Origin of the sequence: Mycobacterium basiliense (assembly GCF_900292015.1) — a bacterium.
Lineage (GTDB): Bacteria > Actinomycetota > Actinomycetes > Mycobacteriales > Mycobacteriaceae > Mycobacterium > Mycobacterium basiliense.
Genome location: NZ_LR130759.1, coordinates 5,350,328 through 5,407,139, shown reverse-complemented (window position 1 = coordinate 5,407,139; position 56,812 = coordinate 5,350,328). Strand labels below are relative to the sequence as shown.

At 65.1% G+C, this 56,812-nt stretch carries 56 protein-coding genes, 1 tRNA gene and 4 pseudogenes (1 of these 61 only partly in view); 40 read left to right on the top strand and 21 right to left on the bottom strand.

Translation table 11 applies throughout. The features are described from left to right. Positions 1-80 precede the first annotated feature (80 nt). Positions 81-2,258 carry a PE family protein gene (locus MB901379_RS23035; RefSeq protein ID WP_158018706.1) on the top strand — a complete coding sequence of 726 codons (2,178 nt, stop codon included), beginning with the start codon at positions 81-83 and terminating at the stop codon, positions 2,256-2,258. Between the two features lie 100 nt (positions 2,259-2,358). On the opposite strand, the pseudogene MB901379_RS23030 reads toward MB901379_RS23035, so the two are convergent. Beyond that, positions 2,359-3,189, bottom strand: a pseudogene (locus MB901379_RS23030) (hypothetical protein). A gap of 86 nt (positions 3,190-3,275) precedes the next feature. Here MB901379_RS23030 and MB901379_RS23025 point away from each other — a divergent pair. The 5 genes from MB901379_RS23025 (at position 3,276) to MB901379_RS23010 (ending at position 6,548) form a co-directional block, all read left to right on the top strand. Beyond that, the gene (locus MB901379_RS23025) at positions 3,276-3,689 is read left to right on the top strand and encodes an MmcQ/YjbR family DNA-binding protein (RefSeq protein ID WP_158018705.1); all 414 of its coding nucleotides are present in this window, start codon (positions 3,276-3,278) and stop codon (positions 3,687-3,689) included. Between the two features lie 115 nt (positions 3,690-3,804). Beyond that, on the top strand, positions 3,805-4,056 hold the full coding sequence (locus tag MB901379_RS24910) for a hypothetical protein (protein ID WP_158019395.1): 252 nt from the start codon (positions 3,805-3,807) through the stop codon (positions 4,054-4,056). A gap of 12 nt (positions 4,057-4,068) precedes the next feature. Continuing rightward, complete coding sequence (locus tag MB901379_RS24120) at positions 4,069-4,224, top strand: DUF6131 family protein (RefSeq protein WP_174237061.1); 156 nt, start codon at positions 4,069-4,071, stop codon at positions 4,222-4,224. A gap of 127 nt (positions 4,225-4,351) precedes the next feature. Next, complete coding sequence (gene tcrX / locus MB901379_RS23015) at positions 4,352-5,056, top strand: two-component system response regulator TcrX (protein WP_158019394.1); 705 nt, start codon at positions 4,352-4,354, stop codon at positions 5,054-5,056. After that, complete coding sequence (locus MB901379_RS23010) at positions 5,034-6,548, top strand: sensor histidine kinase (protein ID WP_158018704.1); 1,515 nt, start codon at positions 5,034-5,036, stop codon at positions 6,546-6,548. Before tcrX ends, MB901379_RS23010 begins: the two co-directional genes overlap by 23 nt. Before the next feature lie 23 nt (positions 6,549-6,571). On the opposite strand, the gene MB901379_RS23005 is transcribed toward MB901379_RS23010, so the two are convergent. Further along, positions 6,572-7,060, bottom strand: a complete 489-nt coding sequence (locus MB901379_RS23005) for a lipoprotein LpqH (protein ID WP_158018703.1) — start codon at positions 7,058-7,060, stop codon at positions 6,572-6,574. A 171-nt stretch (positions 7,061-7,231) separates the two neighbouring features. Here MB901379_RS23005 and MB901379_RS23000 point away from each other — a divergent pair, with 171 nt between their 5' ends. Further along, a complete protein-coding gene (locus tag MB901379_RS23000) occupies positions 7,232-9,112 on the top strand; it encodes an alkyl/aryl-sulfatase (RefSeq protein WP_158018702.1) in 1,881 nt (626 codons plus the stop codon). A 27-nt stretch (positions 9,113-9,139) separates the two neighbouring features. Here the strand turns inward: MB901379_RS23000 and MB901379_RS22995 are convergent, their stop codons facing one another. From MB901379_RS22995 to MB901379_RS22975, 5 genes are read right to left on the bottom strand one after another with little or no spacing between them, the layout of a single operon-like run. Beyond that, complete coding sequence (locus MB901379_RS22995) at positions 9,140-10,111, bottom strand: NADPH:quinone oxidoreductase family protein (RefSeq protein ID WP_158018701.1); 972 nt, start codon at positions 10,109-10,111, stop codon at positions 9,140-9,142. Next, entirely contained in the window at positions 10,111-10,722 is a 612-nt protein-coding gene (locus tag MB901379_RS22990; protein WP_158018700.1) for a TetR/AcrR family transcriptional regulator, read from the bottom strand. The genes MB901379_RS22995 and MB901379_RS22990 overlap by 1 nt, the downstream gene beginning before the upstream one ends. Then, a complete protein-coding gene (locus MB901379_RS22985; RefSeq protein WP_158018699.1) occupies positions 10,719-12,035 on the bottom strand; it encodes an acyl-CoA dehydrogenase family protein in 1,317 nt (438 codons plus the stop codon). The genes MB901379_RS22990 and MB901379_RS22985 overlap by 4 nt, the downstream gene beginning before the upstream one ends. A gap of 18 nt (positions 12,036-12,053) precedes the next feature. After that, complete coding sequence (locus MB901379_RS22980) at positions 12,054-12,818, bottom strand: SDR family NAD(P)-dependent oxidoreductase (RefSeq protein WP_158018698.1); 765 nt, start codon at positions 12,816-12,818, stop codon at positions 12,054-12,056. 1 nt (position 12,819) lies between these two features. Beyond that, on the bottom strand, positions 12,820-13,878 hold the full coding sequence (locus tag MB901379_RS22975) for a phosphotransferase family protein (RefSeq protein WP_158018697.1): 1,059 nt from the start codon (positions 13,876-13,878) through the stop codon (positions 12,820-12,822). Between the two features lie 131 nt (positions 13,879-14,009). On the opposite strand from MB901379_RS22975, the gene MB901379_RS22970 reads away from it, so the two are divergent. Beyond that, the gene (locus MB901379_RS22970; RefSeq protein ID WP_158018696.1) at positions 14,010-14,618 is read left to right on the top strand and encodes a histidine phosphatase family protein; all 609 of its coding nucleotides are present in this window, start codon (positions 14,010-14,012) and stop codon (positions 14,616-14,618) included. 107 nt (positions 14,619-14,725) lie between these two features. Next, positions 14,726-15,778 (top strand): phosphotransferase family protein, encoded by a 1,053-nt coding sequence (locus MB901379_RS22965; protein WP_158018695.1) that lies wholly within the window; start codon positions 14,726-14,728, stop codon positions 15,776-15,778. 7 nt (positions 15,779-15,785) lie between these two features. On the opposite strand, the gene MB901379_RS22960 is transcribed toward MB901379_RS22965, so the two are convergent. Then, positions 15,786-16,172: a LapA family protein gene (locus MB901379_RS22960; protein WP_158018694.1), complete on the bottom strand. Its 387-nt coding sequence runs from the start codon at positions 16,170-16,172 to the stop codon at positions 15,786-15,788. A 114-nt stretch (positions 16,173-16,286) separates the two neighbouring features. Between MB901379_RS22960 and MB901379_RS22955 the strand changes: the two genes are divergently transcribed. The 5 genes and pseudogenes from MB901379_RS22955 (at position 16,287) to MB901379_RS22935 (ending at position 20,371) form a co-directional block, all read left to right on the top strand. Continuing rightward, a complete protein-coding gene (locus MB901379_RS22955) occupies positions 16,287-17,234 on the top strand; it encodes an ABC transporter substrate-binding protein (RefSeq protein ID WP_158018693.1) in 948 nt (315 codons plus the stop codon). 14 nt (positions 17,235-17,248) lie between these two features. Then, positions 17,249-18,362, top strand: a pseudogene (locus MB901379_RS22950) (ABC transporter ATP-binding protein). Beyond that, positions 18,347-19,024, top strand: coding sequence for an ABC transporter permease (locus tag MB901379_RS22945; RefSeq protein ID WP_158018691.1), 678 nt, complete (start codon positions 18,347-18,349; stop codon positions 19,022-19,024). Before MB901379_RS22950 ends, MB901379_RS22945 begins: the two are co-directional and overlap by 16 nt. After that, positions 19,021-19,767, top strand: coding sequence for an ABC transporter permease (locus MB901379_RS22940; protein WP_158018690.1), 747 nt, complete (start codon positions 19,021-19,023; stop codon positions 19,765-19,767). The genes MB901379_RS22945 and MB901379_RS22940 overlap by 4 nt, the downstream gene beginning before the upstream one ends. 49 nt (positions 19,768-19,816) lie before the next feature. Further along, a complete protein-coding gene (locus MB901379_RS22935; protein ID WP_158019393.1) occupies positions 19,817-20,371 on the top strand; it encodes a putative glycolipid-binding domain-containing protein in 555 nt (184 codons plus the stop codon). On the opposite strand, the gene MB901379_RS22930 is transcribed toward MB901379_RS22935, so the two are convergent. Continuing rightward, positions 20,334-21,278 (bottom strand): prephenate dehydrogenase, encoded by a 945-nt coding sequence (locus tag MB901379_RS22930; RefSeq protein ID WP_232022169.1) that lies wholly within the window; start codon positions 21,276-21,278, stop codon positions 20,334-20,336. The two genes, MB901379_RS22935 and MB901379_RS22930, sit on opposite strands and share 38 nt — an antisense overlap. A gap of 131 nt (positions 21,279-21,409) precedes the next feature. Between MB901379_RS22930 and MB901379_RS22925 the strand changes: the two genes are divergently transcribed. The 5 genes from MB901379_RS22925 to MB901379_RS24285 all read left to right on the top strand — a co-directional run bounded on the left by MB901379_RS22925 (position 21,410) and on the right by MB901379_RS24285 (position 23,326). After that, positions 21,410-21,931, top strand: a complete 522-nt coding sequence (locus MB901379_RS22925) for a tRNA adenosine deaminase-associated protein (RefSeq protein ID WP_158018688.1) — start codon at positions 21,410-21,412, stop codon at positions 21,929-21,931. Next, positions 21,928-22,386 carry a nucleoside deaminase gene (locus MB901379_RS22920; protein ID WP_158018687.1) on the top strand — a complete coding sequence of 153 codons (459 nt, stop codon included), beginning with the start codon at positions 21,928-21,930 and terminating at the stop codon, positions 22,384-22,386. Before MB901379_RS22925 ends, MB901379_RS22920 begins: the two co-directional genes overlap by 4 nt. 29 nt (positions 22,387-22,415) lie before the next feature. Further along, positions 22,416-22,505: transfer RNA gene (locus MB901379_RS22915), tRNA-Ser, on the top strand. A 228-nt stretch (positions 22,506-22,733) separates the two neighbouring features. Continuing rightward, positions 22,734-23,060, top strand: coding sequence for a hypothetical protein (locus tag MB901379_RS24290; RefSeq protein WP_197717845.1), 327 nt, complete (start codon positions 22,734-22,736; stop codon positions 23,058-23,060). A gap of 56 nt (positions 23,061-23,116) precedes the next feature. Beyond that, complete coding sequence (locus tag MB901379_RS24285) at positions 23,117-23,326, top strand: hypothetical protein (RefSeq protein WP_197717844.1); 210 nt, start codon at positions 23,117-23,119, stop codon at positions 23,324-23,326. A gap of 12 nt (positions 23,327-23,338) precedes the next feature. Here MB901379_RS24285 and MB901379_RS22905 read toward each other — a convergent pair whose 3' ends face one another. From MB901379_RS22905 to MB901379_RS22890, 4 genes are all read right to left on the bottom strand, one after another. Next, the gene (locus MB901379_RS22905; protein WP_158018686.1) at positions 23,339-23,608 is read right to left on the bottom strand and encodes a hypothetical protein; all 270 of its coding nucleotides are present in this window, start codon (positions 23,606-23,608) and stop codon (positions 23,339-23,341) included. A gap of 191 nt (positions 23,609-23,799) precedes the next feature. After that, positions 23,800-24,159, bottom strand: a complete 360-nt coding sequence (locus tag MB901379_RS22900) for a hypothetical protein (protein WP_158018685.1) — start codon at positions 24,157-24,159, stop codon at positions 23,800-23,802. Between the two features lie 76 nt (positions 24,160-24,235). Next, positions 24,236-24,619 carry a YbjQ family protein gene (locus MB901379_RS22895; RefSeq protein ID WP_158018684.1) on the bottom strand — a complete coding sequence of 128 codons (384 nt, stop codon included), beginning with the start codon at positions 24,617-24,619 and terminating at the stop codon, positions 24,236-24,238. A 51-nt stretch (positions 24,620-24,670) separates the two neighbouring features. Continuing rightward, positions 24,671-25,144: a TM2 domain-containing protein gene (locus MB901379_RS22890; protein ID WP_158018683.1), complete on the bottom strand. Its 474-nt coding sequence runs from the start codon at positions 25,142-25,144 to the stop codon at positions 24,671-24,673. Positions 25,145-25,296: 152 nt separating this feature from the next. On the opposite strand from MB901379_RS22890, the gene MB901379_RS22885 reads away from it, so the two are divergent. The 5 genes from MB901379_RS22885 to MB901379_RS22865 are packed head-to-tail and all read left to right on the top strand — an operon-like array spanning position 25,297 to position 30,042. After that, the gene (locus tag MB901379_RS22885) at positions 25,297-26,577 is read left to right on the top strand and encodes a sulfotransferase family protein (protein ID WP_232021943.1); all 1,281 of its coding nucleotides are present in this window, start codon (positions 25,297-25,299) and stop codon (positions 26,575-26,577) included. 14 nt (positions 26,578-26,591) lie between these two features. Beyond that, a complete protein-coding gene (locus MB901379_RS22880; protein WP_158018681.1) occupies positions 26,592-27,827 on the top strand; it encodes an MBL fold metallo-hydrolase in 1,236 nt (411 codons plus the stop codon). Next, the gene (locus MB901379_RS22875; RefSeq protein WP_158019392.1) at positions 27,824-28,573 is read left to right on the top strand and encodes an SDR family NAD(P)-dependent oxidoreductase; all 750 of its coding nucleotides are present in this window, start codon (positions 27,824-27,826) and stop codon (positions 28,571-28,573) included. Before MB901379_RS22880 ends, MB901379_RS22875 begins: the two co-directional genes overlap by 4 nt. Before the next feature lie 17 nt (positions 28,574-28,590). Beyond that, positions 28,591-29,064: a VOC family protein gene (locus tag MB901379_RS22870; protein WP_158018680.1), complete on the top strand. Its 474-nt coding sequence runs from the start codon at positions 28,591-28,593 to the stop codon at positions 29,062-29,064. A gap of 6 nt (positions 29,065-29,070) precedes the next feature. Then, positions 29,071-30,042, top strand: coding sequence for an LLM class flavin-dependent oxidoreductase (locus MB901379_RS22865; RefSeq protein WP_158018679.1), 972 nt, complete (start codon positions 29,071-29,073; stop codon positions 30,040-30,042). Positions 30,043-30,070: 28 nt separating this feature from the next. Here the strand turns inward: MB901379_RS22865 and MB901379_RS22860 are convergent, their stop codons facing one another. Next, complete coding sequence (locus MB901379_RS22860) at positions 30,071-30,454, bottom strand: hypothetical protein (RefSeq protein ID WP_158019391.1); 384 nt, start codon at positions 30,452-30,454, stop codon at positions 30,071-30,073. A 265-nt stretch (positions 30,455-30,719) separates the two neighbouring features. Here MB901379_RS22860 and MB901379_RS22855 point away from each other — a divergent pair, with 265 nt between their 5' ends. Further along, the gene (locus MB901379_RS22855) at positions 30,720-31,028 is read left to right on the top strand and encodes a PE family protein (RefSeq protein ID WP_158018678.1); all 309 of its coding nucleotides are present in this window, start codon (positions 30,720-30,722) and stop codon (positions 31,026-31,028) included. 40 nt (positions 31,029-31,068) lie between these two features. Next, the gene (locus MB901379_RS22850) at positions 31,069-31,467 is read left to right on the top strand and encodes a DUF2237 family protein (protein WP_158018677.1); all 399 of its coding nucleotides are present in this window, start codon (positions 31,069-31,071) and stop codon (positions 31,465-31,467) included. Positions 31,468-31,479: 12 nt separating this feature from the next. On the opposite strand, the gene MB901379_RS22845 is transcribed toward MB901379_RS22850, so the two are convergent. Then, positions 31,480-32,805, bottom strand: coding sequence for a M1 family metallopeptidase (locus tag MB901379_RS22845; protein WP_158018676.1), 1,326 nt, complete (start codon positions 32,803-32,805; stop codon positions 31,480-31,482). Further along, on the bottom strand, positions 32,802-36,716 hold the full coding sequence (locus MB901379_RS22840) for a Pls/PosA family non-ribosomal peptide synthetase (RefSeq protein ID WP_174237060.1): 3,915 nt from the start codon (positions 36,714-36,716) through the stop codon (positions 32,802-32,804). The genes MB901379_RS22845 and MB901379_RS22840 overlap by 4 nt, the downstream gene beginning before the upstream one ends. A gap of 122 nt (positions 36,717-36,838) precedes the next feature. Between MB901379_RS22840 and MB901379_RS22835 the strand changes: the two genes are divergently transcribed. Next, complete coding sequence (locus MB901379_RS22835; protein ID WP_158018674.1) at positions 36,839-37,858, top strand: D-2-hydroxyacid dehydrogenase family protein; 1,020 nt, start codon at positions 36,839-36,841, stop codon at positions 37,856-37,858. Positions 37,859-38,078: 220 nt separating this feature from the next. Here MB901379_RS22835 and MB901379_RS22830 read toward each other — a convergent pair whose 3' ends face one another. The 4 genes and pseudogenes from MB901379_RS22830 to MB901379_RS22815 form a co-directional block, all read right to left on the bottom strand. Further along, the gene (locus MB901379_RS22830; RefSeq protein ID WP_174237127.1) at positions 38,079-38,699 is read right to left on the bottom strand and encodes a TetR/AcrR family transcriptional regulator; all 621 of its coding nucleotides are present in this window, start codon (positions 38,697-38,699) and stop codon (positions 38,079-38,081) included. A 2-nt stretch (positions 38,700-38,701) separates the two neighbouring features. Beyond that, the gene (locus MB901379_RS22825) at positions 38,702-39,475 is read right to left on the bottom strand and encodes an SDR family NAD(P)-dependent oxidoreductase (RefSeq protein ID WP_158018672.1); all 774 of its coding nucleotides are present in this window, start codon (positions 39,473-39,475) and stop codon (positions 38,702-38,704) included. Next, a pseudogene (locus MB901379_RS22820) lies at positions 39,472-39,939 on the bottom strand (VOC family protein); the annotation flags it as partial. The gene MB901379_RS22825 and the pseudogene MB901379_RS22820, both read right to left, overlap by 4 nt. A gap of 81 nt (positions 39,940-40,020) precedes the next feature. Beyond that, positions 40,021-41,088: pseudogene (locus tag MB901379_RS22815) on the bottom strand (NAD(P)H-dependent amine dehydrogenase family protein); the annotation flags it as partial. A gap of 583 nt (positions 41,089-41,671) precedes the next feature. Between MB901379_RS22815 and MB901379_RS22810 the strand changes: the two are divergent. From MB901379_RS22810 to MB901379_RS22755, 12 genes are all read left to right on the top strand, one after another. After that, positions 41,672-42,541: an MlaE family ABC transporter permease gene (locus MB901379_RS22810; protein WP_158018671.1), complete on the top strand. Its 870-nt coding sequence runs from the start codon at positions 41,672-41,674 to the stop codon at positions 42,539-42,541. A gap of 1 nt (position 42,542) precedes the next feature. After that, complete coding sequence (locus MB901379_RS22805) at positions 42,543-43,397, top strand: ABC transporter permease (RefSeq protein ID WP_158018670.1); 855 nt, start codon at positions 42,543-42,545, stop codon at positions 43,395-43,397. Positions 43,398-43,400: 3 nt separating this feature from the next. Then, positions 43,401-44,945, top strand: a complete 1,545-nt coding sequence (locus tag MB901379_RS22800; protein ID WP_158018669.1) for an MlaD family protein — start codon at positions 43,401-43,403, stop codon at positions 44,943-44,945. Continuing rightward, positions 44,942-45,997 carry an MlaD family protein gene (locus MB901379_RS22795; RefSeq protein ID WP_158018668.1) on the top strand — a complete coding sequence of 352 codons (1,056 nt, stop codon included), beginning with the start codon at positions 44,942-44,944 and terminating at the stop codon, positions 45,995-45,997. The genes MB901379_RS22800 and MB901379_RS22795 overlap by 4 nt, the downstream gene beginning before the upstream one ends. Continuing rightward, positions 45,990-47,036, top strand: coding sequence for an MlaD family protein (locus MB901379_RS22790; protein ID WP_158018667.1), 1,047 nt, complete (start codon positions 45,990-45,992; stop codon positions 47,034-47,036). Before MB901379_RS22795 ends, MB901379_RS22790 begins: the two co-directional genes overlap by 8 nt. Next, on the top strand, positions 47,033-48,148 hold the full coding sequence (locus MB901379_RS22785; RefSeq protein WP_158018666.1) for an MCE family protein: 1,116 nt from the start codon (positions 47,033-47,035) through the stop codon (positions 48,146-48,148). Before MB901379_RS22790 ends, MB901379_RS22785 begins: the two co-directional genes overlap by 4 nt. Then, positions 48,148-49,371: an MlaD family protein gene (locus MB901379_RS22780; RefSeq protein ID WP_158019389.1), complete on the top strand. Its 1,224-nt coding sequence runs from the start codon at positions 48,148-48,150 to the stop codon at positions 49,369-49,371. The genes MB901379_RS22785 and MB901379_RS22780 overlap by 1 nt, the downstream gene beginning before the upstream one ends. Next, positions 49,368-50,618 (top strand): MlaD family protein, encoded by a 1,251-nt coding sequence (locus tag MB901379_RS22775; protein ID WP_158018665.1) that lies wholly within the window; start codon positions 49,368-49,370, stop codon positions 50,616-50,618. The genes MB901379_RS22780 and MB901379_RS22775 overlap by 4 nt, the downstream gene beginning before the upstream one ends. A 34-nt stretch (positions 50,619-50,652) precedes the next feature. Then, the gene (locus MB901379_RS22770; RefSeq protein ID WP_232021942.1) at positions 50,653-51,390 is read left to right on the top strand and encodes a tetratricopeptide repeat protein; all 738 of its coding nucleotides are present in this window, start codon (positions 50,653-50,655) and stop codon (positions 51,388-51,390) included. Between the two features lie 25 nt (positions 51,391-51,415). Continuing rightward, positions 51,416-52,207 carry a mannan-binding lectin gene (locus tag MB901379_RS22765; RefSeq protein WP_174237126.1) on the top strand — a complete coding sequence of 264 codons (792 nt, stop codon included), beginning with the start codon at positions 51,416-51,418 and terminating at the stop codon, positions 52,205-52,207. A 171-nt stretch (positions 52,208-52,378) separates the two neighbouring features. Then, positions 52,379-53,875 (top strand): flavin-containing monooxygenase, encoded by a 1,497-nt coding sequence (locus MB901379_RS22760; RefSeq protein WP_158018663.1) that lies wholly within the window; start codon positions 52,379-52,381, stop codon positions 53,873-53,875. Between the two features lie 47 nt (positions 53,876-53,922). Next, a complete protein-coding gene (locus tag MB901379_RS22755) occupies positions 53,923-55,272 on the top strand; it encodes a WS/DGAT/MGAT family O-acyltransferase (protein WP_158019388.1) in 1,350 nt (449 codons plus the stop codon). Here MB901379_RS22755 and MB901379_RS22750 read toward each other — a convergent pair. Next, positions 55,267-56,292, bottom strand: a complete 1,026-nt coding sequence (locus MB901379_RS22750) for an AraC family transcriptional regulator (RefSeq protein WP_158018662.1) — start codon at positions 56,290-56,292, stop codon at positions 55,267-55,269. The genes MB901379_RS22755 and MB901379_RS22750 overlap by 6 nt on opposite strands. A gap of 183 nt (positions 56,293-56,475) precedes the next feature. Between MB901379_RS22750 and MB901379_RS22745 the strand changes: the two genes are divergently transcribed. Then, positions 56,476-56,812 carry the start of a WS/DGAT/MGAT family O-acyltransferase gene (locus MB901379_RS22745; protein ID WP_158018661.1) on the top strand. It continues 1,022 nt past the right edge of the window, so the window shows 337 of its 1,359 coding nt (coding positions 1-337); it begins with the start codon at positions 56,476-56,478; its stop codon lies beyond the right edge, outside the window.

Below are 56,812 nucleotides of genomic sequence, written 5' to 3'. Positions count from 1 at the left end.
TTGCCAAATTCCTGAAATTTCTTATCCCGACGGGATTACGCTGCCGCTAATTATTCACCCAAAAGTGGCGGAGGACGGCGATGTCGTACCTGTTGGTGGTCCCAGAGATATTGACCTCGGCGGCGACGGATTTGGAAGGAATCGCGTCAGCGTTGGGCGCGGCCAACCTGGCCGCTGCGGTCCCGACCACCGGGCTGCTGGCCGCCGGCGCTGATGAGGTCTCCCAAGCCGTGGCGTCGTTGTTTGCCGGCTACGGGCAGGCCTACCAATCGATGAGCACACAGGCGGCCGCGTTCCATGCCCAATTTGTCCAGGCAATCAGTGGCGCGAGCGGCGCATATGCCACCGCCGAGGCGGCCAGCGCCTCGCCATTGCAAGCCCTGGAAGACGCGGTGTTCGGTGTGGTCAACGCGCCGACCCAGGCCCTACTCGGACGCCCACTGGTCGGCAACGGCGCCGATGGGACGGCGGCCAACCCAAACGGCGGTGCCGGTGGGTTGTTGTACGGCAACGGCGGCAACGGCTATTCGCAGACGACCGCCGGGGTCGCCGGGGGAGCCGGTGGCTCTGCGGGTCTGATCGGCAACGGCGGGATGGGCGGTGCCGGCGGGGCCGGTGCGGCGGGCGGGGCCGGCGGAATGGGCGGCTGGTGGTTAGGCAACGGCGGCGCCGGGGGAGCCGGGGGCGCGGGCACCGCGGGCGCGGTGGGTTTCAACGGGGTTAGCGGTGGCGCCGGTGGCGCCGGCGGCGCGGCCGGCTGGTGGGGCGCCGGGGGCGTCGGCGGGCAGGGTGGAACCGGCGGGATGGCCGGCGGCTACGACAACGTGAACAACATCTACGGCACCACCGCGGGCGACGGCGGCGTCGGCGGCATGGGCGGTCGTGGCGGGTGGCTGTTCGGCGACGCCGGAGCCGGCGGGCAGGGCGGGGCCGGCGGGGACGGCAACTATGCGGGCAATGGTTCCTACGGCGGTGCTGGCGGCGCGGGCGGCGCCGGTGGTGCCGCCGGCATGTTCGGATCTGGTGGGGCCGGAGCGGCCGGTGGAGCCGGCGGGACGTTCGGTAGCGGCGGAAACGCCGCGCTAGCGGGAAGTGGCGGTCAGGGTGGCCACGGCGGTCAAGGTGGGTGGCTCTACGGCAACGGCGGTGCCGGCGGCCAAGGTGGCCTGGGTGCGGACAGCGCGCAGACCGACGGTATGGGCAACTTCATCGACTCTCAGCGAGCGGGTGACGGCGGGGCCGGCGGCAATGGCGGTGGCGCCGGGCTGATTGGAGTCGGTGGCGCCGGCGGGGCCGGCGGCGGCGGTGGGCTCGACGCCTGGCTCAGTGCTGGTAGCGGTGGCCGGGGAGGCGATGGTGGCCACGGCGGGTGGCTTTTTGGCAGTGCCGGCGACGGCGGGCAGGGCGGCGTTGGTGGCAACGGCTTTGCCTTGAATACTTCGTTCCCGCCGGATACGTATTCGTACCGGTCTGATATGGGTGGCACCGGTGGCGCTGGCGGGCACGGCGGAGCTGCGGGGCTGTTCGGCGCGGGCGGCGCCGGTGGCGCGGGCGGGGCCGCCGGGGTCGGCGGTTATGGCGCCGGCGCTGGGGGCGACGGCGGTAATGGCGGCGCCGGCGGAACGCTGTTGGGCGATGCTGGCGTCGGCGGGCGGGGTGGCGCCGGCGGGGACGCCTACTGGACGTACACCTCCAACGGCAACCCCGCGTTCGACGGGGGCCGTGGTGGCGGCGCCGGCGGTAATGGCGGCGTCGGCGGTGCTGCCGGTCTGTTCGGTGCCGGCGCCGTCGGCGGCGCCGGTGGTGCTGGCGGCCTCAGCGGCTATGGCGTCGGCGGCAGCGGCGGAAACGGCGGTGGCGGCGGTGCTGGTGGGTGGCTGGCTGGCGACGGCGGGGCCGGCGGTCACGGTGGCGCCGCCGGCAACGGGGTGAGCGACCCGGTGAACGGCGTGACCGACGGTGATGGCGGCACCGGCGGCAACGGCGGTGCCGGTGGCGGCGCGCGCGGATGGTTCGCTAACGGAGGCGTCGGCGGCGGTGGCGGTGCCGGCGGTGCCAGCTACGGATTTGCTGCCTCCGGCGGCAATGGCGGCAATGGCGGTGGCGGCGGGGCCGCTGGTGCGCTGATCGGCGCAGGCGGCGTTGGCGGGTCCGGCGGAGCCGGTGGAGCCGGTGTGGTCGGTCCTCCCGCAGCCAATCCGGGTAATGATGGGCTGGACGGCGTCACCGGTGCCGGCGGACTGCTGCTTGGCGGCTAGCGCGGCGCACCACAGCGGCCGGTGAAAATGTGCTTCGTTTCCGGCTCGTTGGGCGATAAATACATCCTGCCAACGGTTTTCGGGTTGGCGGGCCGAGCCCTCAGGTGTCTCCGGCGACCATGTTCTCCACGTCGTCCTTGATCGCCGCGATCGCGTCGACGGGGGTGAGGTTCTGTCCGGCCGCGTTCTGACCGAGCTGAGGCCACCCGGCACCGTTGGGCCCACGCAGCTGATCCCAGATCTCGCGCACCTTGGTCAACAGCTCGGCTTGCTCTTCGTCGGAAAGTGCCATCAGGGGTCCTCTGTTCGTGCTGATGCCGCATTCGGCGGCAAACTGGTGCGGTGTCAGTCCGTCGGCGGAGTTCATGTCTTAGCGACCGAACGGTGGGCACCCCTGTGGCAGGTTGGGGCTGTAGCCGTTGCCGTCGGTGTATTGGTGGGCGACCTGGCCGGGAAGATTCGGATTGGACCCATACCCCGCGGCGATCACCCGCAGGCCCGGCGGGCGCACGCGCCACATATTGAAAAAGTCATAGGCATTGGCATAACCAATGATTCGCGCGGGTGAGCCGGCAAATGCGGCCAGGTTCCAGTACAGCTGATTGATCCAAGCCGACCCATCGCCCGGCGGGTTTCCGCCCGACTCGACGTCGAGCATCAATGCGATCCGTTGGTGCAAGCCGCCCTCGGCATCGATCATCGAACGCACGGTATTCGCATTGGCCAGCCAATTGGGCCGTACATAGGTGTAGACGATGCCGAAAGTCAAGCGCCCGCTGTCCAATGCGGCACGCATCCAGGCATAGTTGCGCGCAAAGTTGTGGTCCCGATAGGTGCCGTCGCAGACACGAATCGACAGAACCCGGTAGGGATACGAGTTATCCACCGGCACTTGATATTCTGATACGTCGGCGAACAATGTATCAGGCATGTTTCCCCAATCCTCGTTCACCGCAATACTTGTCGTGCAGGGTAGCGGCCCGCCCTGGTGCCAATCTAGTCGGTATTGTTGCCGCTATGGCTGACAGACCCGCCCGGGTCGCCGATGTGCATCGGATTGCTGCGTCGATGCCGCACGTCAAGCGATTGGAAGGACCGAAGGGGAATCCCGTCTACCAGGTGGGTGGCAAGTCGTTCGTGTTCTTTCGTACGCCGCAGCCCGATGCCGCCGATCCGGTCACCGGCCAACGATACGCCGACGTGATCATGTTGTGGGTGGAGTCAGAGAGCGACAAACTGGCGCTGACCCAAGACCCTGCCTCGCCATTTTTCACCACGGCCCACTTCGATGGCCATCCGTCGGTTCTGGTGCGGGCCAGTCGATTGGCTGAGATCGGTACGACGGAATTGGCTGAGCTGATTCAGGATGCCTGGCTGTCCCGCGCTTCCAAGAAGCGGGGAGCGGCATGGCTTGACACCCAGAAACCGTAGCCGCGGGCGCTCGCACATTGTGCGCGTCTATTCGGGCGCTCCGTATCGGCCCGAAGATGTTTGGACACGAGTACAACGGGTATGTACGGATTTGCGAGATTTTTTCTCGGACACATTGGAGGTCGCCATGCGTGGTCGCGGAGTTGTCGGGGCTATTGTGCTCGTGTGGTTGCTTATTGGAGTCTTCGCAACGTGGCAGCGAGGCTACTTCAAAGGCCAGCAAACAAGTTGTGCCTCAGTGGGAACCGTTGCGGTGACGGTGCTCGCTGGGCCGCTTAATTACTTCGGCGTCAATCCGAAAGTAAGGGATTGTCATTTGCCGCAGCCCAGCTCAATGTCGTCAATTGATCACGCCTCCGTAATCTAGAAGGAAGTTGTCATGGTTGTCGTCGGTGCTGTCTTGCTTATCCTCGGATTTGTCTTTGGCATCCATTTGCTGACCGTGCTCGGAGTCATCTTGCTGGTGATCGGCGCGGTGCTGTGGATCATGGGATCCATGGGGCGCCCGGTCGCCGGCCGGCGCTACTGGTACTAACGCCCGGAGCTGTGCAGGTCATCTGGGTTTTCACAGCTCGCGCATAGGAAGGGCATAGCGTCGGCCTAGTCCGGTGGGGATACTGGAAATCGTGACGGCGCCCCGAACCTCGGTTGAGCGAGTTGTCATGTGCCGAGCCGACGGCCAACCGGTCAGCGTGCTGGTTGTGGACGACGAACCCGTGCTGGCCGAGATGGTATCGATGGCCCTGCGCTATGAGGGCTGGAATATCACGACCGCCGCGGATGGCTCGTCGGCTATCGCCGCCGCCCGTACTGAGCGGCCCGATGTCGTGGTGTTGGACGTGATGTTGCCCGATATGAGCGGTTTGGACGTACTGCACAAGTTACGCAAAGAGAATCCTCACCTGCCGGTGTTGCTGCTGACTGCCAAGGATGCCGTCGAAGACCGGATCGCCGGGTTGACGGCCGGCGGCGATGACTACGTCACCAAGCCTTTCAGCATCGAGGAGGTAGTGCTGCGGCTGCGAGCGCTATTGCGGCGCACCGGGGTAACAACGGTGGACAGCGGCGCGCAGCTCGTGGTCGGAGATCTGGTTCTCGACGAGGACAGTCATGAGGTGACCCGCGCGGGCGAACTTATCGCGTTGACCTCCACCGAATTCGAACTGCTGCGGTTCATGATGCGCAACTCCAAACGAGTGCTGAGCAAGGCGCAGATCCTGGATCGGGTATGGAGCTATGACTTCGGCGGCCGGTCCAACATCGTTGAGCTCTACATTTCCTACCTGCGCAAGAAGATCGACAACGGCCGCGAACCCATGATTCACACGCTGCGTGGCGCAGGCTATGTCCTCAAGCCGGCCCGCTAGCAGTCCGCGATTTTGGTCGCTTCGGCTGCGGTTGTTGATCGGCCAGGTGGTGGTCCTCGCCGTCGTGTGTGTCGGCATCACCGTGGCAACCGAACTGGCGCTGCGCCATCACTTGGTGGCACAGCTCGACAATCAGTTGGCCGGAACGTCGTACCGCTCCTCGCTGATGAACCCGGAGGGACACCGGTGGTGGTGGCGGCACATCAAGCCTCGCCACATGTCAGGCCCTGGACCAAGATTCCTGGATGCCCCGGGACAGCCGGCCGGTATGGTTGGCGCGGTCGTCGACGATGGCAAGACGGCCGAGGCCGGCTACCTGACCGGCAGTGGAGCCCGGGCCGAGGTGAGTGCAGCCGCGCAGGCACAGCTGGCGGCCATCGCCGACAGCCGCACGCCGAGGACTCTGGACCTCGACGGCTTGGGCCGATACCGCGTTGTGGCCGCGCCGAGCCGGCACGGAGACGAAGTGATTGTCACCGGTCTGTCGATGTCGAACGTGGACACCACCATGTTTCGGATCTTGATCATCTTCGGCATCGTCACCGCGATTGCATTGGCCGCCGCAACAACGGCCGGTGTCGTCATCATCAAGCGTGCGCTGGCGCCGCTGCGGCGCGTTGCGCAAACCGCAAGGGAAGTCGCTGATCTGCCGTTGGACCGCGGCGAGGTCGAACTTCCGGTCCGGGTGCCCGAACCGGAAGCAAACCCGTATACGGAAGTGGGCCAACTCGGTTCGGCGGTGAATCGGATGCTCGACCACATCGCAACCGCACTGTCGACCCGGCAGGCAAGTGAAACTCGAGTGCGCCAGTTCGTTGCCGATGCGAGCCACGAATTGCGCACCCCGCTGGCCGCGATCCGTGGCTACACCGAACTCACACAGCGCATGGGTGACGACCGTGAGGCGGTGGCGCAGGCCATGAGCCGGGTCGCATCGGAAACCGAGCGGATGACTCGCCTCGTCGAGGACCTTTTGTTGCTTGCCCGGCTGGACTCGGGCCGTCCGCTGGAACGCGAACCCGTGGACCTATCCCGGCTGGCGGTCGACGCGGTCAGCGATGCACACATCGCCGGTCCAGATCACCAGTGGGAACTCGACCTGCCGGCCGAGCCGGTGGTGGTCCCCGGTGATGCGGCACGGCTACATCAGGTGGTAGCCAATCTGCTTGCCAACGCCCGGATCCACACCGGCGCCGGCACCGTCGTGACCACGCGGCTAAGCACCGAACCGGCGCACACCGTGTTACAGGTGATCGACAACGGGCCTGGCATTCCGGCAGAGCTGCAATCGGAGGTGTTCGAGCGGTTCGCCCGTGGGGATTCGTCCCGTTCGCGCAGAGGCGGCAGCACCGGGTTGGGCTTGGCGATCGTCTCCGCTGTGGTCAGGGCCCATCACGGGACTATCACGCTCAATAGCGCGCCCGGTCATACCGAGTTTGCGGTGCGGTTGCCGCTCAATGGGTGGCAACCGCCCGCATCCTCGGTCGGTTAGCGTGTCCGGCTCGCCCCCGCGAGTCAGGGGCAGGTGACGTCGATTTCGAACGGCTTATTCACCGGAGACATCGGGTTGGCCATGTCCACCCCGGTGGCCGTGCCGGTGATCTTGTAGGTGCTGCCGTCCTTGCTTGCCTCGGCTTTGCCCTGGCCGGTGCCGGATGTGTAGCCAAGCGTCACACCGTTGACATTGCCCAGCCCGACGGACTTCACCTCGGGCGGGTTGGCGTCGGTGAGCACCGCGGCGATGCCGGTGGCCGCCCCACCGATTGCGATGTTGACATTGCCGGCGGCCGTCGTGCAGACAACTGAGCCGGTTACGTGTTGGTCCTGGCCGTCGATGGTGACCTTTGTTCCGGAGGCGCCGCTGCCACCTCCCGTGCTTGCCGATGTCGCGCCTGTGCTTGAGGTCCCGCTACTGCTCGTGGTCGACTTGTTGCTCGAACATCCGGAAAGACCCGCGACCAAAATCGCCGCTCCGGCTACTGCGACCGTCAGTCCACGCTTCACCTGTGCTCCTTTGCCCGTTGTAGCGGTTCTCGGCATTGAGGACCGCCCCGGCAGTATGCGGGTTAACTGGACCCGAGGTCTAGGGACCGTGCAAATTATTTTCCGGTTAGCCAGCTGCCAGCTGGCGATGCGATGGGGCCTACCGGAGGCCGCGAGGCTAATGGCAAGGTAGTGCCAGTGGACCACAAACCTCCTACCGCGGCGATCGAATCGGCTCACGGCCAACACTCCCTGCCATTCCAGGACACGCGAGATTTTGACGACGCCGACCGCGGATTCATTGCCGCTCTGAGCCCCTGTGTCATCAAGGCGGCCGATGGTCGAGTGGTATGGGACAACGACGTCTATTCGTTTCTCGGAGGCCCCGCGCCCACATCGGTGCATCCCAGCCTGTGGCGACAATCGACGCTGGCTGCCAAACAAGGGCTCTACGAAGTGGTGCCGGGCATCTACCAGGTCCGCGGATTCGACCTGTCCAACATCAGCTTCATTGAGGGCGACACCGGAATTATCGTCATCGATCCATTGGTGTCCACCGAGGTGGCCGCCGCCGCGTTGAGCTTGTATCGGACCCACCGCGGTGGTGACCGTCCCGTCGTGGCGGTGATCTACACGCACAGCCACGTCGACCATTTTGGTGGCGTGCTGGGCGTTACCTCACAGCACGATGTGGACGCGGGAAGAGTCCAGATCCTGGCTCCGGAAGGGTTCACCGAGCACGCCGTCCAGGAGAACGTCTACGCCGGCCCGGCCATGACTCGCCGCGCGACCTATATGTACGGGACCCTGCTGGCCCGCGGTCCGCAAGAGCAGGTGGGCTGTGGGCTTGGTCAAACCCCGTCGACGGGTGAGGTCGCCATCATTAACCCGACAGTCGACATCCGGACGACGGGTGAGCGGCACACCATCGACGGGGTTGAGATCGAATTCCAGATGGCACCGGGCACCGAGGCCCCCGCCGAGATGCACTTCTATTTCCCGAAATTCCGCGCGTTGTGCATGGCCGAGAACGCCACCCATAACCTGCACAATCTGCTGACGCTGCGCGGCGCGCTGGTGCGCGACCCGCATGGCTGGTCGGGCTACCTCACCGAGGCGATTGACACCTTCGCGCAACGCACCGATGTGGTGTTCGCCTCCCACCATTGGCCCACCTGGGGGCGCGACCGCATCGTCGAATTCCTCTCGCTGCAAAGGGATTTGTACGCCTATTTGCACGACCAGACATTGCGGCTGCTCAACCACGGTTACACAGGTGTGGAGATCGCCGAAATGTTCCAGATGCCACCGGCATTGGAGCAGGCCTGGCACACCCATGGGTATTACGGGTCGGTCAGTCACAATGTAAAGGCGGTTTACCAGCGCTACATGGGCTGGTTCGACGGCAACCCCGGGCGGCTGTGGCCCCATCCTCCCGAAGCGCTCGCACCACGTTACGTCGAGGCAATGGGTGGGATTGACCGTGTGGTAGAACTCGCCCAGGATGCGTTCGACTCCGGCGACTTCCGTTGGGCGGCTACGCTACTCGATCACGCGGTATTCGCTGACAGTGAGCACCCCGCCGCCCGCGCCCTCTATGCCGACACCCTCGAACAGATGGGGTACGGTGCCGAGAACGCGACCTGGCGCAACTTTTTCATGTGTGGGGCAGCCGAATTGCGCGACGGCGTCATGGGCACCGCCGTTCAGGCGACCTCGCCTGCGCTGCTCACCCAGCTCACGCCGGAGCAGATCTTCGACAGCCTTGCCATCCGCATCAACGGCCCGCGCAGCTGGGATCTCGACATCACCATCGACGTGACGTTCGAGGACCTCAACGCCAACTACCGCCTCGCACTGCGTAACGGTGTGCTGATTCATCGCAAGATCGCTGCCGACGAAGCGACGGCGTCAGTTACCGTCAAGCTGCACAGCAAGTCTCGGCTGCTGGCGGTGGCCATGGGTGATTTCAGTTCACCCGGGATCGAGGTCTCCGGTGACCAGGCGGTGTTGCAGGCCCTGGCCGGCGTGCTCGACGAACCCAACCCAAGTTTCAACATCATCGTCCCTTAGCGACATCGTTCCTGAGCGACAGCGAGGTCACGGCACGTCGATAACCACCTTGCCCAGCACCTTGCGCTCGGCCACGTAGCGCAGCGCGGCAGGGGCGTCGGCCAGGGGGAATCGCGCACCGATGTGGGGTCGGATGGTCCCGTCGGCGAACATCTGGGACAGTTCAGCCAGGTCACGGGTGGCTTCGGCCGGACGATCGGTCATGAAGGTACGGATCTCCATGCCGCGCACGGTGATGCCCTTGAGCAGCACCAGATTGAGGGGGATGGCCGGTATTGTGCCGGCGGCGTAACCGAGAGTGACAAACGTGCCGCCGCGGGCAAGGCCGCGTAGGGCCGGCTCCGAATACTGGCCGCCGACGGGGTCGATGACCACCCGCGTGCTGTCCCCGGTGAGCTCGCGGATGCGGGACTTGAGCTCCTCCCGGTTGTAGTCGACGACGGCTAGCGCCCCGCGTTGCGCACACAACTCCAGCTTCTCCGGGTTGGACGCGGCGGCCAGTACGCGGGCACCCATGGCCACCGCAAGATCGACCGCGGCCAGGCCCACGCCGCCGGCGGCACCCAATACCACCACCCAATCGCCCGCCGAGACCTGGGCAATTGAGCGCAGCGCATGATACGCGGTCCGGTAGGTCACGCCGAACGCGGCGGCAGAGGCCAGGTCGACTTCGTCGGGAACGAGCGTTGCCGAGGCCGCATCCAGTAGTGCCAGCTCGGCGAACGCCCCGATGGCGGTGGCCCCGTAGACCCGTTGGCCCGGACTAAAGGGCGCGCCGTCGCCGGCGGCCAGCACCTCGCCGGCCAGCTCGCTGCCGGGGGTGAACGGCACCGGAATCCGGATCTGATACTTACCGGCGATCAGCAGCACGTCGGGAAAGTTCACCGCCGCAACCGAGACGCGCACCAGCAGTTGACCGGGACCGGGGACCGGATCGGTGACGTCGACGATCTGCAGGCCCTCCGGGGGGCCGTAGGCGCGGCAGATGACCGCGCGCATCAGCCGACCCCCAACCCGAGCAGGCAGAACCGCACCAGATGCGCAATGTCGGTGGGGCCGGGCCGCTCGGTGGAACCCACGTAGCGGCGCATGGTGGCTACCGTACAGCCGAATACGGTGTTCACGTCGCGCTCGACGTCGCTGCTGCCCAGCGCCGTGACGGGGGCAACCAGCAACTCACGCAACGGCCGCATCATGTCCTGGTCGGCGCCGCGCCAATTGGTTGCCGCGGTCAGCTGTCCGGCGGCGGCACGACTCATGCTGATCAGATGCGGGTCGGCGACTTGGGCCAGGGCGCCCTCGATCCACCGCGCGATCTTGTCTTGCGGACGGGTCTCCTTGGCCATCTGATGCTGGAGGTAGGACACCACGATCGCCACGCCGCGCTCCATGACGGCCAGGATGAGGTCGTCCTTGCCGGCGAAGTAGCGGTAAAACGCCTTGTTCGAGGTGCCGGCCTCGGCGACGATGTCGCTGACGCGGGGAGGTTCTGGTGCGACCCGCTCCATTACCCGAACCGTGGCCGCCAGGATTCGTTCGACCTCCTCGGTGGCTTCGCGCTGGCGGTCGTCGAGCGCGCGCTCGACCGCCGCAGTGACCCGATTGTTCATGGCGAATCGGGCAGGGCGGGAACGCGATCGACGAGATCGCCGTATTTGACGCGGGCGGCCTCGCGGCGGATGGCCAACGATTCGCTGGGCCACTCCGGGTCTTCGGGTTCGTAGTTCTTCAGCAGCATCCGGGCCAGGTTCACCTTATGTGCTTCGGTGGGTCCGTCGGCCAAGCCCAGCGCGACGCCGCCGAGCAGCACGTTGACCAACGGCAGCTGATCGGTGGTGCCCAACGCACCGTGCACCTGAATGGCGCGCAAGCCAATCGACTTGAGCACTTGCGACGCCAGGATCTTGCAGGCGCCGATCTCGGTGCGCGCGGCGTGCTCACCGGCGGTGTCGATCAGCCAGGCCGCGTGCAGCACCGCCAGCCGGAACGGCATCAGCTCGGTATACGAGTCGGCGATGAACGCCTGTACCAACTGTTTGTCGGCCAGCGAGCTGCCCTGGGTGAAACGGCTTTTCGCGCGTCGCGACATCATCTCGACCGCGCGCTGCGCCATTCCGATAGACCGCATCGCGTGATGCAGCCGGCCACCGGCCAGCCGGGTTTGCAGGATCAGAAAGCCCTGACCGGGCTCCCCCAACAGCGCGTCGGAGCCCACTCGAACCTCGTCGTAGTGCACCAGGGAATGTCCCGGTTCATGCGGAAGTGCACCCACCAGATGGTGGTTGGCCGCGATGGTCAGGCCTTTCGTCCCGGCAGGGACCAGGAAGGTCGATGCACCGCGATGAACCGGCACTGCGGGGTCGGTGATTGCGACGACGATGAAGAACGACGCGACCGAAGCGTTGGACGAGAAGTACTTGCGCCCGGTGATTACCCAGTCCCCATTGTCCGAGCCGTCTCGTACGGCGCGGGTCGTGAAGACACGCGGGTCGGCACCGCCCTGCGGCTCGGTCATCGAAAAGCAGGAGAAGATCTCGCCGGAGAGCAATCCGTCCAGATACCGCTCCTTTTGCTCCCGGGTGCCAAACCGCGCGATGATCTCCGCATTCCCGGTGTCGGGTGCTTGGGTGCCGAACACGATCGGTGCCCAGGGACTGCGGCCCAGAATCTCGTTGATCAACGTCAGCTTCACCGCGCCGAAACCCTGACCGCCCAGCTCGGGGCTCAAATGTGGAGCCCACAACCCCTCGTCGCGGACCCGCTGTTTGAGCGGATCGACGATGCGTCGGCGTTCGTCGTTGAGCGGCAGGAACTCACAGCCCGGGAACAGCACTTCAAGTGGCTCCACCTCGTCGCGCACAAACTCCCGGATCCACTCGAGTTTCTTCTCGAACTCGGGTTCGGTGCAGAAGTCCCAGGCCATTTGCGATACTCCTGTCTGTTAGGGAATTCCGCCGTCGGCGCGCAGGATCGAGCCGGTGGTGAAACTTGCGGCATCGGAAGCTAAAAACAGTGCCGCGCCGATAATTTCGGGTGGATTGCCGGCACGCCGCAGCGCGAGGTGCCCAAACGGGTTCGTGGTGGCCCGCTCGAGGTTCCAGGCCTTGCTGACGTCGGTCAAGAATGGGCCGGCCATCAAGGTGTTGACCCGAACGGTCGGCCCGAACGCGCGCGCAAGGCCTTCCGTCATGGCGTTGAGCCCGGCCTTGGCCGCGGCGTAGGGAATGATGTCGGGACTTGGCCGCAGCGAGCCCGCCGAACTGACGTTGATGATGGACCCGCGCCCGGCGGCCACCATCCGCTCACCGACCAACGCCGAGAGCCGAAACGGGCCCTTGAGGTTGAGGTTGACCACCGCATCGAACAGCTTCTCGGTGACATCGGTCAACTTGTCGTACAGCGGTGACATGCCCGCGTTGTTGATCAAGGTGTCGACCCTGCCGAACCGGTCGTAGCTGGCCTCGACCAATCCGTCGAGCTGCTCCCAACGACCCACGTGTACCTGATAAGGCATTGCGGCCCTGCCGGTTTCGGACTCGATCGCCCTGGCGGTGGCCACGCAGTTGTCCATGTTACGGCTGGCTATCACCACGTCGGCGCCACAGTGGGCGGCCGCAAAGGCCATCTCCCGGCCCAGGCCGCGGCTGCCGCCGGTAATCAGCATCACCCGGTCGGTGAGGTCGAAAAGCCGCTCAGCGTAACTCATTTCAGCGTCTCCTGCTCGGCAGCGACCGGGCCAGTTCGGCGGCCGTGGCGATCAGCCGCGGAATCATCGACTCGAACGCCGCGCTGACCTTGGGATCAACCTTTCCGGTACGCACCGCGGCGGCGTAGGTCTTCTCCAGCACGATCCCGAGCTTCCAATTGGCCAGCACCAGGTAGTAGTCGATGTTTTCGGTGGACAACCCGCTGACCTTCTCATAATGCTCCAGCAATTCGCTGCGCCGTGGCATCCCGCGCATGTCCAGGTAGAACCCGTCGGCGCGGGGCGCCTCGCCGTCATAGCCCAGCAGCGCCCAGGCCAAATCCAGCAGCGGATCACCGACCGTGGTCATCTCCCAATCCACGATCGCGGCCAGTTGGGCCGGCGCCCCGTGGCCGAACATCACGTTGGCGAACTGGTAGTCGCCGTGCATGATGCCGGGGGTGTAGTGCCGCGGGCGGTTGTCGCGTAGCCAGTCCGACGCTTCGTCCAGGCCGGGAAGTTCGCGCACGCGGTACGCCGCGAGGAAACTCAGCCAGCGATCGACCTGCCGGTCGTGGAAGCCCTCCGGACGGCCGAAGCCTTCCAGGCCTTGGGCGCGCCAATCCACCCGGCCCAATCTGGCGGCGCCTTCGACGAGCTGGAACGCTAGCCCGCGCCGGGCCGGCAGGTCGGTGTCGAACGGCGCTGGCCACCCGCCGTCCATCGGGCTCCAGCCGTCGATGGCCCGCATCACATAGAACGGCAAACCGAGCACCGAGCCGGCTTCGTCGGCGGCGATGAGCTCCGCGTGCGGCACATCGGTGCCCGACAGAGCCCGCACCAAACGGATCTCTCGCAACAACCCGTCGATCCGGGCGGTGTCGGCGCGGGGGCCGGGCATCCGCAGCACCATGCGCTGGCCGCCGCGGCGAATCAGGTACAGGGTGTTCTGCGATCCGCCGCTCAGTTGCTCGAGCACCAGCTCCCCGCCGCTATCCGGGGTGGCCGGGACGGCGGGCTGGGCATCGAGAAATCGGCCGATGACATCGGCATCCAGTGCTATTCCGCCCGCAGCCGCCATGGCCCGCACACCCCGCTCTCGCAAGAGAGAATACCATTCTCCTAGGGGTCGAGGGAGTCGCCGGCTCCTCGTGCGAGGCTGTGCCGAGCGACCCGAGGGCGGGGGAGATCAACGACAAGACGGGAACAAACATGCAACTGCTTCTGGTCCGGCACGCGTTGCCCCTGCGCAGCGAACATGGCCAGGGAGCTGACCCGCAGCTATCGGAAGCCGGTTTGGCGCAGGTAGCGCGCCTGCCCGAGGCGCTGGTCCGGTTTCCGATCTCCCGGGTGGTGAGCAGCCCGCAGCGCCGCGCGATCCAGACCGCCGAACCGGTCGCGGCGGCGCGTGAGTTGCCCGTCGAGATCGATGATCGCTTCGCCGAGTATGACCGCGATCTGCCGGTGTACATCCCCGTCGAGCAGATCCGCGAGGAAAACCCCCAGGAATGGGCGCGCATGGCCCAGGGGCAGCTGCCCAGCGCCGTCGATGAAGACGGCTTTCGGGCGCGGGTGCGCGCGGCCATCGAAGACGTGGTCGGCGCCGCCGGCCCGGAGGACACCGTGGCGGCGTTTAGCCACGGCGGTGTCATCAACGTGGTGCTGCATGACATTTTGGGGACCGCACGCCTGTTGTCGTTTCCGATCGACTACGCCTCGGTGACCCGGCTGCTGTTCTCCCGGACCGGCCAGGCGACCGTCGCGGCGGTCAACACGACCGAACACGTGTGGGATCTGTTACCGCGCAACCAGCGGTGGTAGCCCGCCTCGGCGGCATACCCCGTCGCCGGGTTGACGTGGGCAACGAATTCCGGGGTGCGCACCCGCCTGAGGAGGATCGGGACAAGCCGCGATGGTAAACAAGATCGGTGACTTCCGTTGACCGACTCGACGGCCTTGACCTGGCTGCGCTGGATGGGTACTTGCGCTCCCTCGGCCTGGGCCGAGAGGGCGAGCTACGCGGCGAGCTGATCTCGGGTGGTCGCTCCAATCTGACTTTTCGTGTCTACGACGATGCGACCGGCTGGTTGGTACGGCGCCCGCCGCTACACGGGCTGACACCCTCGGCGCACGACATGGCTCGCGAATACCGGGTGGTGGCCGCGCTGCAGGACACCCCGGTTCCGGTCGCGCGCACGATCTCGCTGTGCGCGGACGAGAAGGTGCTGGGTGCTCCGTTCCAGATCGTGGAGTTCGTCGCCGGGCAGGTGGTACGCCGGCGCGCGCAACTCGAAGCGCTGGGCAGCAGGGCCATCGACGGCTGCGTCGACTCGTTGATCCGGGTGCTCGTCGATCTGCACAGCGTCGAGCCCAGCTCCGTTGGGCTGGGCGACTTCGGCAAACCCGACGGCTACCTGGAACGCCAGGTGCGTAGGTGGGGCTCGCAGTGGGGCTTGGTGCGGCTGCCTGACGACCGCCGCGACGACGATGTTGCGCGGCTGCATTCGGCTCTGCAGCAAGCCATTCCGAACCAGAGCCGCACCTCGATTGTGCATGGGGACTACCGAATCGACAACACCATCCTGGACGTCGACGACCCGACGCGGGTCCGCGCCGTGGTGGACTGGGAGCTTTCGACGCTGGGTGATCCGCTTAGCGACGCGGCCCTGATGTGTGTCTACCGCGACCCGGCGCTGGACCTGATCGTGAACGCACAGGCGGCCTGGACATCACCGCTGCTGCCGACCGCCGACGAGCTGGCCGACCGATACTCGCTGGTTTCGGGGATGCCGTTGGGGCATTGGGAGTTCTATATGGCGCTGGCCTACTTCAAGCTGGCCATCATCGCCGCCGGCATCGACTTTCGCCGGCGCATGTCGGAACGGGCCGGCGGGAAAGACGAATCGTATGACACGGCGCCCGAAGTCGTGGCGCCGCTGATCTCACGCGGATTGGCCGAGATCGCCAAGCCGACCGCCTAGCCGGCGGTCAACGCCCCGGGTTAGTTGCGCGCAATGCCTGTGCGTGACTCTTCTTGGCCTCACGTCGCAGCTGAAGAATCCGCGCGGTACCCACCGCCACCGTCAGCAGTCCACCCCCGACGGCCGCCAGCAGTATCGCCACCCCCAGCGGCAGGCTCCAGTGCCAACCGAAGAACGCGAAAGCCGTGGATTCGGTGTTCTGCGCAATGAAGATCAGCAAGATGATCAAGATCAGAAAACCGGCAATCAACGACGACCACAGCGCGGCCGCGCGGGTGAACTTGACCGGCGGTTCCCCGGATGACCTTCCCGCCCGGGGAGCTGGAGCCGACGACGGCGCCTTGGCATGGGATTGGGGGGACGAACCAGCTGACCCAGAATGGTTGCTGCTCATACCTTCATGTTTACCCTTTTTCCGCACCGAAGGTAACTAAATCGCAGCTGCTAAGTTAGCTGCACGCCCATGTCGCGGCGGCGCCACGCCGACTCTGACGATAGTGTCAACAGCATGCGGATGCTGCGGCACGTGCGGCGCGCGACACTCGCCGTTGCGGTGTGCTTCGCGGGCGTGTGCCCGATCGCTGGTTGTGGCAGTTCCGACCCGTTTGGCACCTCGTCGGGCAACATCAACTCGATCGTGGTCGGGTCCGCCGACTTTCCGGAATCGCAGATCGTCGCCGAAATCTACGCACAGGCATTGCAGGCCAACGGATTCGACATCGGGCGGCGGATGGGAATCGGTAGCCGCGAGACGTACGTTCCGGCGCTGAAGGACCATTCCATCGACCTGGTGCCCGAATACATCGGAAACCTGTTGCTGTACTTCGAGCCCCAGGCCACCGCGACCCTGCTCGATGCCGTCGAATTGGAGCTCTACCGGCGCTTACCCGGTGACCTGTCGATTCTGACACCGTCACCGGCCTCCGATACCGACACGGTCACCGTTACCAGCGCAACCGCGGGTAGGTGGCAGCTGAGGACGATCGCGGACCTGGCCGCACATTCAGCCGAGGTGAAGTTCGCGGCGCCGTCGGCGTTTCAAACCAGGCCCTCTGGGTTGTCTGGGCTACTCCGAAAGTACGGACTCGACATCGCGTCGGGCAATTTCGTGTCGATCAACGATGGCGGCGGTGCGGTAACCGTGCGGGCGCTGCTGGATGGAACGGTCACCGCCGCCGACATTTTCAGCACCTCGCCGGCAATCCGTCAGCACCAGCTGGTGGTCCTCGCGGATCCGGAACACAACTTCCTGGCCGGCAACATTGTGCCGCTGGTCAATTCGCAGAAGAAGTCGGATCGGCTCAAAGATGTGCTGGACGCGGTGTCGGCGAAGTTGACCACCGACGGCGTCGCCGAACTCAATGCCGCGGTATCGGGTAACGGTGGCGTCGATCCCGACGAGGCTGCCCAAAAATGGGTGCGCGACAACGGTTTTGACCGCCCGATCAAGCCGTAGAGACTGGGAACAACTTGATCAGCTTTGACAAAGTTCAGAAGGTGTACGCCGACGGCACCACCGCCGTGGACCAATTAAGCCTCGACGTCGACAACGGCATGCTAACGGTATTCGTCGGCCCCTCCGGCTGCGGCAAGACGACGGCGTTGCGCATGATCAACCGGATGGTGGAGCCATCCTCGGGCGCCATTACCGTCAACGGGACGGACGTGTCCACCGTTAACCCGGTCCAGTTGCGCCTCGGGATCGGCTATGTCATCCAAAACGCGGGGCTGATGCCGCACCAACGGGTCATCGACAACGTGGCGACCGTGCCGGTGTTGCGCGGCCAGTCCCGCCGGGCCGCCCGTAAGGCCGCCTATGAGGTGCTCGAGCGCGTCGGGCTGGATCCCAAGGTTGCCACCCGCTATCCCGCTCAGCTCTCCGGCGGCGAGCAACAACGGGTCGGGGTCGCACGAGCATTGGCGGCCGACCCGCCGATCCTGTTGATGGACGAGCCGTTCTCCGCGGTCGACCCGGTCGTACGCCACGACCTGCAGAACGAAATCCTGCGTCTGCAGGACCAATTGCACAAGACCATCGTGTTTGTCACACACGACATCGACGAAGCGTTCAAGCTGGGCGACGTGGTAGCGGTGTTCGCGCCGGGCGGGCGCCTGCAACAGTGTGCCCAACCCACCCGGCTGCTATCGCGCCCGGCCAACGAATTCGTGTCGAAGTTCATCGGTCTGGGTCGCGGCTACCGACTGTTGCAGCTCTACGACGGCGCGGATCTGCCCGTGCACGACATCGAGCGGATTTCCGTGGACCGCCTGGGGGAGACCCAGCTACCCGACGGCTGGGCGCTGGTGGTCGACACCGAGAACGCCCCATTGGGCTGGATCGATGCCGTCGGAGTGCGGCACCACCGGGGCGGCGCCCCTTTGTCGGACACCATGACCGTGGTGGGCTCGCTGTTCCGGCCGAACGGCAACCTCAGCCAGGCGCTGGATGCCACGCTGTCTTCGCCGTCGGCGATGGGCGTCGCTGTCGATGGCGGTGGCAAGGTCATCGGCGCGGTCCTGGCCGCCGACGTGCTGGCCGCGGTAAACCGCCGAAGGCGGGAGTGAGCCGTGCACTACCTGCTGACCCATCTGAGCAACGCCTGGGCGCTGACCGTGGTGCATCTGCGGTTGTCGCTGATTCCGGTGCTGATCGGTTTGGCGATCGCGGTGCCGCTGGGGCTGCTGGTGCAGCACGCGCCGTTGCTCCGCCGGGTGACCACGGCGACCGCCAGCATCGTATTTACCATCCCGTCGCTGGCGCTGTTCGTGGTGCTGCCGCTGCTCATCAGGACCCGGATCCTCGACGAAGCCAACGTCATCATTGCGCTGAGCGCCTACACAACCGCACTGTTGGTGAGGGCCGTGCTGGAGGCGCTGGACGCGGTGCCGACGCAGGTGCGCGATGCGGCCGTCGCGGTCGGCTACTCGCCCCTGGCCCGGATGCTGAAAATCGAGCTACCGTTGTCGATCCCGGTCCTGGTGGCCGGGCTGCGAGTGGTGGTGGTGACCAATATCGCGATGGTTTCGGTGGGTGCGGTAATCGGCATCGGCGGCCTGGGCACCTGGTTCACCATGGGCTATCAGACGAACAAGACCGACCAGATCATGGCCGGCATCATCGCGATGTTCACGCTAGCCATCCTCATCGACATGCTGCTGAACCTGACCGGCCGGCTGATCACACCATGGGAGGCGTCCCGGTCCCGTCGTCGAATCCGATCCCCGATCGTGGGCGGTGCCCGGTGAATTTCCTGCAGCATGTGCTGTCCTACCTATCCACCGTCGACAACTGGACCGGGCCCGCCGGCCTGGCGGCCCGCACCGGCGAGCATCTGGAGTACACCGCCCTGGCGGTCACGGCTTCGGCCCTGGTCGCCATCCCGATCGGACTGGTCATCGGCCACACCGGCCGCGGCCAAGTGTTGGTGGTCAGCGCGATCAATGGATTGCGCGCGTTGCCGACGCTGGGGGTGTTGTTGCTGGGTGCGCTGTTGTTCGGGCTGGGTTTGGCGCCCCCGATTGCAGCGCTGATGCTGCTGGGCATCCCGTCGCTGCTGGCCGGCACCTATGCGGGTATCGCCGGTGTCGACCCGCTGATCGTGGATGCCGCCCGCGCCATGGGCATGACCGAATCCCGGGTGCTGTTGCGCGTTGAAATGCCCAACGCGTTGCCGCTGATGCTCGGCGGGCTGCGCAGTGCGACGCTGCAGGTGGTCGCCACCGCAACGGTGGCCGCCTACGCCAGCCTGGGTGGGCTGGGCCGCTATCTGATCGACGGGATCAAGGAACGGCAATTCCACATCGCCCTGGTCGGTGCCCTGATGGTGGCCGCGCTGGCGCTGATCCTGGACGGGATGCTGGCGTTGGCGGTGTGGATATCGGTGCCAGGTACCGGTCGTCTGCGCGGGCCCGGCGGGCGGCCCAAACGGGCACGTGCTGCCGCAGTTGCCGACAGTCGTGCAGGGCAAGGCGGACACGTCCTACGGTAGGGGGGTGACTCCAGCTTCCTCTGATCCGGCTCGGCGCCTCTGGTCGGCGATGCTCACCTGGCGTGCGCAGGACGTCTCGCGCATGGAGTCGGTGCGAATCCAGGTGTCGGGCAAGCGAATCAGGGCCAACGGCCGTATCGTGGCGGCGGCCACCGCAACCAATCCGGCCTTCGGCGCCTATTACGACCTGCAGACCGACGAGGCCGGCGCCACCAAGCGCTTCGGCCTGACCGTTACGTTGGCGGAACGAGAACGTCAGCTGGCCATTGCGCGTGACGAAGAAAACATGTGGTTGGTCACCGACCATCAAGGGGAGCGGCGCGCGGGATACAACGGGGCCCTGGACATCGACTTGGTGTTCAGCCCGTTCTTCAACGCGTTACCGATCCGGCGCCTTGGCATCCACGAACGCGCGGAGATGCTCGCCCTGCCGATGGTTTACGTGAATGTGCCCGATATGACGGTCGACGCGGCCACCGTGAACTACGCCAGCGAGGGACGTCTGGACGGGATCAAGTTGCGTTCACCGGTGGCCGATACCACCGTGACCGTCGACCCCGAGGGATTCATCCTGGACTATCCAGGCTTGGCAGAGCGGATCTGATCACTCCGCCCGCTCGGCCCGCGGCGGCAAGTCGTTCGCGCCAGCGCTCCGAGCCGATCACCACCTCGACAATGTCCGAGCGTGGAAAGCTTTCGTAGCGGGTACGCGCGGAGTTTCCGGCGTCAACCAGGTCCGCCACCGAACCGTGGTTGGCCAGCGACTCACGGGCGTGACCGAGCAACTCGATGATTCGGTCCGCGGCCGGCACCAGTTGCCCGGCGTTGGCTTCGCACATCGCCCGCACCAGATCCGGGGCGGTGCCGGCGACCCTGGTGGCGTCGCGGAAGGATCCGGCCGCTAAGGCGAAAGCGAGTGGGACCTCGGCGGCGCTGACCGCCAACGCCTCGGCGAGCAGGTGCGGGAGATGCGAGATAGCGGCCGCGGCGGCATCGTGCTCATCGGACTTGGCGGGTACCACCACGGCCCCGCAGTCCAACGCCAACGTCATCACCATCGACCACACGTCGGGATCGACATGGGCGTCCACGCTGACCACCCAGGGGGCTCGGGTGAACAGGCCACCGTGGCCGGCCGACCAGCCGGAGTGCGCGGTGCCCGTCATCGGATGACCACCGACGAAACGAGCCCGCAGACCGGCCGCGCCGACCTCATCTAGCACCGCGCGCTTGACGCTGGTGACGTCGGTCAGCGGACAATGCGGGGCCGATTCATGGATGTGGGCCAGCATGTTCGGCAGCGCCGGCATCGGAACGGCCAGCACAATCAGCGCTTCGGTGTCGGCGGCCCGGGTCAACGTTGCGGCTAGGTCGGTGCTGGCGTCGAAACCGTCAGCTTGTGCCCCGTGAGCCCCTTCTACCGATCGGTTGTAGCCGAATACCTCACGGCCCGCTGCCGCGGTGGCGCGCATGATGGAGCCGCCAATAAGGCCAAGACCCAATACGCACACGGGTGTCGTCTGCACAGTCCCAAGGTTGGCACACTTGTACACCCGGCGGGAGCTTGCCGGCGCAGTTGGCGAACTGTGCTGGTGGGGAGTCGTCTGGTCACGCGCCTGGCCAACGACTACCGTAAGCGCCCATGGGAGCACAACGGGCCTCGGCCAAGGGCCCGTCCGCGGAAACGCCGGACGGTTTCGGCGTTGCCGTCGTCCGGGAAGAGGGCAAATGGCGCTGCACTGAGATGCGCTCGAATGCGCTGACCAGCCTGTCGGCCGCCGAAACCGAGCTGCGTGAAATGCGCAGCTCGGGAGCGGTTTTTGGGCTCCTCGACATCGACGACGAATTCTTCATCATCGTGCGTCCGGCGCCCTCTCGGACGCGTCTGCTGCTGTCCGACGCCACCGCAGCGCTGGACTACGACATCGCGGCCGAGGTACTGGACAACCTGGACGCTGACATCGATCCCGAAGACCTCGAGGACGCCGATCCGTTCGAGGAGGGTGACCTGGGCCTGCTGTCCGACATCGGCCTGCCCGAAGCGGTACTGGGGGTCATCCTCGATGAGAGCGACCTCTACGCCGACGAGCAATTGGGCCGCATCGCCCGGGAAATGGGCTTCGCCGACCAACTGTCGGCGGTGATCGACCGTCTCGGTCGGTGACTACGGACGAAGAGCTGATCCAAGCCGCCTTGGCGGTGGCCGCGACGGCCGGCCCGCGCGACGTGCCCATCGGAGCGGTGATAGTCGGCGCCGACGGAACCGAACTGGCCCGCGCGGCCAACGCCCGCGAAGCGCTGGGCGATCCGACCGCACACGCGGAGATCCTGGCGTTGCGAACCGCGGCCGGGGTGCTCGGCGACGGGTGGCGGCTGGCGGGCGCCACGCTGGCGGTCACCGTCGAGCCGTGCACCATGTGCGCCGGCGCCCTGGTGTTGGCACGGGTGGCTCGCCTGGTGTTCGGCGCCTGGGAACCCAAGACCGGGGCGGTCGGCTCGTTGTGGGATGTGGTGCGTGACCGCCGGCTCAATCATCGGCCCCAAGTTCGCGGCGGCGTGCTGGCCCAGCAATGCGCCGCGCCGCTGGAGGAGTTCTTCGCCCGTCAGCGATTGGGGTGACCGGCGGTCGATTCGGTAAGGTGCTTGGCGGTGGCGTGTCCGAGCGGCCTAAGGAGCACGCCTCGAAAGCGTGTGACGGCTAAAACCGTCCGAGGGTTCAAATCCCTCCGCCACCGCCAAATCCCTCTGACTGCCAACGCAGCTCAGAGGGTATTTTCATGTTTGCTGGCCGGTGTCCTGCCCATTCTGTGCCCACACTTTGCCCACACCTTCGAGTGAATAGGACTTGTGGAGAGTGACCGCAACAGCATCCAGATCGGCATCGAACAGGTCGGCGTACGGCGTACGCGTGGCGGCCAGACGAAACCACCTTCGCAGCCGCCGATGTCGTACCCGAAGCGCTGATCATGCAGACCTCTACCGTCGCCGGCACCATCGAAGGGGACAAGCCCTCGCTTCACGTGGCGTACGTCGACGACGCCGACGCCGAGTTCGTCGCCGAGGCCGCCGAGATCGACGAATCGGAACCCGATTTGGCCGAAGTGCTCGTGCACACCGGCAAGATCTCCCAACTGATCAAGCTGTCCTCCGAACAGTTCAACCAGGACGGCACCGCCGGCCAGCTCTCACAGTCGGTGTCGCGGGCCATCATCAAGCGCGCCGACGAGGCCTACATCAGCCAGGTCGCACCCACACCCCCGCAGTACACCCGCCGGCCGGTCTGCTGCACATAGACGACGTAGTCGAAGGCGGTGAAATCGTCGACGACCTCGACGCGCTCATCGACCTGTTGGCCGAGCTCGAGGCCGAAGGATCAACGCCGAGTCACATCGTGGTCGACCCGCGCGGCTGGGCGGCGCTGCGGAAATTCAAGACAGGCACCGAGTTCAACAGCTCCCTGTTGGGCGCCGGCACCACTGACGCCGCACCCATGCTGCTGTCTCTGCCCGTCCTAGTGAATCGCTGGGTTCCGCAGTACTCCGGCCTGGTTCGGGGTTGATGGTGTGGCTGCTCAGGATGTGGTGGCCTGCCCTTGCAGGGTCACAGGGCCGGCGTCGAGTCCGTCGGCGCTGAACTGTTCGCGGATTGCAGCCAAGGCGACGATGACCTCGTCGGGAGTGGCTCCGGGGTTGCTAGCGGCGCATCGGGAGTGCGGTCGATGGACCCGGTCGAGCAGGCGGTAGGTGTGTTGCCGGGAGATCTTGTAGGTATATCGGGAGGCCCCGGTCACCGACCAGTGGCCACTGACGACTTCGAGGATGACCACGCGTGCTTTGGACATCCCCCAGATCTGTCACTTACGACACGACTCATCGGGCGTCGACACAGGTGTCACCTATGACGCGACTCATCTGTGACCTATGTCGTGAACTCATACACCTCCGCCACCGACTTCTTTATTTTTTAGGGGGGCGTGGATCGACCGAATGCTGGGCGCATCCCATGATCGACGGCGCAAACATCGGTATTGCGTCAGCTGCTGACCACCAGCGGCAGCGAAATGGTCCCGGCGCCGCCGGTCACCACAATCGCCCACCGGCCATCGACGGGCAGAGTCACCTCGATGTTGAAGATGGCGAATCCGACCTCGGCGGTGGTTGCGGCTTCTGGCAGTTCGAAGGTCATGTGTTCGGGGTCGTCACCGGTTGGCGGCACGATCTCCACGTCGATGCGGCGATCGAGGATTCCGGTCTCCCGTTGGGTCAGCACGACCAGCAAAAACCGCGCCGATCGGTCCGGTTCGACCCAAAACCGGTACAGCACGCCACCGGAAACATTGAGTTTGTTATCGACGGCCGTAGCGGCTTCGGCCAGGAAAGCCCCGACAATCACTTCCTGAACCTACCGTCATGTTGGTCGCCGCGAACGCCGGCGGGGGCCAGGCCACGGCGTGCGGCTGCCACTGTCGTCACGGTTGCGTCTGCGGCGCGCCACCGTAGCCGAGCTGGGAAGCGGTGTAGCGGGCGGCATCGGTGACCGGCACGGCCTGCACCGCGGTGCCGTAGGCGCAGATCTCGGTCCACACGTCACCGAGTTCGGTGGTGTCAAAGCGCATTCCGATGATCGCGTTGCCGCCCTTGCTGCGCGCCTCGCCCATCAACCGTGCCATGGCCTCGTTGCGACTCTCGGCCAGGTTTCTGGTCATCCCCTGCAGCTCACCGCCAAACATCGATTTGAAGCCAGCGCCTATCTGTGAGAATGCATTTCGCGATCGGACGGTCAGTCCGAAGACTTCGCCGCACACGCGTTGGATCTCCCAACCGGGAATGTCATTGGTTGTCACAACGAGCACCGGAGAACCTTCCTGCCGAGATCATTTCGTGCAGGCTACCGTCAGGGCGCGCTAGCGCAGCTTCCGGCCGTACTCGTCGGCGACACCGCCGGTGAACATCAGGACCGCATCAACGATCCCCCAGATCAGGGCGCCGAGCAAAACCGGGACACCGATAAGGCAGAACAGGGTAAAGACCATGCCGAAAAGACCGACACACAACTGTGCAGCGCCAATCGAATTCGATCCGATGTAGAAGCGGCCGATGCCCAGGAAGCCAAAGAAAAGTTGCAGGCAGCCGGCGGTCACCGCGGATTTGTCGGACAGCGGTGCCCCCGATTTCGGATCGCGCCCAAAGGGCGCCTGCGGATCCAGGGAGAAACCCGCCGGGGGATAGCCAGGGGGCGACGGGTACCCGGGGTGCGGTTGGTGCGGATAACCCCACGGCGGTGGAATCTGCGGCGGCTGCCGTGGTGGATAGCCAGGTGGTTGACCGCCCCAAGGTGGCTGGCCGGATCGGTCTCCCGACGGGTTGGGTGTGGCCATTGCGTGAGTGCCCCTCCTGCTCTCGCTTTCGCCCACACGCTACCTCGGCGAGCGGTCCGACGAGTTTGTCCGGTGGGTGGATGCGGCTTGACTTATTGCCCGCGACTGCGTCTACCGTCAGTGTGATATCTCGACGTCGAACTGGGGATCCGGTGGACTTTGCAGGCCAGGGCGCTCAACCCATCGGTGATATCGACTTCGACGATCTGACCTCACCCACGCTGACCGATGTCCAGCGTCAGGTGTTGAAGTTCACCGAATCCAAACATGTCGAATTCGATGTTGATCGGATGCTCGCCGAAGCCTTCGATCAGGCCGGGGTGACCGAGGGCCTGGACGACGCCGACGGCTTCGGCCAGCGGTTGGCCGCCCATGTCACGGCCATCGAAGGCGACGGTGGCCTGACCCAGCTCGCGCGCTCCTCGCTGCGGCAACGAGTGGTGCGTCTGCTGCGAAACCGGCTGTCGTTGAGCGACCTCGTCAAGCGCTATCCCGAGATCGAATCGATTCCGATCGAGCAGCCTTTCGTCGTGGTTGGGATGCCGCGATCGGGCACCACGCATCTGGTGAATCTCATCGCCACGGACCCGCGTCGGCGTGCGCTGCCCTACTGGGAGAGTCAAGAGCCGCTGCCGGCCCGCGGCCAGGGTCCGGACGGGGCCGGAATGGACCCCCGCTACCTCAGGACAAGGGCCGAGCACGACGCGTTGATGAACACCGCGCCGGCGGTGGCCGCCATGCATGATCGGTTCCCCGAGGCCATCGAAGAGGAAATCGAGCTGCTCGACCTGGACATGGCTTCCTACGTTCTGGAATGGCATGCGCGGGTGCCCGACTGGCGCGACTATTACCTGGGTCTGGACCAGCGCCGGCACTACGCCTATCTAAGAAAGGTGTTGCAGGCGTTGACCTTTCTGCGTGGTCCGCGCACATGGGTGCTCAAGAGCCCCCAGCACTGTGAGCAGCTCGGCGCGCTGATGGCCACCTTCCCCGATGCGACGGTGGCGTTCACGCACCGCGACCCCGCAGCGGTGATCCAGTCGGCGATCACGATGATGGCTTACTCCGATCGGCTACGCCGGACCAGCATCGACCCGGAATGGCTCGTGGACTATTGGAGCGACCGGGTGCACCGCCTGCTGCGCGCGTTGGTGCGCGACCGTGACATGGTGCCCGCCGAACGCAGTATCGACATCGACTTCCACCAGCTCAATGGCAACGAAATGCCGGTGTTGGAAGAGCTTTACCGGCGTGGCGGCGTCGAACTGACCCCGCAGGCGTGCCGACATTTCCAGCAGTACCTCGACGGCAACCCGCGTGGCAAGCACGGCCGCATCCGCTACGACCTACAACGCCATTTCGGCGTCTCGGCCAACACGCTGCGCAAGCGGTTCGACTTCTACTTCGACAGATTCGATGTCCGCGCCGAATGAAGGAGAAACCTGCGATGTTCGATCCGGTCTATCGCGGCCGGCCCGGCGCCGACGCGATGCGCCCCGCCGCCGCCGACCAGGCCGAGGAGATCGCCCCGGGCCTGTGGTGCTCGCCGGGCCTGTCGAACTCCTACCTGCTGACCACGGCCGCCGGACGGGTGGTGGTCAACACCGGGATGGGCTTTGAGGGGCCGGTGCACCGCGCCAACTTCGACGCCGTCGACTCCTCGCCGGTGAGCCACATCATCTTCACCCAGGGGCATGTGGATCACGTCGGAGGGTTGGACAGCCTGCGTGACCCCGATACAACGGTTGTCGCACAAGCAAATTGGACGGCCTGGCGGGACGACAACGCGCGGCTCATCCCGTATCGGGCTAGCCGCAGCGCCTTCGCCTTCAAGCACACCCTGGCAGAGGGTATCCAAGCGATTCAACGGCGCCTCGGTACCAGCCACTTGCCCGGCCAAAGCGTCCCCGTCGTCGACCTCGACTTCGAGGACAGTCTCATCCTCGACGTGGGCGGTCGTCGGCTCGAGCTGCTGGCGGTTCCCGGGGGAGAAACCACCGACTCGCTGGTGGTGTGGTTGCCGGAAGAGCGAATATGTCTATGTGGAAATACCTTTGGCCCGATCTTTGGACACATTCCCAATCTGGTCACCATCCGCGGGGACCGATACCGCGACGCTTTGATGACCATTGCCTCGGTCGAGCGGGTGCGTGGACTGCAACCCGAGCTATTGGTGACCGGTCACTTCGCGCCGATCGCGGGCACGGACCGCATCAACGCCGAGCTGACCCGACTGCGCGACGCGATCCAATACCTCCACGACCAGACCGTCGCCGGGATGAATGCGGGCAAGGACGTCCAAACTCTGATGCGTGAGATCTCCCTGCCCGCGGAGTGCGAAGTGGGCGAAGGCTACGGGAAGGTGGCGTGGGACGTGCGGGCGATCTGGGAAAACTACTCGGGCTGGTTTCACCACCGGTCCACCACCGAACTCTATCCGGTGGGATTCGACGCCGTGGCACCCGACGTCGTGGAGCTCGCAGGTGCCCAGGCGCTGCTGGAGCGAGCGCAAGCGCACCTGGGTGCGGGCCGTCCACTACACGCAATCCATCTCGCCGAGCTGGTATCCGACCAGCCAGAGGCGGGTGACGTGCTCAGGCAGGCCCACCAGCAGCTACTCGCCGACAGCACGAACTTCTGGGAAAGCGCATGGCTCAACCATCGGATAGCGAGCAACTCGTGACGGCGCGGGTCAGTTTCGACTTCACCGGGACCACAGCGCTGATCACCGGCGGTACCAGCGGGATTGGCTACGCCATCGCGGCGTTGTTCCGCGATGCCGGGGCGCAGGTGATCGTCACCGGAACCAAGCCGGACGCCGCGGCCTACGACTGCGACCTGTCCGGCATGGCCTACCGCCAACTGCGGCTGACCGACCCGGAATCGGTGGACCTGCTGGCTGGGCGCTTCTCCCAACTGGATGTGCTGATCAACAATGCCGGTGCGAACTTTCCTGGCGGACTTGATGAGTCGAATCCCGATGGATTCGATGCCTCGGTGGAGCTGAATCTGACCGGACCGTACCGGTTGACCGTCGGACTGTACCGCGCACTCAAGGCATCCACCGCCGTGGCAGGCGCCAGCGTGGTCAATCTGGCGTCGATGTCGGCGCTGCGCGCGATCACGCTGGTGCCCGGCTATGGCGCCGCCAAAGCCGGGATCATCTGTGTTACCAGGAATCTCGCTGTGAAATGGGCAACCAAAGGCATCCGGGTGAATGCGGTGGCGCCGGGCACGATCGACACCCCGATGACGGCCCCCATGCATCTGGCGACGGAGCTGGTCGATTCGGAGTTAGGTCATATCCCGTTGCGCCGCTTTGGGTCCGCCGCGGAGATTGCGCCCACGGTGGCCTTCTTGTGTACCGAGCAGAGCGGCTATACCAGCGGTGCGGTTTTTGTGGTGGACGGCGCGTCCGACTGCGTCTGAACCTTGAGGAGGTCGACATGGCATCGGTGCTGCGGCCCGAGGACTTTTACCACACCGGCATCGTGGTGCCCGACCTCGACGTTGCGATGGCCCGGTTTAGCGCGCTGGGTGGCTACCGGTGGATCACCCCGCAGACGTATACGTTGCCAATGCGCACCGCCACCGGTACCAGGGAGCTCACCACCACGTTCGTCTACTCCCTGCAAAGTCCGCATGTCGAACTGATCGGCGAGACTGCGGGCACCCCATGGGCGGCGGTGCCCGGAAATTCCATTCACCACCTCGGCTACTTCACCGACGACCTGGCTACCGCCTCGCGGATGCTGCAGGAAAATGGCTACACCCTGGAAGCCACCGCCGACGTGTCCGGGCCGGGCCTCGCGTTGTTCGCCTACTACATCGACGAATTCGGCACCCGCATTGAAATCGTCGACCGTGCCCTGTTTCCCGACTGGCCGGCATTCCTGCGATCACAGACGACCGGCGGGTAGCCGAACATGCTACTGACAGTGCTGCGCTTCAACTTCGGTTCCCCGGAGGGCGAACCCCATGCGCAGGGTGAGCTGATCCGCGCCGCGCTCGAACTGGCGCAGTGGGGTGAGGCACGGGGAATCACCTCGGTCAGCGTCGATGAGCATCACGTGACTGGGCATGGGTGGAGTTGCAATCCCATCATGGCTGCGGCCATGTTCCTGGCGCGCACGTCGCGGCTGATAGCGAGTGTGGACTGTGCGCTCGGGCCGCTGTGGAACCCGGTGCGGCTGGCCGAGGATATCTCGCTGGTGGACAACATGAGTCGCGGCCGGCTGCACACCACGGTGGGTCTGGGGTATCGAACTGTCGAATACGACTCGTTGGGAGTCGATTTCAGTCAGCGCGGCAAGCTGATGGACGCCCTGATCGAGCGAATGCTGTCACTATGGGCCGGTGCCGATACAGAGCGGGGAATCTGTGCCGGGACGTGGACCCAGCCCCATCCCCCGTTGTATATCGGCGGCGGCGCCCGGGCCACGGCGCGGCGCGCGGCGCGCTTCGGGTTGCCACTCAGCCTGGCCGATCACCTGCCCGACATCGCCGACCACTATCGGGAGCTGTGCGCGGCCGAGGGCCGGCGACCGCTTGTCATCATGCCCGGGGCTGTCAATCGCGGAATGATATTTCTGCACGACGATCCGGACCGGGCCTGGGCGGAATTAGGCAACCACATTCTCTGGGAGGCGGTCACCTACGGCGGTTGGTCGACGGAGTCGCGGTCGCTGATGCACCTGCCCGGAGTTCGGTCGCTGGACGAAGTCAGAGCATCGGGCCGGTACCGGTTTGTGACGCCCGATCAGCTGATCAGTGAAATTCGCGGCTCCGATCAGTACGGACCGATCGTCATGCACCCGCTGGTGGGTGGCATGCCGGTCGAAGAGGCGTGGAAGTCGGTGCAGCTGCTCACCGATACCGTGCTGCCCGCGCTGCGCTGAGGCCGCGGCAAGCCAAAGCTTGGTGGGGCTAGAAGCCCAGCGACGGTGGCATCTCACTGACCAGCACAGGTAGCGAGATCGCTCCGGTGCCCGCGCTCACCACCAGCACCCAACGGCCGTCGATCGGAAAGCGTAGCTGCAGCTCGAAAAAGGCGAATCCGGGAAACTCCGCAACGGCCGCCTCTGGCACTTCAAACTCCAGTCGCACCGGCTCCGCCTCCGCCGGCGGCCTGGCCTCGACTTCGATCTTCCGGTCCGGATTGCCTGGATCCGACTGAGTCAGCACCACAAGCACAAACCGGGCCAAACGGTCGGGCCCGACCGCGAATCGGGACAGGACGCCGCCCGACACATTGAGTTTGTTATCCACGGCGGCAGCAGCGTCCGCCAGAAAGGCACCCGTAAGTATCACGCGGCTGAACCTACCGCGACGGACATTTGCCAGCAAACCCGAGGGGGATTGCGCCGACTCGACGCGGCGCGTCGGCGGCGCGGCCGGCCGGGTGCTCGACACCGCGAACATTGCGGCATTGTCGCCTTGCCGGCCGGCTTATCAGCGGATTCACAACATATTTCGCTCGAAAGTACTCACCGGCTATTACTACTGTCGTTCCCGACACTGTTGGGAACTTCGTAGGGGCCGTGTGGGTTCAGCCCGCGGAACGTAGGAGAACCGCATGCAGTCCTTGTCTGTCGATCCGTCGGTTGCGGACATCGGTTCGCAGGTATCCGGTAGTGCCCTGCAGGGACTGCGGGCGGGCGCGACCGCGTCCGCCTCGCTGACTTCCCTGACACCGGCCGGTGCCGACGAGGTCTCGGCGCAAGCGGTGACGGCGTTTAGCACGGACGCCGCCGAACTACTCGCACTCAACCAGGCGGCCCAAGAAGAGCTCAGGCGCGCGGGAGAGGCGTTCGGCGTCGTCGCGCGGATGTACCTCGACGCCGATCTCAGCGCGGCCCGGAGCCTGACCGGAGACATGCGGTAGCTTCGCCGGATTTTCGCCCAGAAAGCGAGATACTGGGCAGATGCCTGATCGCCAGCCTGAGTGCAATGTGCTGGGTGGCCCGTTGGAACCGTGCGGAACAGACCCAGTCACTGGCTTCTATCGAGACGGCTGCTGCAGCACCGGACCCGAAGACCTTGGTCGGCATACCATCTGTGCGGTCGTGACCGCCGAGTTCCTGGAGCACCAGCGCTCGATCGGCAACGACCTATCGACACCCGTGCCGGTGTACCGTTTCCCCGGCCTGCTGCCGGGCGACCGCTGGTGCGTGACCGCGGTGAACTGGCTGCGGGCCCACCAGGACGGCTGTGCGGCCCCGGTGGTGTTGGCGTGCACCCACGCAAGCACCCTCGAGGTGGTGCCGCTCGAGACGCTGCAAGAGTACGCGGTCGACGTGCCCGACGATCTGACCAGTCTGTAGGCCAAAACCCGGTCACGGCACTTCGGTCGAATACAGCCATACATCCCAGAGCGGCCGCAAGGAATCGCCGGAGTAGTTGGCCGCCAGTCCGGTGAAGTCGTCGGTGACGGCAGTGCCATGGCGGTATCGCACCGTCCAATTCTTGAGCAGGGCAAAGAACTTCTCATCACCTAGTTGCCGGCGCAGGGCGTGCAGGGTCAACGCGCCTCGCTTGTACACCCGATCGTCGAACATGCGGCTCGGTCCGGGATCGGTGAGCAGCAGGTCTTGCGGCTTCATCCGCAGTTGTTGGTGATGGTAGGTGGCAAGCTCCTCGGCGCTGGGGCCCCCGCTGTGCTCCGACCACAACCACTCGGCGTAGCAAGCAAATCCTTCGTGCAACCAGATGTCACGCCACTGTCGCGCGGTCACACAGTTGCCGAACCATTGGTGTGCCAGTTCGTGCGCGATGAGCCGTTCGCTGGTCCGTGCTCCATCACAGTGATTGGCGCCAAAGATCGAAATACCCTGCGCCTCAAGCGGTATTTCCAAGGGATCGTCGGTGACGACAACCGTGTAGCCGTTCGCCAGCGGATAAGGCCCGAACAGCTCCACAAACAACTCCATCATGTCGGGCTGACGCGCGAAATCATGGTCGAAAGCCGACCGCAGCCGTTGGGGCAGTGCGGCCAGTATCGGCACCGGGGTGCTGGCCAGCCGAGTCGTCACGTAAACGCCGATCTGCAACGTGATCAGGTAGGTGGAGGTGGGTTCGGGCTGTTCGAAGGTCCACACGGTCTGCGATGCCCGGGCCCGACGCGACACCAGCTTGCCGCTGGCAACAACTTGGTACGGACTTTCGGTAGAGAGTTGAATGCGGAAGGCCGCCTTCGCACTCGGGTGGTCGTTGCAGGGAAACCAGGACGCGGCGCCGTTGGGTTGACCGGCGACCAGGGCGCCTTCGGTAAGCTCCTCGAAACCGACTTCCCCCCAAAGCGTCTGGAGCGGTCGTGGTGAGCCGCTGTAGCGCACCACCACCGAAAACGCGGCCCCGGTCGCCAACTTCGACGTCATCGCGATTCGTAACTTGCCGTTTCGGCAGGCAAAGCGTGCGGCGCGTTTGCCGTTCACCGACACCTTCGACACCGTCAGGGCGTCGGATAGATCGAGGGTGAACTCCTGCAGCTCGGTCACCGTCACCGCGGTGATCGTCGCCGTTCCGGACAGGCGATTGATTGCGACCTTGTACTCCAGATCCAGCTCGTAGCGCGATACCTGGTAGCCGAAGTTGCCGATTTGCGGCAGGTAGGGGTCGACGATCCGGGCAACCTTCTTGGCGGTCTTGGCGAAAGCTTTCACGCCGCCGTGTCCTCGACGCCGCCCTCGGATTGCTTTTTGCCGCCTGACTTCTTGCGCCGCACCTGCCACGGTCTGATCGGATTGCCCTGCCAGCGCGTCGATGCAGGCACCTCGTCACCGCGCACCACCAGCGACGCGGGACCGACGGCCGCCCCGGCACCCAGGCGGGCTGCGGGCAGCGCTACACAGTGTGGGCCAAGCGTTGCGCCGGGTTCGAGTATGACGGTGTCCATCCGCATGATTCGGTCATGGAACAGATGCGTCTGCACCACACAGCCGCGGTTGACCGTGCAGCCCTCGCCAAGGGTGACCAGATCCGCCTCCGGCAGCCAATACGTGTCACACCATACGCCGCGGCCCACGTGCGCGCCCAAGCCGCGCAGCCACAGGTTCATCACCGGCGTTCCGCTGGCCGCGCGGGCGAACCACGGTGCCGCGACGGTTTCGACGAACGTGTCGGCCAGCTCGTTGCGCCACACGAAGGAGGACCACAGGGGAAACTCGCTGGCCTTGATGCGGCCGACCACAAGCCATTTCGCCGCGACCGCGACGGCGCCGGCCACCGCTCCCGCGAGCAGCAGCACCAGTCCACCGCAGAGCGCCGCCCACCAAATGCCGGAGGGTCCGAACCTCAGCGTCAGGGCCTGCAGGCAGCCCAGCACCGCGAGCGCGATCGCGAGGGTCACCATCATGGGCAGCAACCGGCAGGTTTCTACCGCGGCCCGCATCACCTTTAGCCGCGTGGACGGTTCGTAGGTGGTTTCGGCGTCGGCTTCGGCGGGGCGCCGCCGCAGCCGCATCGGTGGGCTGCCCAACCAGGACGAACCTCGTTTGGCCTTGGGCGGTGTCGCCGACAGCACCGCCACCAGCCCATCGTCGGGGACGCGGCGGCCCGGTTGGGTGATGCCGGAGTTTCCGAGGAACGCCCGCCTGCCGACGGTGGTATGAGCCGCGTAGATCCAGCCGCCACCGAGCTCGTATGAGGCCACCATGGTGTCGTCGGCCAGGAAAGCCCCGTCCTCGATCGTGGTGAACTTCGGAATCAGTAGCACCGTGGAGATCTCGGTGCCGCGGCCAACTTTGGTGCCCAGGACTCGTAGCCACAGCGGTGTCAGCAGGCTTGCATACAGCGGGAACAGGTAGTTGCGCGCGGCGTCCATGAGCCGCTCGGTGGTCCATAGCTGCCAGCCCACGCGACTACGCACCGGGTGGTAGCCCTCGCGCAACCCGATCGACAGCGTCCGCACCACCACCACCGTGACCAAGGCGTACACCGCAACTGCGGCCAGCGTGGCTACCGGAGTCCAGACCAGCGCGGGCAACACCGCCTCCGCGAGGAAGCGGGTGTGATGGACGGCCACCGCGATCACCGCCAAGCCCGCCGCGGCGGCCAGCAATGGCAGTCCGGCCAGCGATAGCGACGTCAACCCATACACCGCGACCCACTGCGGTCGGCGCGCCGGCCGCTCGTCGGGCCACGGGTGGTTGACCCGACCGGACTTGGCCGCTGGAGAACCCTTCCAGTATTGGCCGTTTTTGATCTTGTCGGTCACGCCCGAGCCGGGCGCCACGTCGGCGTTCTTGCCGACCACGGCACCGGGCAACAGCGTTGTTCGCGCGCCGATCGTCGCGTCGTTGCCGATAGTGATCGTCCCGACGTGAAACACATCGCCGTCGATCCAGTGTCCGCACAGGTCGACCTCGGGTTCGATGGCACTGCGGTGCCCCACGGTCAGCAGCCCCGTCACCGGTGGCATCGAATGCAGATCCACACCCTTACCGATGTCGGCGCCCAGCGCGCGGGCGTAGTAAACCAACCACGGTGCTCCGCCGAGATTCTCGGCGCCGCTGGCCTCGGCCAGCCGCTCGGTAAACCAGATGCGCAGATGCACCGATCCGCCGCGGGGGTAGCTGCCCGGTCTGATCTTTCGCAGCAAGATGCGTGCGAACAGGACCGCGATGCCCATCCGACCTATCGGGGTGACGAACACGACGAAGGCGACGGCGATCAGCCACCAGTTCACCGCGACGGTCCAGGGCACCACGTGGAGGGCGCCGGCGACATTGTTGAGCAGTGCCAGCCAGGTCACCCACTGCAGCGCCGACAGCGTCGCCAGCGGTACGGCCAGCACGGTCTGGGCCAGTTGGGTGGTCCGGGGCGTCGGCGGTACCACACGTTCGGCGACTTGTGGGGGTGGGCCGAGCTCGTCGAGAAATCCCGCCAGCGAGCCAAGCCGCGGATGGTCGTAAAGGTCGGCGACGGTGATCTGCGGATATTGGTGGCGCAGCGTGGCGACCAATTGCGCGGCCGCTAACGATCCGCCGCCCAGAGCGAAGAAGTCAGCTTCGGGACCGGAGATGGTGGCGCCGAGCAGATCGCGCCACAACCCGGCCAACCAACCCGCTGTGCCCGCCAGATCGGGGATTTCGTCGTCGACCGAACTCCCGGGCGGCGGCCACGGCAGCGCATCGCGATCCACCTTGCCCGATGTGCGCGTGGGCAGCTCGTCGATTCGCACGAGCCGCGGTACCAGCGCTGCGGGCAGGTGTTCGGCCAGCTGGTTGCGGGCGGCGGCGAGGTCGAACGACGGGTCGGTGCTGACCACGTAGCCGACCAGTACGGCCGTGCCGGTGGCGGTGCGGCGCACCGCGGCCGCCCCACCACTGACCCCCGGCAGGTGCACCAAGGCCGAGTCGACCTCGCCCAGTTCGATACGCCGGCCGCCGACCTTGACCTGGTCATCACCGCGCCCGCAGAAATAGAGCCCGTCGCGCTCGAGGCGTACCAGGTCGCCACTGCGGTAGGCGCGCGGCCAGTCCAGGGTGGGTAGCGGGGCGTATTTTTCGGCGTCCTTGTTGCCGTCCAGATACCGGGCCAACCCCACCCCGCCGATCACCAGTTCGCCGACCTCGCCGTAGCCCACCTGATGGCCGTCGGTGTTGACGACGGCCAGATCCCAGCCCGGCAGGGGCAGTCCTATGCTGATCGGCCCGGAGCCGTCCAGCTTGGCGGCGCACGCGACCACGGTGGCCTCCGTGGGGCCGTAGGTGTTCCACACCTCGCGCCCGTCCACCGCAAGCCGCTCGGCCAGCTCAGGGGGGCAGGCCTCCCCGCCAAAGATCAACAGCCGCACCGCTTCCAGTGCTTCGGCGGGCCATAGCGCGGCCAATGACGGCACCGTCGACACCACGGTCACATCGCGCGTCACCAGCCATGGGCCCAGGTCCATCCCGCTGCGCACCAGCGACCGGGGTGCGGGCACCAGGCACGCGCCGTGTCGCCACGCCAGCCACATCTCTTCACATGATGCGTCGAACGCCACCGACAACCCGGCCAGCACCCGATCACCGGGCCTAATCGGATTGTCCTGCAAGAATATCTGCGCCTCGGCATCGACGAAGGCGGCGGCGCTGCGGTGGGTGACCGCCACCCCCTTGGGCGTACCCGTGGATCCGGAGGTGAAGATGATCCACGCGTCGTCGCGTAACAGCGGCGCCTCCGCCCGCCAGCCCCGGGATGCGCCGAGGGTTCGCTCGATGCCCTTCTCGGTGATGACGGCGACCACGTTGGCCTCGCCGAACACCAATTCGGCCCGTTCGTCGGGATCGTCGGCGTCCACCGGCACGTAGGCCGCACCGGCAGCGAGGACCGCCAGGATCGCCACGTACAACGAATAGCTGCCCGAGGGCATCCGGATTCCGATCCGATCGCCCCGGCCGATGCCCCGGGCGGCCAGCCACCCGACACTGGACTGCATGTCTTCGATCAGCTCGCTGTAGGTGAGCTGTACCGAGCCGTCGTCGATCGCTGCGGCGTCCGGGTAGCGCGCGGCGGTCTCGTAGATGATGTCGATTAGGGTGCGTGGATCGGGTGCCTCGGTCGACAACAAATAGTGAGCAGGGATCGCCACCCTACGAACCCTACTCAAGTCTCGGTTTCCAAATTGTTGCGACGGCTGCGTTCGTTACCAAGAGTAGGCGCCGCTCGGTGAGTGGCGGTGGCGCCGTGTGGGCCCTCCGTCACAATCCAGGGATGACAGGTGCGCGAGCGGCGCGGGGGGACCGGACGCCTCGGGTGGCGATACTCGACGATTACGCGGGCGTAGCGCTGCGGCTCGCCGACTGGGCGCCGGTGATGTCGCGATCCGAGGTCAGCGTGTTCGACCGGCACCTTACCGAGGACCAAGCCGCCGATGCGCTGCGCGCGTTCGACGTGGTGTGCACCCTACGTGAGCGCATGGCATTCCCGCGCACCCTGCTCGAGCGACTGCCGAACCTGAAATTGATCACCATCGTCGGACGCAGTCTGCCCAATCTGGACATGGGCGCGGCCACCGCGCGGGGCGTGCTGGTGGTCCACACCGATTTCACCCACCCGCGATTGCGCGCCCTCGTTGACGCCACGCCGGAACTGGCCTGGGGATTGATGATTGCGACGGTGCGCAATCTGGCTGAGGAGCATCGACGCATGCGGGACGGCTCGTGGCAGTCCACCGTCGGCGCGACGCTTTCCGGCAAGACGCTCGGACTTGTGGGCCTGGGGCGGGTCGGCAGCCGGATGGCCGCCTACGCCAACGTCTTTGGCATGCAGGCTATTGCGTGGAGTCAAAATCTGTCCGAGCAAACCGCGGCGGACGTCGGTGTGCGACGGGTCGACAAGGCGGCGTTGTTTGCCGAATCGGATGTGGTTTCCCTGCATGTGGTGCTGTCGGAACGCACGCGTGGTCTGGTCGGTGCGCACGAGCTTGCCCTGATGAAGCCACACGCCTACTTGATCAACACGTCCAGGGGACCGATCGTGGACGAGGCCGCCATGATCGCCGCGCTCGAGTCCGGCCGGATCGCCGGAGCCGGGCTCGACGTCTATGACATCGAACCGCTCCCGCCCGATCATCCGTTACGGCGGCTGCCCACGGTGACGTTGTCGCCCCACTTGGGCTACGTCACCCGCGAAATGTTGGGTGCTTTTTACGCCGACACCATCGAAGCCGTGGTGGCCTGGCTGGACGGGACACCCGTTCGAATCGCCAATCCGGAGGCGCTGCGTTCTTAGCAGGCGGGCTCCCCGTCGCGCTGCGGATGCCGTGCCCCTATCGGTGCGGTGAATGGAATGGGCAGTGTGTCAACGATTCCGGGTTCTGCGCCGCGGATCAAGCGCATGGCGCTGACCGCACGCATGCCGGTTGCTGGCAGGGCGATCGCGTACCATATTTCTTGGCGGCGACGGTGCGGCGTAGACCACGCAGTCCCCACGGCGACCTTGTATGTGCCCGTCATGACCTGGCGTTCCGCTCCCAATGCGGATCCCAATGCGGACTGCGCACCGCCATGAGGGCTTCGCTGATCAAGCGCTCGAGTGGGCGAGGCTTTTTGGTGTGTTGTCGAACCCACCGCTGGAAGCCGAAATCTGCTGCAGCAAAGGCGAGTTGGACCAGCAGGCCGGGCCGGATGTCGGCGTCGGGGTGGACCCCCATCCGTTCGGCGATCAGCTTCGTCGCCCGATCCTTGTCGGCGGAGGTGTGCATGGTGACCTTGCCGAGCAGCCCGTGCGACACCAGCAAGGCTTCCCGCCAATCTTCGCAGTCGGCCTCGTCGAACGAGCGGACCCGGGTAATGATCGCGTTCGCCAGCGCGACGTCCGGCGACTCGTCGGCCGGCCGTTGTTCGAGTAGGTTGACGATCGCCGCCCCGCCATGACGAACGGGCGCCAGCAGCAGGTCCTCCTTGGTGGGCACATGCCGGAAGAAAGTGCGTGAGGAGACGCCCGCGGCGGCGGCGATCTCCTCGGTGGTCACCGCGTCGTAGCCGCGTTCGATGAATAGCTGGCAGGCCGCCCGCCTGATGTCGGCTCTGACCTGCGCTCGCTGGCGGTCTCGCAGCGACTCGCTGTGCACGTTCATCGGAAGCACCCGATCCCGCCGTCGACCTGAATGGTCTGGGCGGTGATGAACGACGCATCGGTGCTCAGCAGGAACGCCACCAATGCCCCCACATCGGTGCGAACATCGCCGATCCGCTTCATCGGAACACGCCGCACCGCCTTCGCGTAATCGTCCGGTGCGAACTGCTTCCAGAGCTGGACGCCGTCGGATTCGGCGAACGGGCAGATCACGTTGACGCGGATGTTGTCGCGTCCCCATTCCAGGGCGGCGACCTTGGACAGCCCGCGGATGGCTTCCTTGGCCGCGGCATAGCCGCCCCATCTGGGCTCGCCGCCGGTGCCGGTTCCGGAGCCGAGGTTCACGATCGATCCGCCGCCCGCTCGCACCATCACCGGATGCACGGCCTGCATGAGCAGAAACGTTGCTCGCGGGCCGACGTCGTGGCCCAGCGCGAAGTCCTCGGTGGTGATGTCGACGAATGGCTTGGGCTCGTTGGTCGCCACGGCATTGTTGACCAAGCCGTGCACGGTACCGAAGGCCTCGAGCGCGGCGGCGACGATCCGCGGTGCGCTGTCCGGGTCGCGCAGATCGGCGACCAGCCGTTCGACCCGACCGGCTGCGTCGAGTTCGGCGACTGTTGCGCTCAGGGCGGCGTCTTGGATGTCGACCAGCAGGACCGCCGCACCCCGCTCGAGCAGTGCGGCGGCTATGCCCTTGCCCACGCCCTGAGCGGCACCGGTGATGATCGCGACGTGTCCGCGCATCGATTCGGGGTGGGTGTAGCTCATTGCTGGGCCTTGTCCGGCCCCATCTGCAGGGCCACGCCGCGGTGCATCTCGTAGGTGCTGCGTACCCCGCCGGGCAACTCGATGAACTCGATCGGGGTACCGTCCGGGTCCTTAACGAAAAACATTCGCACTCCGCCTATTTCGAACGGCTCTTGGTCGGGCCGGTAACCGGCCGCACTGATGCGGTGGTGGGCGTCGTCCAGATCGGGGACCGACAGCGAGAGGTTGTGAATGCCGGTGATGGCGCGGCGTGCGGGCGTGTTTGTCGGCGGATTGGCCCCTAGCGAGAGCAGCTCGACCATCAAACCACCAAGCAAGCCGCCGGCCACCCGGCCTTCTTGGTTGCGGCTCGCGTGCAGGACCGCGTCGAACGGCTCTCCGGAGATCAGGGTTTCGAAGACGATATCCATGCCGATTACGTCGCGGTAGAACCGAAGCGCGCGATCCATGTCGGTGACCCCGATGACGAGGTGACAGAACGATACGTCGGGCAACAGGCCGGGGTTTGTCACGGTGTCTCCTGCCAATGACCGGTGGCCGACTGTGAGACTTGGCGTCGGGCGTCCGGCGAACAGCGGTAGGTCCCGGTACGTCTTGATGCCGGGCTCGGCGGCGCACACCACGGGGATGGCGTTGACGCAGTGGTTGGCGGTGGCCACCACGCCGGGGTTTCGTTCCAGTCCTTCGGCGATCGACGGCGGTTGTAGCCCCTTGAAGGTGAGGTGCACCGTGGGATCACCGGTGATCTCGACTTCGAAGCGTTCGCCGTGACCGCCGAAATCCCAGGCCGGATCCAGGTCGGCCTCGCCCATCAGCCAGTTCACCGCCGCCGTGATCACCGGCTCGCCATCGGCCAGTGCCTGCCAGCGGAACCGGCGTGCGGCCACCGTTCCCGGGGGAAGGGGAAATGGGCCGTAGTCGATATCGCGGGTCGCGACGGCAATTTCCTGGAGGGTACGGATGTTGGGATCGATACGAAAACCCATGTGGTCGGCGATCATTCGCACCGACATCTTGAAGCCCGATGCGAGCAGGCCGGCCATGGGTCCTTGCATCGCTTCCTCGGGGGTACCGCCGAAGCCCATGATGTGCCGCACCACCTCGGGGGCGTTATAGGTGCGGATATCGGAAAACTCCTCGGCGCGCACATGGGTGATCGCCGACGAGAGCGACGAGATCATCAGGGGAAATCGTTCGGTGATGCCGCCGGGATGGATGCCCGACCCGTGCAGGGTGACGCCGGCCTCCCGCGCGGCGTCCGCGATGGCTTGGTGGCGCGGATTGCTTGGGTCGGGGTATACCCAACCGACCGGGGTGACCACATTCTTGCCGGACCGCAAGATCGCCTCGACCTCGTCGTCGTGTGGGATCAGCGGGCTGTACACGACGCAGTCGGCATCCAGGGCCAGAACCTCGTCGACGCTGGTGGTGGCCGTCACGCCCAGCGGGCCCACCCCGACGAGCTCGCCCACGTCGACGCCGTTCTTGTCCGCGCTGTGCACCCAGCAGCCGACCGGCTCAAGGTCCGGGTGATTCAGCACGCACTCGATGGCCGCCTTGCCGACGCCTCCGGTCGCCCATTGGATGACCCGAAGTTTGGCTGGATTATTCATCGGCGACCTCTCGAATGGGCGGGTGCGCGACATCGGCACCTGCATCATTACCCAACGCCTAGCGTGGCAGACTATGGCTATATGGCAGTAACTGTCAACAACAACACGGAGGGTTGCCACCGTCACCGGCTGCGCGCGCTCACCCCTATCGGCGATCCCCGGAGCCGAAGCCGAGCCCGAATGGCAGACCGCGCCCAGGAGGTACGCGACCCGGGGCCGTGTCAATGCGCCGCGCGAAACCACCCACCCTGACGAATCCGTGTTTGCGGCCGGCGCGCCGATAATCCGATTGATTCGGGCCAATTCGCTGACCTGGCTGCGCAGCGATCCAGCCTGAGAACCGCTTTGACGCGCTATTGAAAGCCCTATCGACTTAGGTTAGCCTGTGGTTGCTTGCTCGATTGAGCTGCAGTGTGTCGGGGATGCTGAACTTCAATCCAAGCGCAAGATCCAGCCCGCGGCGCCCGATTTTCTGTGTGAGACTTTGTGAAATTGGGGACGGGAAGAGCGCCGATGAAAGTCGTTTGTTGGTGCTGATGGCCGTTTGCTGGGATTTACTTGATGAGCTGGCGGTCCGGCCGCGGTGACGACTCAACATGAATCGGCGTTAGCTCACGAGGGCCCATCCGATGGTGTTGACGCCATCGGCGACTGGGCCGTCGGGTATATCAAACGACACCCGCTGGCGTCGCTCACCACCGTCGGCGAACAGTTCGTACTCGGAGTGCGTACCGTTGAGCACCTCTTCTGCGACCTGTTCACCGGGCGCTTTCCGTGGCAAGAATTCGTCCGTCAGGGTGCGTTCATGGCCGGGACAGCCGTGTTGCCAACCATTTTGGTGGCATTGCCAATCGGCGTGACGTTGTCGATACAATTCGCTCTGCTGGCGGGACAGGTCGGCGCCACCTCGCTGGCGGGGGCGGCCAGCGGCCTGGCGATCATTCGTCAGGGCGCGTCGTTGGTGGCCGCGGTCCTCATGGCGTCGGCCGTCGGGTCAGCCATCACCGCAGACTTGGGTTCGCGAACAATACGCGAAGAGACCGATGCCATGGAGGTGATGGGCGTATCGGTGATCCGGCGCTTGGTGGTGCCGCGCTTTGCCGCCGCGATCGTGATCGGGGTCGGGCTCACCGGACTCGTTTGCTTCGTCGGATTCTTTGCCAGCTATCTGTTCAACGTGTACATCCAGAACGGAGCGCCGGGTAGCTTCGTGACGACGTTCGCGTCTTTCGCGACCACCGGGGACATGATTCTGGCACTGGTGAAGGCCGTCGTCTTTGGTGCCATAGTCGCCGTGGTGTCCAGTCAGAAAGGCCTGTCCACCACGGGCGGGCCGACGGGAGTGGCGAACTCGGTGAACGCCGCGGTCGTCGAAGCGGTGCTGTTGCTGATGATCGTCAACGTTGCGATCAGCCAGCTGCATATCATCTTGTCGCCCAGGACGGGGCTCTAGCATGGCGGTCTCCACCTTCGGCCCGCCGCAAACGTCGGTTGCTCGGCTCTGCGGCAGGGCCACCAGGCCGATCCTTCGACTCGGGCACATGCTGGTCTTTTTCTGCCGGGCGCTGATTGCCGTGCCCATCGCGATGCGCCAATACCGAGGCGAATTTCTGCGACTGTTGTCGAACATCACCTGGGGGAATGGCTCGATCGTGGTGGGCGGTGGTACCGCCGGGGTCGCCCTTGTCCTCGGTATCACCGTGGGCGCGCTCGTCGGCATCGAGGGCTACAACTTTCTCAACCTGCTGGGACTAGGACCCGCGACCGGCTTCGTGTCATCCCTGGTGAACACCCGCGAGTTGGTTCCACTGATGGCCTCGTTGGCATTTGCGATGCAGGGTGGCTGTCGATTCACCGCCCAACTCGGGTCGATGCGCATCTCGGAAGAGATCGACGCGATGGAATCGATTGCGATCCGACCGATTCCCTACCTGGTGAGCACCCGACTAATCGCCTCGGTGGTCGCTATGATCCCCCTCTACGTCGCATGCCTGGCGATCGGATACCTGACCACCCAGGTGGTGGTGGGCATCGCCAGCGGCGGCTCGACCGGCTCCTACCTGCACTACTTCACGTTGATGCTATCCGGCCAGGACATGGCCTATTCGTTGGTCAAGGTGGTCGTCTTCGTGTGGATCGCCGCCACAATCCAGTGCTACTACGGCTTCTACGCCAGCGGCGGTCCTGAGGGGGTAGGGGTAGCCGCCGGGCACGGCATGCGGGCCAGTGTCACGGTCGTGATCATCGTCAATATGCTGCTCACCATGGCGCTGTGGGGCGTTGATTCCGGTGCCAGGTTTGGTGGCTAGGACATGGCCGGGTTGAGGGGTAAGCCAAGTTCCTTTGAGCTGGACGGCCGCGGACCCTCGGACCGGCAGCTGTTCGCCGGCGGAGTGACGGTTGTGGTTATCGCGGCCCTGCTCACCGTGGCGCTGGCGGCCAAATCGACCGGCCGGCTCAACGATTACGTGCGTGTCGTGGCCGATCTGGTCAACGTCGGGGACGGCCTTCCAAAAAAATCCGACGTCAAATATCACGGCGTGCTGGTCGGAATGGTCGACAGTGTGGTCCCCGCAACCAACGGGCGACCCAACCAAGTCCACATCAACCTCAAACCCGAATACGCCAAGTCGATCCCCGGTGTGGTGACCGCTCGCGTCGTCCCCAGCAATGTCTTCGCCGTCTCATCGGTACAGCTGGTGGACAACGGTCCCGGACCGAGTATTCGTGCCGGAGTGCACATTCCCGAAGACACCCGGCTGCCGACCGTGCTTTTTCAAACCACGATCACCAAGCTGCGCAGCCTGCTCGCCGCGGCCGGGCGCGGCCGGGAGGACAAGTCCGCTGGCATCATCGCCGCGTTGGCCGCGGCGACCGATCACCGTCGGGTTACCCTGCTCAACGACGGGGCTCATCTCAATCACCTTATCGAGCAGCTTAATTCGATTGTCAGCGCCGACCCCGGTCCCTCGACGGTCTCCGCGCTGATCGACGCGGCCCACGGGCTGGCCGCCACCGCGCCCGATCTGCTCGACGCCCTGCACCAGGCGGTGGAACCCATGCAGACCATCGCCGATCGCCGCAGTCAATTGGCCGGATTGTTGACCGGAGCCAATCACACGGTCGCAACCACGCGCCAATCCCTCGACAATCACCTTGACCAGTTGATCAGCATCACCACCGATCTCACGCCCGTGCTGGGGGTCCTGGCGCAAAAGTCGGACAACTTCCTGCCTGCGGTCATCAAACTGGATAACCTGGCCGACAAGTTTATGGACGAGGTCTGGATTCCAGAAGCCGGCGTCGGCAACATGCGAGTCAACCTCTCCTTCACCCCCAGCTACTCGTACACCCGCGCCGACTGCCCGCGATACCGTGATCTCAAGGGGCCGAGCTGTTTCACCGCGCCCCTGGTCGTGGTTCGACCGGATCTGCCGGAAGTGCTACTGCCACAGAACTATCAGCCACCTCAGGATCTCGCGCCGCCGCCGGGAACCGTTGTCGGCCCGGACGGCAACCTGGTCGCAGTCGGTCCCCCGTTGATCAATCCGAACCCGGACTTGACCGATCCCAACCCGCCCCTACCGTCGTGGGTTACTCCCGCGCCGCGGGTGCCGGGAACGGCCGACCCCGACGACGCGCCGGCACCCGTACCCACGCCCGGGCCGGCCGGATCGGCGGCACCAGCATCCTTTGGCGGCAATGTCGGTCCCGTCGGCAGCCAGCACGAGCGCAACGTGCTGGCCCTCATTACCGGCCGGCGGCCCAACGTCGCCACCCAGCTGCTGCTGGGTCCACTGGCGCGCGGAACGACGGTGTCGCTGGCCGGTTCACACCCGGAGGAGGGACCCAAATGAAGTTTCGCGGCCCGCTCATCGGTCTCTCCCTGTTCATGACCGTCGCCATGACCCTGAGCTGGTTGGTGTACGTAAGCCTGCGACGCGATGTGGCCGGCAAGGCGGTGCCGTATTCCGCGGTATTCACCGATGTGTACGGTCTTCGAGTCGCCGACGACGTTCGGATCGCCGGAGTTCGCGTTGGCCGCGTCGAAAAGATAGATCTCGAACGGAAATTCGCGAAAGTCACCTTCGTCGTGCAGCAAGACCAGCGGCTGTTCGGGAACACCGTCGCCTCGGTGACGTATCAAAATATCGTTGGACAGCGTTACCTCGGGCTGTCGTTGGGCAAGGCCGGCAGTGTCGAACCGCTGCCGCCGGGTAGTGTCATTCCGCTGCAACGCACCGAACCGTCGTTCGATGTCGGAGCCCTGCTCAACGGCTACGAACCGCTGTTTAGTCTGTTCGACCCGCGCGCCGCCGACAACCTCACCAAGGGCATCATCGCGTCGCTACAGGGCGACACCTCGTCGGTGGCCACCCTGATTAGCCAGACATCCACGCTCACTGAGGCATTCGCCGGCAGGGATGAGGCGCTCGCCGATGTGATCACCAGTCTCGCCCAGGTTATTCACAACCTTGCCGTACAGAACGACAACCTCGACAACGTCATCTCGCAAACGCACCAGGTGGTGTCCGCGCTGGACCGTCGACGCCCCGAGCTGGTCTCCTCGGTGGGGTCCCTCGCACGGGTGATGGGCCGGTTGTCGGTGGCCGCAGACGACGTGTACCCCTCGCTGAGCGAGTTGATATCTCGGCAGCCCGGAGTCACCAGGCACATCCTCGATGTCGAACCTCAGGTGGCGTTCTTTGGTGACAACATTCCGCTGCTGTTGAAGGGCTTGGCTCGGGTCACCGGCCAGGGCGCCTACGGCAAGGCCTACGTGTGCGATGTGAATCAGTTCGGATTCTTCCCGGGTCTCAACGATGTCGTACCGATCATCGTCAATGCCGCCACGCCCGGAAACAAGGCGTGGCACACCCCCCGATGCAGGAACATGGCTGATGGCTGACTCGAGGGCGTCGCGGCGTTGCAGAAAGCGTCCGCTGGAGCGTTATAACACGACGTGGCTTGGGTTTACCGCGGTCGCGGTTATTGCGGTACTGATCGGAGTCATGCTGTTAATCCGTACCCTCGGCGTGGGGTACCGGCACTACACGGCAGAGTTCCTTCAGGCCGCCGCGCTGCGAGCGGGAAACCCGATCGTGATCGCCGGCATACCGGTTGGTGCGGTCACCAGCATGAAGCTGGTCGGTGATCACGTCGAGGCGGGACTGAAGGTTCGCAACGACGTCGTGCTGGGCAAGGATTCCAAAGCGGTCATCAAGGTTGCCACCGTCCTGGGTTCGCGTTATCTCGCACTCGAGCCCGACGGCCCGGCTTCCCTTTCGGATAACACGTTCGATTTGGCGCACACCGAGGTTCCCTACGATCTGCAAACCGCGCTTCGGGACGCGACAACGACTTTCGAACAGGTCGACTCGGACAGATTTGCACAATCGCTGGGAATCCTTGGCAAGCAACTGGAGCGGTTGCCCGCGGAGGTGCCGCAAGCCGTCGCGAACATCGACACCCTGTCATCGATCATCGCCGCGCGGCGTGACCAATTGGGACAACTGCTGGCAAGCACCGAACAGGTCACCAACACGTTGCGCAATCAGCAAGCCAACGTCGGCAACTTGATCAATCAGGGGCAAGACCTACTGCGCGAATTCGTCGCGCGCCGGGCGACGTTCCACGCGATGATGCACTCGCTGAACGGTTTGGTCAACACCCTGAGCAAGCTCGTCATCAACGACCGTGCCGGCCTGGATGCCCTGCTCAGAGACATGCGCGATTTCACTGACCTGCTAGCTCAACACGACGATCTGCTGCGCAACACGCTGCAAGTCACTCCGATCGTGTTGCGGGGCGTTGCCAACGCCACGGGCACGGGCAACGCGCTCGATTTCAACCCTGCTAATAGCCTGCTCGTCGACTCCTGGATGTGCGCAATCAGCGGTCGCGCCCAACAGTTCGGGATGATCCCGTACTTCAAGGACTGTAAATGAACGGGCGCCGGGTCAAGTCTTCGGCAATCGTGGCCATGGTGGCGGCGGTCATTGCCGCGATCGGCGCCGGGTGGTGGTACCTGGCGGCCAAGAGCGAACCGATCACGCTGACAGCACAATTCGACAGCGCGGCCGGCTTGTACGAAGGAAACGTGGTGGCGGTGTTGGGAATGCCCGTCGGCAAGGTCACCAAGATCGTCCCCAAGGGCGGCTACGTCGAAGTCGTCTTCACCGTCGACAGAAGAGTCAAGATCCCCGCAGCCGCCCAAGCCGTCACGGTGTCGACGTCTATTCTCACCGACCGGCAGATCGAGCTGACCCCGCCCTACCGCGGCGGCCCGATGCTGGCCGACCACGACACCATCGGCCTGACCCGGACCAAGACACCCGTCGAATTCGGCCGGGTGCTGGGTGTGCTCGACAAGCTGACCAAGTCGCTTCAGGGCGACGGCCACGGTGGTGGACCCATTGCCGATGTGCTCAATGGTGGCGCCGATGTCGTCGACGGGAATGGGGCAAAGATCAAGAGGGCACTCGATGCTCTGTCCAGGGCGCTGAAATTGAGCAGCGACGGTGGCGCCCAGACCCGCGAGCAGATCACGACGATCATCAAGAATCTCAGCGCGCTCTTCGAAGCCGCCGCCGCCAACGACACGCAGCTTCGCGATTTTGCGTCAACGATCCATCAGGTCAGCCGGATTCTGGCGGACGAGGACATCGGGAGCGGCGATACCGGGAAGAGACTCAACCAACTCATCCAGCGGGCAGGCGACGTTCTCGAGGCCAACCGTGACACCATCAGACGCGCGCTACTCAACGGCAATACCCTGTCGACAACGGTCGCCGATCAGCAACGCGATATCGCCGAGACGGTTGATCTGGCTCCAATGGTCACCGACAATGTTTACAACGCCATCGATCGGGCCAACGGCTCGATCCGTGCGCGGTTCCTCGCCGATCGCTTGATATTCGACGGCCAGCTCACCAAGGAAGTATGCAACTTGATGGGTTTGCGGCAACTGGGATGCAGCACCGGAACCCTGCAGGACTTTGGACCTGATTTCGGGCTGACCTATGTGCTAGACGGCATGGCGGCGATGGGACAGCGATGATGATCACAAGCAAGATCGCCGCCCTCGCGATAGCGACGACCACCGTGGTCTTCACCGCGGGATGCGCCACCAACGGCCTTGGCAGCCTGCCACTTCCGGCTCCCGGACTGGGCTCCGGCGGCTATGAGCTGACCGCGGTATTCGGCAACGCGCTGAACCTGCCGATGAAGGCCAAGGTCAAACTTGCCGGCGCCGACATCGGCCAGGTCACCTCGATGGTTGCGCGCGACTACACGGCTGTCACTACATTGCGCATCGCCAACGGTGTTCGACTGCCGCGGGGCACCACCGCCGAGTTGCGTACGGCGACACCGCTGGGCGATGTGTTCGTGGCATTGCAGCCACCAACCCCCGCCGATGTTAACGCGCCGTTGTTGCGGGGCGGCGACACCATCGATTTGGGTTCGACGGCGGCGGCCGCGACCGTCGAGGCGGTGCTGAGCTCGGCGGCGATCCTGGTCAATGGTGGCGCGGTACGCAACTTCACCAACATCATCAATGGCTTCGGCCGGGCTACGGGCGACCAGGGCCAGGCGCTCGGGGACCTGATACGTAAGGCAAATCAGCTGCTTGGCACCCTCAGTTCACGATCTGAGCAGATTTCCACAGCGTTGGCCGAATTGGCGCGCTTGGCAGAAGAAATCGACGCAAAGGACCGCACCATCGCCGAATTGATGGCCGTGGCAGGTCCGGCCACCAAAGCCCTGGCCGCGAACACGACCGAACTTGCCGACCTGGTCCGGCAAGTGGGGGATACCTCCCATCTGTTGGCCAGGTTTCCCTCAATAGGGGGAACCGACCCCAGCGGCCGAAGCATAATAGGCGACTTGAATACGATCGCCCGCGCCGCGAACGATGTCGCAGTAAGCCCGGAGACAAGCTGGCTCACCCTGAATCGGATGATTCCTGCACTGATCAAATCCACGTCAGGCGAAGCAATTTCGGTGCGAGTCAGCGTCGACCGGTTGGTGCTCGGATCAATACCCGACATCGGGTACGGCGGTGACATCGGGCGACAGGGGCCACGCCGCTATAACTGGGCGCAGTTCATTGGTTCGTTGAAGTACACCTTGTGGCGTCTGCAGGAAAGGGTGGTCGGACGCGGACCGAACTCGCCGCAGCTGCCCGTGGTACCCGACCCGAACGTACCGGCGGGTGTTGAGTTCGCCCCGCCGCCCACCGGTCGATCACCCGGCCCGCAGCCGACAGGACCGCAGCGATGATCACGACCGCCGCCAATGCCGTCGTCGCGTTCGTACGGGCCGCTCATCGTCGGCGGACCTGGCTGTCGGTGGCGGGACTGGTGGCGACCTTGGTCGTGGCAACCGCCTACCTGCTGGTCGGAACCCTACGTGCGAGCCCCTTCGACTCCACCTACCGTGTCACGGTAAAGCTGCCGGAATCCGGTGGCCTGCTACCGAATCAGGACGTTACGCTGCGCGGCGTGCGCGTCGGCCGCGTGCAGTCACTGCAGATCACCGACAGCGGCGTTAACGCCGTCGCCACCGTCACGTCGCGGGTAAAAATCCCGGCTTCCAGCGGCGTTCACGTGTCAGCGCTGTCGCCGGCCGGCGAGCAATACCTCAACTTCGAAGCGCAATCCGATGCGGGACCATATTTGCACGACGGCAGCGTCATCGAGTTGGGGCGGTCCACCGTCCCGCTCAGTTTGGCCCAGTTGCTCGGTGATGCCGACGGGATGCTGGCGCAGGTCGATCCCGGCAAAATCGAGCTGATCAAGCAGGAATTGAGCCTGAGCAGCGAGGGACCGCGAAAGCTGGCCGCTCTTGTCGACGGGGGGTCCTTGCTGCTCTCCACCCTCGATTCGGTGCTGCCCGAAACCACCAGCATGCTCAGGACCAGTCGTGTGGTACTGACCATGGCCGCAGATAAGAACGCCGGATTGGCTGCGGCCACAGTCGATCTCAACCGGACCCTGGCCGGCCTGGCTGGGATGCAGGGCGGCTATCGGCGCCTGACCGAGCAGACACCGCACACCCTGTCGGCGGTCGACAGCATGTTCGCGGACAACTCCGAGACCATGGTCGCGCTGCTGGGCAGCATGGTCACCGCCGCGCAGCTGCTATACCTGCGGGTGCCCGCACTCGACGCGCTATTCCCCAACTATCGTGGATCGGCGCTGGATGCACTCGCCAGCATCATTCATGACCACGGCGCATGGGGGACGGCCGATCTCTATCCCCGCTACGCATGCGACTACGGCACACCGGCGCACGTGCCTTCATCGGCTGACTACCCCGAGCCCTTTATGTACACCTACTGCCGCGATACCGACCCGGCGGTGCTGATCCGGGGAGCCAAGAATGCGCCACGGCCCGGTGGAGACGACACCGCCGGCCCGCCACCCGGTGCCGACTTAGGCAGACGGACCGATCCAACACCGAAGGGACGCTACACAATTCCAACTCCCTATGGCGGACCCGTGCTGCCGATCGAACCACCTCATTGACAATTGGCCCACTTCCAAAGAGAAGGAGCAGAGTGTGGCTGCGACGACCGGAAAACACCTCAATACCGAAGCCGATCCGGAAGCCGACGGGGAGGAAAATGCCGAAGCGGTAAGCGATGATGTCGCGTTGACCGACACCGACACTGGCGGACATGCCGAGGACGCCGAAACGCCGGGCGACCCCGATGATTCCAATGACGCCGATGATCCCAATGGCCCGGAGTCGGAGAACGACGGCGAGCTCTTCACCACCAAGCGCGGCGACAGCGACCCGGACAGGCATGGCCTGCGGCGGTGGGGGCGGCGTGTGCGCCGAAGCGCGCTTCCGGTGTTACTCGTTGCTTCACTGTCGGTTTCCGGGTTCCTGGGCTGGCGGCAGTGGCAAGCCCACCAAATCAAACTCGCCGGCGAGCAAGCTCAACAAGCGGCCATCAACTACGCGCAGGTGCTCACCAGCATCGATTCCAACAATGTCGACGAAAACTTCCGGCAGGTGCTCGACGGTGCGACGGGCGAGTTCAAGGACATGTACACGCAGTCCAGCGTGCAGCTGCGGCAGCTGCTGATCGACAACAGGGCGACCGCACACGGAGTGGTGGTGGACTCGGCCATCGCCTCGGAATCGATGGACAAGGTTGTCGTGCTGGTCTTTGTCGACCAGACGGTGACCAACCTGGCGGTGCCAGATCCGCGGATCGACCGCAGCAGGATCAAGATGACGATGGAGAAGATCGATGGCCGCTGGCGGGCAAGCAAAGTCCAGCTGCTCTGAACCGACCGGTCGGAACCAGCCCATGGTGATCCAGCGCCTCGTCGCGACGGTGTCCTTGGTGGCGGCGTTTGCAGCGGCGACCCTGTCCAATGCGTTCACCGCGCATGCATCGGCCGCGTCGTTTTGTGGCGAGTTGGCCGGCGAATGGGACGGCCAGTACTGCCACACCACGGCGGTCTCCGAACGCAACGCCGTCCGCGACATCAAAGTCGCCGTACCCGGCGAGCTGGTCGACAACCCGACCGCGGGCCCAGTGGTTCGGGACTACCTACGCACCCTGGTCAACAACTGGCGGACCGCCAACGCTCGCATGGTCGCGGACAGCTTCGGTGAGGAGAACTACCAGGTTTTTGAACACGCCGGCCTACTGAGCGTGGTGTTCCACGAGGTCTACCACGCCGACGGGCCCAAGCCCAACAACGCCTACCGCACCTTCGCGTTCGACCTGGCCGCCGGCAGGCGAGTGCAGCTTGCTGATCTGACCACGTCGGATCCGCTCACCGCTATCCCACCGCTGGCACGGCCGTTCGTCGAGACTGCGCTCGATCAGGCTCCGCCACTGCATGACCCGGGAACGTACCCATTCGTCATCGATCGCTGGACTCCGGACAAGGTCTATTCCGGTGCCTACCGGGCGTGGGCGCTAGCGCCCGGGGAATTGATTCTCTACATGCCGGACTACCCGGTGGGTCATGACGAACCGGTCAACTTCACCCCGGGAGTGATGCAGTGGTACCTGGACGGCGGGACCGTTCAAGCGCACATCCCGCTTTCTGCCCTCAGTTCGGTGTTGCGTCCCGAGTTTGTGGCCGGCTAGGAGCGTTGCTGTTCCGCTGGACCCGCCGAGCGTGTCCTGAAATGTTAAAAACCTGTCTTCTATTGTCAAGACCTGGGCCCCTGTGCCGCCGCAAAGTGTTCTCAGTGGTTAATCCCACCGCTCTTCGGACACCGAGGTCCCCAGGGCAACCCAACCCGAACAGGACACGAAATGAACTCCAGCATCGAACACGTCGACGTGTTGATCGTTGGCGCCGGCATCTCAGGCATCGGCGCTGCCTACTACCTGCAGAGCATGCGGGCGGGCACGACGTTCGCGATCGTGGAGGCCCGCGCAGACATTGGCGGCACGTGGGACCTGTTCCGGTATCCGGGGATCCGCTCGGACTCCGATCTGCACACGTTCAGCTACGAGTTCAAGCCGTGGGAAAACGAGAAGGCGATCGCCAGTGCCGGCGCCATCATGTCCTACCTGCGAGAAACCGTGGTCGAGAACGACATCGCCAAGTCAATCCGATTCGGGCACAAAGTTATCGACGCTTCCTGGTCCTCTGCGGATGCCCGCTGGCTGGTGCAGGTCGAGCGGGTGGCAACCGGCGAACACGTGACCATGAGCTGCCGATGGTTCTTTTGCGCCAGCGGCTACTACCGCTACGACGAAGGCTATACGCCGGAATTCCCCGGGCGGGAGCGGTTTACCGGACAGATCGTGCATCCGCAGCATTGGCCGCAGGACCTGGACTACCGCGGCAAGCGAGTGGTGGTCATCGGCAGTGGCGCGACGGCTGTCACCTTGGTACCGGCCATGGCCGAGACCGCCGGGCACGTGACCATGCTGCAACGTTCACCGACGTACATCCTGCCGGTGCCGTCGGAGGACCGCATCGCCAACACTCTGCCCAAGCTGGTCGGCCGCGATCGAGCCTACGCCGTCACCCGGACGAAGAACGTCGCCAAACAGCGGCTGGTCTGGCGGCTCTGCCAGCAGTACCCTCGGGCTGCCCGGCGCCTGATTCGTTACCTCAACGCCAAGCAGCTACCGAAGGGCTATCCGGTCGACGAGCACTTCCGGCCCTCCTACAACCCCTGGGATCAGCGGCTGTGCGCGGTGCCCGACGCCGACATGTTCAAGGCCATCCGTGCCGGTCGAGCGTCGGTGGTCACCGACGCCATCGACACCTTCACCGAGCGGGGCATCCGGCTGCAATCCGGGCGCGAGTTGGAAGCCGACATCATCATCACCGCCACCGGTCTGAACCTGCTGGCCTTCGGCGGCATCAAGCTCTCGGTGGACGGCGTGGCGGTCAACGTTGCGGAAAAGGTGGCATTCAAGGGCTTCCTGCTCAATGACGTCCCCAACTTCGCCTACATGTTCGGCTACACCAACTCGTCATGGACGCTGAAGGTCGGGCTGGTATGCGAACACTTCTGCCGGTTGCTGGCCCATATGGACAGGAACGGTCACACCATCTGCTACCCGCAGCTGCCCGCCGAGATGCCGACCCGGCCGCTGTTGGAAGTTACTTCCGGCTATGTCCAACGAGCGGCCGGACTGTTCCCCCACCAGGGCGCCGAAGGAGTATGGCGTACCTGCATGGACTACCGCGCGGATCGAAAGATGTTGCGCGACGGCCCGGTCGACGATGACCACCTGCAATTCGCAACGTCGGCCACCACCAGCACCCGAGAGCTGGCATTGACGGGCTGAGAGGCGGCGACGGCCCGAGCACTGATGAGGAGCACACGATGGAACTGATGTCACCGGTCGACGCGCTGTTCTTGTCAGCGGAATCGCGCGAGCATCCGCTGCACGTCGGCTCGTTACAGCTGTTCGAGCCGCCCGCCGGTGCCGGACACTCCTTTGTGCGCGACACCCACCAGGCGATGCTCGAGTGCCGCGACGTGGCCCCGCTGTTCCGCAAGCGCCCCACCTCTTTTCACGGCGCACTGACCAACATCGGCTGGTCCATCGATGACGACGTCGACCTCGGCTATCACGTCAGGCGCTCTGCGCTGCCGGCGCCGGGGCGGGTGCGCGAACTGCTGGAGCTGACCTCGAGGTTGCACGCCAATCTGCTCGATCGGCATCGTCCGCTATGGGAAACGCATGTGATCGAGGGCCTCACGGATGGGCGATTTGCCATCTACTCGAAGATGCATCACGCGCTGATCGACGGCGTGTCGGGGCTTGCGTTGATGCGCCAGTCGCTCCCGGCGGATCCCGCCGACACCGACTTCCGCACGGCCTGGACGCCGGGACCCGCGCGCGAGCCGCGCGGTCAAGACCTTCGCGGACGTCTGCAACGAGTTGGGGGCATGCTGGGATCCGTTGCCGGGCTGGCCCCGTCGACGCTGCGGTTGGCGCGGTCTGCGCTGCTCGAACAGCAGCTGACCTTGCCCTTCGGGACCCCGCGCACCATGCTCAACGTTCCCGTCGGGGGAGCCCGGCGCTGCGCGGCGCAGTCATGGGACCTCGATCGGATCATCACGGTCAAAGACGCTGCAGGGGTGAGTCTTAACGACGTCGTATTGGCGATGTGTGCGGGTGCGCTGCGCGCCTACCTTGATGACAACGAGGCATTGCCGGACACACCGCTGGTGGCGATGGTTCCGGTGAGTCTGCGCAACGACCGAGACGCGGTTGGCGGCAACATGGTCGGTAGCGTGCTGTGCAACTTGGCCACCCATCTCGATGATCCGGCGGACCGACTTGCCGCCATCCACACTTCGATGCGTGCCAACAAGAAGGTGCTGTCGCAACTACCTCGGGCCCAGGCGTTGGCGCTGTCCTTGCTGTTGCTGAGTCCGGCCGCGCTCAACGCCCTGCCCGGGTTGGCCCAGGCGACGCCGCCGCCGTTCAATGTGTGCATCTCCAACGTTCCCGGTGTGCGCGAGCCGCGATACTTCAACGGCGCCCGGCTAGTCGGCAACTATCCGATGTCGCTGACGCTTAATGGTCAGGCGCTCAACATCACCTTGACCGGCACTGCCGACTCGCTCGACTTTGGGCTCGTCGGCTGCCGCCGCAGCGTCCCGCACTTGCAGCGGGTGCTTGGTCACCTGGAGACGTCGCTGAAGGAACTCGAGCGCGCAGTCGGTCTATGACGCATCGAATTTCCGCGGCGATTTGGATCGAAGACCCCTGCGGTAGGCCGCCGGGCCCGCTCCGAACCAGCGTTTGCACGAACGAGTCAGCACGCTTTGCTCGGCGTAGCCCAGCTCACGGGCCAGATGCGACAGGCTGATTGCAGTGGTCCTAAGGTAGCGATCGGCGGCCCCTTTGCGGACCTCGTCGACGAGTGCGGCAAAGGTAGTGCCTTCGTCGGCAAGCCTGCGTTGCAATGTTTTTGGATGCAGATGGAATTGCTCGGCGACCACATCGACCGTCGCCGCCCCGGTGGGCAGTAGCTGGCGAACGATGGTGCGCACCGATTCGACGATGCCGGCGCCGAGCGGGGTGACGCTGCTCAGGTAGTCGACCACGGCGCGGTGGGCGATGTCGTCGCGATTCAACGGCCGGCTCAGGTCGGTGGTACGAACGGTGAATCCGCTCCTGGGTTGGGCAAAGTGCGGTGTACACCCGAAGTACCGCACGTAGGCGGCCGGGGGAGTCAGCGGGTCGTGGGGCAGGTGCACCGCCAGAGGGGCGTAGTCACTGCCCAGCAGCAGGCGGAAAACACCGAGCGAAACGCCCAGGGCCAGTTCGATCGTTTGGGGGCACGGGATCGCCTCGTCGAGCAGGTACTCGATGGCGACGAATGACCTGTGTGGATGGTCACCCGGTGTGATCTGGATGGAGATCACCGGACTGTAGGCCGCCATGAAGGTGTCGAAGATCGCTAGGGCGTCGGCCACGGTCGCGGCGGTCCGCGCCGCCACGCCCACCGGACCCAGTATCTCGATGCCTTGCCGCCGGGCCAATCGCCGGCCGAAATCCGCTGTGGCCGTGGACTCTGCGGCCGATTCCATCGCTCGGATGGCCGCACGGAACGGGATGAAGGCATCGTAGTTGCCGACGTCTTGGTCCCGGATGCCGGCCGCGCGCAGCAGGCTGGTCGGGTCACCGCCCAACTCGGCAACCAGACGTGGGTAGTTGGACAGCCCGGTCCCGCGCACCACGGACATGCCGTTGACCCTGGGCACATTGCGTCGGTGTGTCAAGCGCTTCAGGTGGTGACCAGCGCAGTCGGGAAACCGGCGCCGGCGTAAACACCGCTGGGATAGGCGGGCGCCATGCTTCCAATGCGCCGTGTGTGGTTTAGCCGGACGGGCGCGCCGACGCCGAGCAGGCGGGTGTCTAATGAGGGGATGGAATTGATGATGCCCACCGACTCGATGTTTCTATTTGCCGAATCACGGGAGCATCCCATGCACGTGGGTGGCCTGTCGTTGTTCGAGCCGCCGGAGGGTGCCGGTCCGGACTTCGTCCGGAACTTCTACGACGCGTTGGTCGCCAACGAAGAATTCCAGCCGACGTTTCGTAAACATCCCGCGACGATCGGCGGCGGAATCGCCCGGGTGGCGTGGGCCTACGACGACGAGGTCGACATGGACTACCACGTGCGGCGCTCGGCGTTGCCCTCGCCTGGCCGGGTTCGTGACTTGCTCGAGCTGACCTCGAGGTTGCATACCAGCCTGCTGGATC

Coding starts and splice junctions, on each gene's coding strand:
- MB901379_RS23035 (WP_158018706.1), top strand. CDS start 81: ATGTCGTACCTGTTGGTGGTCCCAGAGATATTGACCTCGGCGGCGACG.
- MB901379_RS23025 (WP_158018705.1), top strand. CDS start 3,276: ATGGCTGACAGACCCGCCCGGGTCGCCGATGTGCATCGGATTGCTGCG.
- MB901379_RS24120 (WP_174237061.1), top strand. CDS start 4,069: ATGGTTGTCGTCGGTGCTGTCTTGCTTATCCTCGGATTTGTCTTTGGC.
- tcrX (WP_158019394.1), top strand. CDS start 4,352: ATGTGCCGAGCCGACGGCCAACCGGTCAGCGTGCTGGTTGTGGACGAC.
- MB901379_RS23010 (WP_158018704.1), top strand. CDS start 5,034: ATGTCCTCAAGCCGGCCCGCTAGCAGTCCGCGATTTTGGTCGCTTCGG.
- MB901379_RS22995 (WP_158018701.1), bottom strand. CDS start 10,111: ATGCGCGCGGTCATCTGCCGCGCCTACGGCCCCCCGGAGGGCCTGCAG.
- MB901379_RS22990 (WP_158018700.1), bottom strand. CDS start 10,722: ATGAACAATCGGGTCACTGCGGCGGTCGAGCGCGCGCTCGACGACCGC.
- MB901379_RS22985 (WP_158018699.1), bottom strand. CDS start 12,035: ATGGCCTGGGACTTCTGCACCGAACCCGAGTTCGAGAAGAAACTCGAG.
- MB901379_RS22980 (WP_158018698.1), bottom strand. CDS start 12,818: ATGAGTTACGCTGAGCGGCTTTTCGACCTCACCGACCGGGTGATGCTG.
- MB901379_RS22975 (WP_158018697.1), bottom strand. CDS start 13,878: ATGGCGGCTGCGGGCGGAATAGCACTGGATGCCGATGTCATCGGCCGA.
- MB901379_RS22970 (WP_158018696.1), top strand. CDS start 14,010: ATGCAACTGCTTCTGGTCCGGCACGCGTTGCCCCTGCGCAGCGAACAT.
- MB901379_RS22960 (WP_158018694.1), bottom strand. CDS start 16,172: ATGAGCAGCAACCATTCTGGGTCAGCTGGTTCGTCCCCCCAATCCCAT.
- MB901379_RS22955 (WP_158018693.1), top strand. CDS start 16,287: ATGCGGATGCTGCGGCACGTGCGGCGCGCGACACTCGCCGTTGCGGTG.
- MB901379_RS22935 (WP_158019393.1), top strand. CDS start 19,817: ATGCTCACCTGGCGTGCGCAGGACGTCTCGCGCATGGAGTCGGTGCGA.
- MB901379_RS22925 (WP_158018688.1), top strand. CDS start 21,410: ATGGGAGCACAACGGGCCTCGGCCAAGGGCCCGTCCGCGGAAACGCCG.
- MB901379_RS24290 (WP_197717845.1), top strand. CDS start 22,734: ATGCAGACCTCTACCGTCGCCGGCACCATCGAAGGGGACAAGCCCTCG.
- MB901379_RS22905 (WP_158018686.1), bottom strand. CDS start 23,608: ATGTCCAAAGCACGCGTGGTCATCCTCGAAGTCGTCAGTGGCCACTGG.
- MB901379_RS22890 (WP_158018683.1), bottom strand. CDS start 25,144: ATGGCCACACCCAACCCGTCGGGAGACCGATCCGGCCAGCCACCTTGG.
- MB901379_RS22880 (WP_158018681.1), top strand. CDS start 26,592: ATGTTCGATCCGGTCTATCGCGGCCGGCCCGGCGCCGACGCGATGCGC.
- MB901379_RS22870 (WP_158018680.1), top strand. CDS start 28,591: ATGGCATCGGTGCTGCGGCCCGAGGACTTTTACCACACCGGCATCGTG.
- MB901379_RS22865 (WP_158018679.1), top strand. CDS start 29,071: ATGCTACTGACAGTGCTGCGCTTCAACTTCGGTTCCCCGGAGGGCGAA.
- MB901379_RS22855 (WP_158018678.1), top strand. CDS start 30,720: ATGCAGTCCTTGTCTGTCGATCCGTCGGTTGCGGACATCGGTTCGCAG.
- MB901379_RS22850 (WP_158018677.1), top strand. CDS start 31,069: ATGCCTGATCGCCAGCCTGAGTGCAATGTGCTGGGTGGCCCGTTGGAA.
- MB901379_RS22835 (WP_158018674.1), top strand. CDS start 36,839: ATGACAGGTGCGCGAGCGGCGCGGGGGGACCGGACGCCTCGGGTGGCG.
- MB901379_RS22825 (WP_158018672.1), bottom strand. CDS start 39,475: ATGAGCTACACCCACCCCGAATCGATGCGCGGACACGTCGCGATCATC.
- MB901379_RS22805 (WP_158018670.1), top strand. CDS start 42,543: ATGGCGGTCTCCACCTTCGGCCCGCCGCAAACGTCGGTTGCTCGGCTC.
- MB901379_RS22800 (WP_158018669.1), top strand. CDS start 43,401: ATGGCCGGGTTGAGGGGTAAGCCAAGTTCCTTTGAGCTGGACGGCCGC.
- MB901379_RS22795 (WP_158018668.1), top strand. CDS start 44,942: ATGAAGTTTCGCGGCCCGCTCATCGGTCTCTCCCTGTTCATGACCGTC.
- MB901379_RS22790 (WP_158018667.1), top strand. CDS start 45,990: ATGGCTGACTCGAGGGCGTCGCGGCGTTGCAGAAAGCGTCCGCTGGAG.
- MB901379_RS22785 (WP_158018666.1), top strand. CDS start 47,033: ATGAACGGGCGCCGGGTCAAGTCTTCGGCAATCGTGGCCATGGTGGCG.
- MB901379_RS22780 (WP_158019389.1), top strand. CDS start 48,148: ATGATCACAAGCAAGATCGCCGCCCTCGCGATAGCGACGACCACCGTG.
- MB901379_RS22775 (WP_158018665.1), top strand. CDS start 49,368: ATGATCACGACCGCCGCCAATGCCGTCGTCGCGTTCGTACGGGCCGCT.
- MB901379_RS22760 (WP_158018663.1), top strand. CDS start 52,379: ATGAACTCCAGCATCGAACACGTCGACGTGTTGATCGTTGGCGCCGGC.
- MB901379_RS22755 (WP_158019388.1), top strand. CDS start 53,923: ATGTCACCGGTCGACGCGCTGTTCTTGTCAGCGGAATCGCGCGAGCAT.
- MB901379_RS22750 (WP_158018662.1), bottom strand. CDS start 56,292: ATGTCCGTGGTGCGCGGGACCGGGCTGTCCAACTACCCACGTCTGGTT.